The sequence below is a fragment of the Psychrobacter sp. ANT_H59 genome, assembly GCF_008369225.1.
In the GTDB taxonomy this organism is placed as follows: domain Bacteria; phylum Pseudomonadota; class Gammaproteobacteria; order Pseudomonadales; family Moraxellaceae; genus Psychrobacter; species Psychrobacter cryohalolentis.
Window position 1 is genome coordinate 1 of sequence record NZ_VOBE01000009.1, and the last position, 57,671, is coordinate 57,671.

Annotated in this window: 55 protein-coding genes and 1 tRNA gene (1 of these 56 running past the window's edge); 21 read left to right on the forward strand and 35 right to left on the reverse strand. The window is 41.8% G+C overall.

The features are described 5' to 3' along the window. From FQ083_RS12025 to FQ083_RS12045, 5 genes are all read right to left on the reverse strand, one after another. Positions 1-1,094, reverse strand: a 1,094-nt coding sequence (locus FQ083_RS12025) for a multicopper oxidase domain-containing protein (protein ID WP_149410009.1), incomplete at its 3' end; no start/stop codon positions are given. Between the two features lie 152 nt (positions 1,095-1,246). After that, the gene (locus FQ083_RS12030; RefSeq protein ID WP_149410010.1) at positions 1,247-1,885 is read right to left on the reverse strand and encodes a DUF411 domain-containing protein; all 639 of its coding nucleotides are present in this window, start codon (positions 1,883-1,885) and stop codon (positions 1,247-1,249) included. A 156-nt stretch (positions 1,886-2,041) separates the two neighbouring features. Then, complete coding sequence (locus FQ083_RS12035; RefSeq protein WP_149410011.1) at positions 2,042-2,635, reverse strand: c-type cytochrome; 594 nt, start codon at positions 2,633-2,635, stop codon at positions 2,042-2,044. 78 nt (positions 2,636-2,713) lie between these two features. Continuing rightward, a complete protein-coding gene (locus tag FQ083_RS12040; protein WP_020443008.1) occupies positions 2,714-2,986 on the reverse strand; it encodes a hypothetical protein in 273 nt (90 codons plus the stop codon). Positions 2,987-3,144: 158 nt separating this feature from the next. Further along, positions 3,145-3,429, reverse strand: a complete 285-nt coding sequence (locus tag FQ083_RS12045; RefSeq protein WP_149410012.1) for a hypothetical protein — start codon at positions 3,427-3,429, stop codon at positions 3,145-3,147. A 325-nt stretch (positions 3,430-3,754) separates the two neighbouring features. Between FQ083_RS12045 and FQ083_RS12050 the strand changes: the two genes are divergently transcribed. The 3 genes from FQ083_RS12050 to FQ083_RS12060 all read left to right on the forward strand — a co-directional run bounded on the left by FQ083_RS12050 (position 3,755) and on the right by FQ083_RS12060 (position 7,310). Then, complete coding sequence (locus tag FQ083_RS12050) at positions 3,755-4,471, forward strand: heavy metal response regulator transcription factor (RefSeq protein ID WP_149410013.1); 717 nt, start codon at positions 3,755-3,757, stop codon at positions 4,469-4,471. Between the two features lies 1 nt (position 4,472). Continuing rightward, positions 4,473-5,960: an ATP-binding protein gene (locus tag FQ083_RS12055; protein WP_149410014.1), complete on the forward strand. Its 1,488-nt coding sequence runs from the start codon at positions 4,473-4,475 to the stop codon at positions 5,958-5,960. 579 nt (positions 5,961-6,539) lie between these two features. Continuing rightward, on the forward strand, positions 6,540-7,310 hold the full coding sequence (locus tag FQ083_RS12060) for a DUF5020 family protein (RefSeq protein ID WP_149410015.1): 771 nt from the start codon (positions 6,540-6,542) through the stop codon (positions 7,308-7,310). A 164-nt stretch (positions 7,311-7,474) separates the two neighbouring features. Here the strand turns inward: FQ083_RS12060 and modB are convergent, their stop codons facing one another. From modB to FQ083_RS12115, 11 genes are all read right to left on the reverse strand, one after another. Beyond that, positions 7,475-8,176 (reverse strand): molybdate ABC transporter permease subunit, encoded by a 702-nt coding sequence (modB, locus tag FQ083_RS12065; protein ID WP_011513055.1) that lies wholly within the window; start codon positions 8,174-8,176, stop codon positions 7,475-7,477. 165 nt (positions 8,177-8,341) lie between these two features. Continuing rightward, entirely contained in the window at positions 8,342-9,169 is an 828-nt protein-coding gene (gene modA / locus FQ083_RS12070) for a molybdate ABC transporter substrate-binding protein (RefSeq protein WP_149410016.1), read from the reverse strand. After that, a complete protein-coding gene (locus FQ083_RS12075) occupies positions 9,162-9,653 on the reverse strand; it encodes a molybdenum cofactor biosynthesis protein MoaE (RefSeq protein WP_011513057.1) in 492 nt (163 codons plus the stop codon). The genes modA and FQ083_RS12075 overlap by 8 nt, the downstream gene beginning before the upstream one ends. A gap of 61 nt (positions 9,654-9,714) precedes the next feature. Next, on the reverse strand, positions 9,715-9,999 hold the full coding sequence (locus FQ083_RS12080; RefSeq protein ID WP_149410017.1) for a MoaD/ThiS family protein: 285 nt from the start codon (positions 9,997-9,999) through the stop codon (positions 9,715-9,717). Between the two features lie 60 nt (positions 10,000-10,059). After that, the gene (moaC, locus tag FQ083_RS12085; protein ID WP_149410018.1) at positions 10,060-10,566 is read right to left on the reverse strand and encodes a cyclic pyranopterin monophosphate synthase MoaC; all 507 of its coding nucleotides are present in this window, start codon (positions 10,564-10,566) and stop codon (positions 10,060-10,062) included. A 43-nt stretch (positions 10,567-10,609) separates the two neighbouring features. Beyond that, a complete protein-coding gene (locus FQ083_RS12090) occupies positions 10,610-11,374 on the reverse strand; it encodes a molybdenum cofactor guanylyltransferase (protein ID WP_149410019.1) in 765 nt (254 codons plus the stop codon). Between the two features lie 2 nt (positions 11,375-11,376). After that, positions 11,377-11,907, reverse strand: coding sequence for a molybdenum cofactor biosynthesis protein B (gene moaB, locus FQ083_RS12095; protein ID WP_149410020.1), 531 nt, complete (start codon positions 11,905-11,907; stop codon positions 11,377-11,379). Between the two features lie 52 nt (positions 11,908-11,959). Beyond that, a complete protein-coding gene (moaA, locus tag FQ083_RS12100) occupies positions 11,960-13,063 on the reverse strand; it encodes a GTP 3',8-cyclase MoaA (protein ID WP_149410021.1) in 1,104 nt (367 codons plus the stop codon). A gap of 228 nt (positions 13,064-13,291) precedes the next feature. Continuing rightward, positions 13,292-14,581 (reverse strand): gephyrin-like molybdotransferase Glp, encoded by a 1,290-nt coding sequence (gene glp, locus FQ083_RS12105; protein ID WP_149410022.1) that lies wholly within the window; start codon positions 14,579-14,581, stop codon positions 13,292-13,294. Between the two features lie 267 nt (positions 14,582-14,848). Further along, the gene (locus tag FQ083_RS12110) at positions 14,849-16,048 is read right to left on the reverse strand and encodes a globin domain-containing protein (RefSeq protein ID WP_149410023.1); all 1,200 of its coding nucleotides are present in this window, start codon (positions 16,046-16,048) and stop codon (positions 14,849-14,851) included. Positions 16,049-16,474: 426 nt separating this feature from the next. After that, complete coding sequence (locus FQ083_RS12115) at positions 16,475-16,990, reverse strand: hypothetical protein (protein ID WP_149410024.1); 516 nt, start codon at positions 16,988-16,990, stop codon at positions 16,475-16,477. 360 nt (positions 16,991-17,350) lie between these two features. Here FQ083_RS12115 and recJ point away from each other — a divergent pair, with 360 nt between their 5' ends. Then, on the forward strand, positions 17,351-19,177 hold the full coding sequence (gene recJ, locus FQ083_RS12120; protein WP_149410025.1) for a single-stranded-DNA-specific exonuclease RecJ: 1,827 nt from the start codon (positions 17,351-17,353) through the stop codon (positions 19,175-19,177). 62 nt (positions 19,178-19,239) lie between these two features. Here the strand turns inward: recJ and FQ083_RS12125 are convergent, their stop codons facing one another. The 7 genes from FQ083_RS12125 to FQ083_RS12155 all read right to left on the reverse strand — a co-directional run bounded on the left by FQ083_RS12125 (position 19,240) and on the right by FQ083_RS12155 (position 24,964). Continuing rightward, complete coding sequence (locus FQ083_RS12125) at positions 19,240-19,902, reverse strand: trimeric intracellular cation channel family protein (protein WP_149410026.1); 663 nt, start codon at positions 19,900-19,902, stop codon at positions 19,240-19,242. Between the two features lie 74 nt (positions 19,903-19,976). Next, positions 19,977-20,612 (reverse strand): trimeric intracellular cation channel family protein, encoded by a 636-nt coding sequence (locus FQ083_RS12130; RefSeq protein WP_149410027.1) that lies wholly within the window; start codon positions 20,610-20,612, stop codon positions 19,977-19,979. 15 nt (positions 20,613-20,627) lie between these two features. After that, a complete protein-coding gene (locus FQ083_RS12135) occupies positions 20,628-21,731 on the reverse strand; it encodes a multidrug resistance efflux transporter family protein (protein WP_149410028.1) in 1,104 nt (367 codons plus the stop codon). A 59-nt stretch (positions 21,732-21,790) separates the two neighbouring features. Further along, the gene (gene queE / locus FQ083_RS12140) at positions 21,791-22,525 is read right to left on the reverse strand and encodes a 7-carboxy-7-deazaguanine synthase QueE (RefSeq protein ID WP_149410029.1); all 735 of its coding nucleotides are present in this window, start codon (positions 22,523-22,525) and stop codon (positions 21,791-21,793) included. Between the two features lie 222 nt (positions 22,526-22,747). Further along, entirely contained in the window at positions 22,748-23,569 is an 822-nt protein-coding gene (dapD, locus tag FQ083_RS12145) for a 2,3,4,5-tetrahydropyridine-2,6-dicarboxylate N-succinyltransferase (RefSeq protein WP_149410030.1), read from the reverse strand. Between the two features lie 111 nt (positions 23,570-23,680). Further along, on the reverse strand, positions 23,681-24,613 hold the full coding sequence (locus tag FQ083_RS12150; protein WP_149410031.1) for an alpha/beta hydrolase: 933 nt from the start codon (positions 24,611-24,613) through the stop codon (positions 23,681-23,683). Between the two features lie 275 nt (positions 24,614-24,888). Further along, positions 24,889-24,964 (reverse strand) — tRNA-Asn (locus FQ083_RS12155). Between the two features lie 396 nt (positions 24,965-25,360). On the opposite strand from FQ083_RS12155, the gene FQ083_RS12160 reads away from it, so the two are divergent. The 8 genes from FQ083_RS12160 to FQ083_RS12195 all read left to right on the forward strand — a co-directional run bounded on the left by FQ083_RS12160 (position 25,361) and on the right by FQ083_RS12195 (position 33,477). Next, positions 25,361-26,098, forward strand: coding sequence for an SDR family NAD(P)-dependent oxidoreductase (locus tag FQ083_RS12160; protein ID WP_133105188.1), 738 nt, complete (start codon positions 25,361-25,363; stop codon positions 26,096-26,098). 51 nt (positions 26,099-26,149) lie between these two features. Beyond that, positions 26,150-27,862, forward strand: a complete 1,713-nt coding sequence (locus FQ083_RS12165; RefSeq protein WP_149410032.1) for an NAD(P)/FAD-dependent oxidoreductase — start codon at positions 26,150-26,152, stop codon at positions 27,860-27,862. A gap of 37 nt (positions 27,863-27,899) precedes the next feature. Beyond that, a complete protein-coding gene (locus FQ083_RS12170) occupies positions 27,900-28,940 on the forward strand; it encodes a DUF1365 domain-containing protein (RefSeq protein ID WP_149410033.1) in 1,041 nt (346 codons plus the stop codon). A gap of 100 nt (positions 28,941-29,040) precedes the next feature. Beyond that, a complete protein-coding gene (locus FQ083_RS12175; protein ID WP_149410034.1) occupies positions 29,041-30,405 on the forward strand; it encodes an SAM-dependent methyltransferase in 1,365 nt (454 codons plus the stop codon). Positions 30,406-30,441: 36 nt separating this feature from the next. After that, on the forward strand, positions 30,442-30,852 hold the full coding sequence (locus tag FQ083_RS12180; RefSeq protein ID WP_011513081.1) for a DUF2177 family protein: 411 nt from the start codon (positions 30,442-30,444) through the stop codon (positions 30,850-30,852). A gap of 96 nt (positions 30,853-30,948) precedes the next feature. Beyond that, positions 30,949-31,485 (forward strand): acyl-CoA thioesterase, encoded by a 537-nt coding sequence (locus FQ083_RS12185; RefSeq protein WP_149410035.1) that lies wholly within the window; start codon positions 30,949-30,951, stop codon positions 31,483-31,485. 167 nt (positions 31,486-31,652) lie between these two features. After that, positions 31,653-32,750: a cation diffusion facilitator family transporter gene (locus tag FQ083_RS12190; protein WP_149410036.1), complete on the forward strand. Its 1,098-nt coding sequence runs from the start codon at positions 31,653-31,655 to the stop codon at positions 32,748-32,750. A gap of 25 nt (positions 32,751-32,775) precedes the next feature. Next, a complete protein-coding gene (locus FQ083_RS12195) occupies positions 32,776-33,477 on the forward strand; it encodes a DUF2059 domain-containing protein (RefSeq protein WP_149410037.1) in 702 nt (233 codons plus the stop codon). Positions 33,478-33,715: 238 nt separating this feature from the next. Here the strand turns inward: FQ083_RS12195 and dps are convergent, their stop codons facing one another. Further along, complete coding sequence (dps, locus tag FQ083_RS12200; RefSeq protein WP_133105181.1) at positions 33,716-34,213, reverse strand: DNA starvation/stationary phase protection protein Dps; 498 nt, start codon at positions 34,211-34,213, stop codon at positions 33,716-33,718. A gap of 328 nt (positions 34,214-34,541) precedes the next feature. Next, entirely contained in the window at positions 34,542-34,961 is a 420-nt protein-coding gene (locus FQ083_RS12205; RefSeq protein WP_149410038.1) for a GFA family protein, read from the reverse strand. Positions 34,962-35,145: 184 nt separating this feature from the next. Here FQ083_RS12205 and uvrB point away from each other — a divergent pair, with 184 nt between their 5' ends. From uvrB to FQ083_RS12220, 3 genes are all read left to right on the forward strand, one after another. After that, positions 35,146-37,257: an excinuclease ABC subunit UvrB gene (uvrB, locus tag FQ083_RS12210; protein ID WP_020443038.1), complete on the forward strand. Its 2,112-nt coding sequence runs from the start codon at positions 35,146-35,148 to the stop codon at positions 37,255-37,257. Positions 37,258-37,485: 228 nt separating this feature from the next. Next, positions 37,486-38,538, forward strand: a complete 1,053-nt coding sequence (locus tag FQ083_RS12215) for a pyridoxal phosphate-dependent aminotransferase (protein WP_149410039.1) — start codon at positions 37,486-37,488, stop codon at positions 38,536-38,538. 221 nt (positions 38,539-38,759) lie between these two features. Beyond that, positions 38,760-39,131, forward strand: coding sequence for a hypothetical protein (locus FQ083_RS12220; protein ID WP_149410040.1), 372 nt, complete (start codon positions 38,760-38,762; stop codon positions 39,129-39,131). A gap of 140 nt (positions 39,132-39,271) precedes the next feature. On the opposite strand, the gene FQ083_RS12225 is transcribed toward FQ083_RS12220, so the two are convergent. Both FQ083_RS12225 and FQ083_RS12230 read right to left on the reverse strand, forming a co-directional pair. After that, positions 39,272-39,544: a hypothetical protein gene (locus FQ083_RS12225; protein WP_149410041.1), complete on the reverse strand. Its 273-nt coding sequence runs from the start codon at positions 39,542-39,544 to the stop codon at positions 39,272-39,274. Between the two features lie 51 nt (positions 39,545-39,595). Then, positions 39,596-39,982 (reverse strand): hypothetical protein, encoded by a 387-nt coding sequence (locus tag FQ083_RS12230; protein ID WP_149410042.1) that lies wholly within the window; start codon positions 39,980-39,982, stop codon positions 39,596-39,598. A 638-nt stretch (positions 39,983-40,620) separates the two neighbouring features. Between FQ083_RS12230 and FQ083_RS12235 the strand changes: the two genes are divergently transcribed. The 3 genes from FQ083_RS12235 to FQ083_RS12245 are packed head-to-tail and all read left to right on the forward strand — an operon-like array spanning position 40,621 to position 44,237. Next, positions 40,621-41,652, forward strand: a complete 1,032-nt coding sequence (locus FQ083_RS12235; RefSeq protein ID WP_149410043.1) for a TAXI family TRAP transporter solute-binding subunit — start codon at positions 40,621-40,623, stop codon at positions 41,650-41,652. Continuing rightward, entirely contained in the window at positions 41,633-42,187 is a 555-nt protein-coding gene (locus FQ083_RS12240) for a DUF1850 domain-containing protein (protein WP_316623854.1), read from the forward strand. The genes FQ083_RS12235 and FQ083_RS12240 overlap by 20 nt, the downstream gene beginning before the upstream one ends. Continuing rightward, complete coding sequence (locus FQ083_RS12245) at positions 42,159-44,237, forward strand: TRAP transporter permease (RefSeq protein ID WP_223145240.1); 2,079 nt, start codon at positions 42,159-42,161, stop codon at positions 44,235-44,237. Before FQ083_RS12240 ends, FQ083_RS12245 begins: the two co-directional genes overlap by 29 nt. Before the next feature lie 134 nt (positions 44,238-44,371). On the opposite strand, the gene lipA is transcribed toward FQ083_RS12245, so the two are convergent. Together lipA and FQ083_RS12255 are read right to left on the reverse strand one after the other, a co-directional pair. Next, positions 44,372-45,415: a lipoyl synthase gene (gene lipA / locus FQ083_RS12250; RefSeq protein ID WP_011513094.1), complete on the reverse strand. Its 1,044-nt coding sequence runs from the start codon at positions 45,413-45,415 to the stop codon at positions 44,372-44,374. Positions 45,416-45,577: 162 nt separating this feature from the next. Further along, positions 45,578-45,997 carry a carboxymuconolactone decarboxylase family protein gene (locus FQ083_RS12255; RefSeq protein WP_149410055.1) on the reverse strand — a complete coding sequence of 140 codons (420 nt, stop codon included), beginning with the start codon at positions 45,995-45,997 and terminating at the stop codon, positions 45,578-45,580. 542 nt (positions 45,998-46,539) lie between these two features. Between FQ083_RS12255 and acnB the strand changes: the two genes are divergently transcribed. Together acnB and FQ083_RS12265 are read left to right on the forward strand one after the other, a co-directional pair. Continuing rightward, positions 46,540-49,143: a bifunctional aconitate hydratase 2/2-methylisocitrate dehydratase gene (gene acnB / locus FQ083_RS12260; protein ID WP_149410045.1), complete on the forward strand. Its 2,604-nt coding sequence runs from the start codon at positions 46,540-46,542 to the stop codon at positions 49,141-49,143. Positions 49,144-49,367: 224 nt separating this feature from the next. After that, positions 49,368-49,811: a PACE efflux transporter gene (locus FQ083_RS12265; RefSeq protein WP_262881117.1), complete on the forward strand. Its 444-nt coding sequence runs from the start codon at positions 49,368-49,370 to the stop codon at positions 49,809-49,811. A 115-nt stretch (positions 49,812-49,926) separates the two neighbouring features. Here FQ083_RS12265 and FQ083_RS12270 read toward each other — a convergent pair whose 3' ends face one another. Next, entirely contained in the window at positions 49,927-50,724 is a 798-nt protein-coding gene (locus tag FQ083_RS12270) for an enoyl-CoA hydratase/isomerase family protein (RefSeq protein ID WP_149410046.1), read from the reverse strand. A gap of 440 nt (positions 50,725-51,164) precedes the next feature. Between FQ083_RS12270 and FQ083_RS12275 the strand changes: the two genes are divergently transcribed. Further along, positions 51,165-51,977 (forward strand): alpha/beta fold hydrolase, encoded by an 813-nt coding sequence (locus tag FQ083_RS12275; protein WP_020443047.1) that lies wholly within the window; start codon positions 51,165-51,167, stop codon positions 51,975-51,977. 123 nt (positions 51,978-52,100) lie between these two features. On the opposite strand, the gene FQ083_RS12280 is transcribed toward FQ083_RS12275, so the two are convergent. The 5 genes from FQ083_RS12280 to FQ083_RS12300 all read right to left on the reverse strand — a co-directional run. Continuing rightward, positions 52,101-53,180, reverse strand: a complete 1,080-nt coding sequence (locus FQ083_RS12280) for an HpcH/HpaI aldolase/citrate lyase family protein (RefSeq protein WP_020443048.1) — start codon at positions 53,178-53,180, stop codon at positions 52,101-52,103. Between the two features lie 77 nt (positions 53,181-53,257). Next, positions 53,258-54,439 carry a cysteine protease StiP domain-containing protein gene (locus FQ083_RS12285; protein ID WP_149410057.1) on the reverse strand — a complete coding sequence of 394 codons (1,182 nt, stop codon included), beginning with the start codon at positions 54,437-54,439 and terminating at the stop codon, positions 53,258-53,260. Positions 54,440-54,509: 70 nt separating this feature from the next. Continuing rightward, positions 54,510-55,316: an HAD hydrolase family protein gene (locus FQ083_RS12290; RefSeq protein WP_149410047.1), complete on the reverse strand. Its 807-nt coding sequence runs from the start codon at positions 55,314-55,316 to the stop codon at positions 54,510-54,512. Between the two features lie 404 nt (positions 55,317-55,720). Further along, on the reverse strand, positions 55,721-56,692 hold the full coding sequence (locus FQ083_RS12295) for a peptide ABC transporter ATP-binding protein (RefSeq protein WP_133105169.1): 972 nt from the start codon (positions 56,690-56,692) through the stop codon (positions 55,721-55,723). Next, positions 56,689-57,671, reverse strand: the 3' portion of a protein-coding gene (locus FQ083_RS12300) for an ABC transporter ATP-binding protein (RefSeq protein WP_149410048.1). Its footprint extends 79 nt past the window's final position; the window shows 983 of its 1,062 coding nt (coding positions 80-1,062); its start codon lies off the right edge, out of view; it ends in the stop codon at positions 56,689-56,691. The genes FQ083_RS12295 and FQ083_RS12300 overlap by 4 nt, the downstream gene beginning before the upstream one ends.

Below are 57,671 nucleotides of genomic sequence, written 5' to 3' on the forward strand. Positions count from 1 at the left end.
TTGGTGGCAAGCGTTGCCGCGACATAGCCTGAACGGTCTATGTTTTGGGCAAATATGGTATGCGCATCTTTGGTTGGGGTGACGATAACGTCATAAGTCTCGGCAACGCCAATGCGGAAATCATCAATCGCAACGGGTGCGACATCAATACCATCGGTTGCCACCACAGTCATTTTGAGACCGGGTATGCGCACATCAAAGATGGTTTGCGCTGAAGCATTGATAAAGCGTAATTTAACGCGCTGTCCTGCCTTGACGATTTGTGCCCAATTAGCCGCGGTGGTTTTGCCATTTATAAGGTAGGTGAAGGTGTTTTCGCCCGACAAGTCAGTAAAATCAGTGGGCATCATGCGCATCTGATTCCACATTTTGCGTTTATCAAACGCAGTTTTCATATCCGTTTCAGCGATATCAGACAGTAGCTTCTTGAAGTCTGGCAGATGATAGTTGTCAAAGTCGGCGCGCTGTTTGAGCAGCTTCAAGAGATTATGCGGGTTGCGGCTGGTCCAATCACTGAGCACGATCACGTGGTCTTCTTCGATAGGATGACGCTCACGACCTTTAGGTTCAATCACAATGGCACCCAGCATACCGGTTTGTTCTTGGAACCCACTGTGTGAGTGATACCAATAGGTGCCTGATTGTTTGAGTTTGAATTTATAAGTAAAGGTGCTGTTTGCAGGAATGCCATCAAAGCTAATGCCCGGCACCCCATCCATCTCAAACGGTACTAGTAGTCCATGCCAATGGATAGAGGTTGATTCATCCATCTGATTATGAACACGTATCACCACCGTATCGCCTTCACGCATCTTTAACGTCGGTGCTGGCAGTGAATTATTGATGAGCGTTGCCATGCTCTTTTTACCGTTGACAATAGCGGACTGTTTACTGACGTATAAGTCAAACTCTTTACCGGTCAATATAGGCACTTTATGAGTGTTTTGGTCACTATTGATAGTAGCACCCTGACTGCCCGAACGACTTGAGTGTCCCAATGCACTACTGGCCATGGTCGGTATCAAGGAGGCGCCAAGGACAGCGGAGGATCCGGTTAAAAAACGTCGGCGGTTCAATATGTTCTGTTTATTCATAATGATGACCTAATTTAATTTGAGAGATGGTGGTTAAGCTTATGGTTATAATATTTAACGATACGTCAATTACGATTGGGAATCTTATTAAGCCGCTTTTAATGCTACTCACATTCAATTCATCCAGATCTCAGCCAAAACAACCATCAAAATTATAGTTGCTGCTGAGGAGAATCAATAGCGGCATAAACTTCTGTGGTGCCGTCTTTATTAAGCTGCATTACTTTATAAGGCATGAATTTATCTTGATATTCCATACCGGGGCTGCCAACTGGCATACTAGGTACGGCAAGTCCAATGGCTTGTATAGGAGGATTTTCTAAGAACTGAGCCATGTGTTTAGCAGGGACATGTCCTTCAAAGACGAAACCGTCGGTAGTAACGGTGGTATGGCAAGAGCGCATTTGCTGTGGTACGCCATAGCGATCTTTGAATAAAGAGACATCTGCCACATCTTGCGCGGTTGCACTTAATCCATTGTCTTTTGCATAGCCTACCCATTCTTTACAGCAGCCACAGTTGGCATCTTTATAGACGGTCGCTGAGACGTTTTTGAGTAATGATGACGGGTCGATTGCAGGAGCATCTGCCGGAGCCGAACTTTCGTTTTGTACTTGTGCATTCTGAGTAGCAGACTGTTCAACCTTTACTGGCTGAGAATCAGGGACACTGGTAGTAGATTGGCTACAAGCGGCTAGTGTAAGGGGTAGTGCTGATACCGCCATCAATAAAAGGACACGACCGGATAACCAGTGATGTCCATTAGAAAACCCGTATATGTAATGTCTCATCAAATCACCTTTAAGTGTCTATTATTATGCTCGATACTCTAAAAACTGGACCCTATATTTGTGGTCTTAACTAAAAACGTTAAATGCAGCACCGTTCAGTACTGCATTATTAATAACGATAACGTTTAATGATGATGCTTCTATATACAGATAGGGTTAATGCTGCATTCCAGAACCATCTTCCGACATATTCATATCACCATCAAATGACATGTCCATCATATCGCCATCTATCCGAGTGGTTAGCATCGTGTACTGAGCTTCATCTAATTCAGGTAGCGATCTGATAAAAGCGACCATTGCCCACATTCTATCGTCATCATGGGAGGCGCCCCATGCAGGCATTCCCGATGCCATAATGCCGTGTTTGATTGCCCAAAAGCTTTGCTTGGCACCATCCTCAGTTTGATAACGTTTGACGATATCAGCCTTGGTAAAGTTGGGCGGCTTCGGATATAAGCTTTCGCTAAAGTCAGTTTGTGCCACTCCCGGAGACAAGTGACAGCCTGCACACATATCTTTATAGTCCGCGCCACCAGAGCTGATCATGTCAACCTGCTCTAAGTCTGGTACCACAATATCTTTACTGGCAGTTTGTATAGAACGATTGCGCGCAGTTTCTAAAAAGCTATACATCATTGGGCTATGCTCTTGGTCTGCACCCACGTTGACAACGCCACTGCTGACAACCGCAAACATCCCAACGATTGCCACAAACAAAGTAAAGAGCACACCCAATAAAAACTTCATATATTTTCCTAAAAACTTATTTCCGTTAATTTCTCTCTGCTATTAGAGAGGAGCTGTGAGTTAACAGAGCTAAAATTTTTAAGATTTACTGTCAGTAGTCACACAATGTTTTTGGTACATTTGCTTCATTTTGCTCATATTGGCCATCATGGCTTTCATAGCAGGGTCATTCATGTCCATCTTGCTATGATCCATTTTTCCCATCATTTGCATATGCTTTTGCATTTTTTCACAGTTCATTTGATCTTTTTCAGCATGCATTTTAGGGTCATGCGCTAGAGCTGAGGTTGATACAACAAGAGCGATGGCAGTAATGGCGATTGATTTAGTCAGTGCTTTAAATTGCGACATAATTAATTCCTATTGATTGGATTAAGAGCTATTGAGGGTAAAGCAGTTAGACCAGCCTCAATGATACATTATTCATTCTGACTGGCACATGACATTAAGATTACAATATTGTCATCTTCACATATTGGGATTTCAATATCCCAAGTAATCTTTTAGTATTACTTCTCGCTATTATAATTTTTCACAAAATATTTCTCAGATTGCAAGTGTTGATCCTGATGCTGAACCTGACACGCGACTCTCGCATCGACATAACCTTTCATTTGCGCGCTAGAAATTTGTGCATCGTTATGATCTGCGTTCTTTGCAAAACTAGTAACCGCATCACAACTACTAAGAATAGAAGCATCTAAGTTCGTGGTGTGAGCATTGGCCGCTGACATACCAACTAACATTGATACTGAAAGTAAAGCTGCTTTTTTTAATGTACTATATTTTTTCATTTAAAACCCTTTGAATTCAAATAATAAATCATTTAAGTAAGATAATTGCCTAACTCATAGAAGTGGTCTATATCAGAGACAAGCTTTTATGTGGCGTTGATTTAGAATACTAAATAGAGGCTGACAGCGAGATGACACGGACATGACGTTTTTGTTAGAAACAAAACAATACTGTCATCTGCTTGTCATTAGCATCAAATGTCATTATCCGCTTTTATCCATAGAGCGCCGTTATAACAAGGACTTTTGATAAATATATAGATGATAATCTAACAACGTTAGTGATACGCTGTTGACAAATATAATGATATGAAGGTGGGCGACGATGAAAGTACTGTTAGTAGAAGATGAGCAAAAACTTGGAGAATATATTAAAAAAGGCTTAACTGAGGCCGGCTTCATCGTGGATCATTATATGACTGGTCTAGATGGCTATCATGCGCTAATGACTGAAGAATTTAGTGTGGTACTGATGGATGTGATGCTACCTGACGTCAGTGGCTTTGAGCTGATACAGCGCTACCGTGCCGCTGGAAAGCATACGCCTGTTTTATTTCTAACTGCTAAAGATGATTTAAGTGATCGAATCAAAGGTATTGAAATTGGTGGCGATGATTATCTGACCAAGCCTTTTGCTTTTGCTGAGCTGATTGTTAGAATAAAAAGTTTGCTGCGACGTGCCAACCAATCGGACTATAAAAGCACAGTCATCCATACCGCTGATCTGAAAATGGATATTTCCAAACGCACTGTATATAGAGGTGACACCCTCATTAAACTGACTGCGAAAGAGTTTGCTTTATTACAGCTTTTCCTAGAACGTCAAGGTGAAGTACTGCCACGTACTGTGATTGCCTCGCAAGTATGGGATATAAATTTTGACAGCGATACCAATGTCATTGACGTAGCTATCAGACGTCTACGAATCAAAATCGACGATGGTTTTGACACCAAGCTGATTCACACAGTACGCGGTATGGGCTACAGGTTAGAGCCGCTGGCTGTAGGCATGGGTGACGATGACAAAGATGATCCAAAATAAAATGAGATATAAATTTAAGAATCGACGTTGGCCGCTGTTATGGCGCACTGTTTTTTTACTGACCATATTTGTTGTCATCTCTCAAGTCATTATTTATATATGGGTTCAGCGCTCTGTTAACGAGCACTTTGAGCAAATGGACTCAGAGATCATTACTCATGCCGCGTTTAATTTGCGCAAACGTATGGTTGCCTTGGGCGAAGAAGTAGAGCCATTAACAGCTTCAAAGTCCCAATCACTCATTGATGACAATCACCTACATTCTTCTTGGCTAGATTATGATTTAAAAACGCTAATATCAGATAAAAACGGCAAATTATTATCCAGCGATCCCAGTAATTTCATCCATGATTTACCGACCGACTTTAGCTTATTAAAACTACGGCAGGACTATCGCGATCAGCAGTTTATGATCAAAATTAATAGTAGACATTATCGAGCGATGGTCATTGCAAACCACGAGGCTTTGGCGCTTATTGCGCTGCCTATCGATGTTCATCATCAGTATCTCATACATTTTAATCGCCAGCTGAGCTTGATACTGATCGCGATCACACTACTACTGGTGTCAATTGCCGCATTAAGTGTCTATTGGGGATTTGCGCCACTCGCTACTATCGTCCAAAAGATGAAGGGTATTAATCCTGAGCAGTTACATGAAAGGGTGGTGGTCAGTAATATGCCCTTAGAGCTACGACCATTGGCTGAGTCTTATAACTTAATGATGGAAAAGCTGGAAAGTAATTTTGAATCGTTATCACGCTTTTCAGATAATATTGCCCATGAGCTACGTACTCCGCTGGCGACGCTTGGCACTCAAACCCAAGTGATGTTAAGTAAGCCTAGAGCGAGCCATGAATATGTTGAGCAGCTGCACCATCAGCATGACACCCTTGAGCAGTTATCTACGCTGATTAATAATATGCTGCTGCTAGCAAAGACACAAAAAGGGCTGTCTGACTCACAGCTCAATCAGATTGATACCGAGTCAATGTTCACTAAGCTTATTGATTACTATGAGCTAATCGCAGAAGATCGGAATATCTCTTTTGAAAAGACGGGCAACTTCCAAGCTGTGCTAGGAGATGAAAGCTTATTACAAAGACTGTTCGCTAATCTCATGTCAAATGCCATTTATTATGCTGCTAGTGACAGTGTGATCATTATTGAAGCCTCTAGTATTGAGATCCCCACTGTGCCTCATACTGTCACGAGTGATAAGCAAGATATGAGGTCATCTATATTAAATCCTGCATCTTTCAAGGTAGTGATCACCAATCGCTTAGATCAACCATTGACTCAAGTAGAAGCTGATAAACTGTTTGAGCGCTTTTACCGTCATGATAAAACGAATACGATGCATTCGGGAACAGGCTTAGGCTTATCTATCGTGCAAGCTATCGCCAATGCCCATAATGGCAAGGTCAGTATTACTATAAAAGATGACTCTTACTTTCAAATCAGTGTTGAGTTGATGATGGCTAGATAAAGAAGTATCAAATAAGAAAATTCGAGCTTCTCGTCCCACTTAGCCAAATAATTAAGACTGTATTTAGATGTTATTTTTTAAGCAAATGTCGCCTCGATTATTTACATAATTGAGGCTTTTTTCTGTCTAAAAATTCTCCAAGTATTTCAGCAGTAGATTATTGACCACAGTAACAATATTTCTTCCTCCTTTACAAAATTAATATTCCTGACCATTTAGTCAGTTATTTTAATAAAATCATAAACTTAGATGATATCAATAACTTAGAGTACGTTTTTTACTGATATTTGGCGCTAAAATGCAGTTGTCAGCCCTCATAAAACATGCTTAACTGTTTCAAAGTGTTAATAATTACTGCCAAAATTGGGATTACTGAAATAAGTTATTAAGAAAATCTTTGTAGTTTCAGCAGCATTGATGCTTGTTTTGATGACGTTTTATTTTTACTGAAAGCTAATAGCCTTTTTCCCTCTAGCAGCACGGGTGCGTTTTAACAGGAAGTTAAACCCCGTTTATAGCCATGATAACCATGATGGCAATGTTGCTAGGCACCAACACTGTAAATAAAGGAATACTACTGTGCGTGATCATTCATCTATAAGCCTATCATTAATCACTAATAAGCTAACCTATGCGCTTATTGCCATTGCTGCTTTAGGCGCTATGAGCAGCGCCCAAGCAAAAGTGCTCTTCACTGATACCAGTATCTCAGCGCTTTACGGTACTGATTATGAGCTAGTGCCTCAAGAAACCTTAACCACCGTTACTTTAGAGCATGCCTCGACCCATACATGGGGGGGTGTGTTTTTCTTTGTCGATCGCCATCAAGGTAAAGAAAATGCAGTAGGTAAAGAGTTTAAGGAAACCTATGGTGAGCTTGCGCCCAAACTTAAGCTGGCAAAGTTTGATAACAGCTTTATCAAACAAGTCAATTTAGCGGGGCAGTACGAGTTTGGCTCAAACAGTAATGGTTTTAGTCAAGACAACTATTTGGTAGGTGTTGGCGCGGATTTAAATGTCCCTATTCCGGGTATGAAATATGCATCGGCATCGTTATATCATGCGTTTAATGATAAGGACAATGCTGATGATCAACAGATTACCTTAACCTATGGCTGGGAGAAAAATAACTTTGTCATAGATGGTTATGTTGACTATGCATTTAACAGCGAAGATGATTCTGTGAAAGATAATATCCATATCAATCCGCAATTAAAATACAACTTACAAGAAGTGTTAGGTATTGATAACCGCTTAGAAGTCGGTATGGAATATAGCTACTGGAAGAATAAATTTGGTAGTGACAAAACGCAGAATGCCGCGAGCGCTTTAGTGAAGTTCCATTTTTAAACAGTTATGAATTTTTAAATATGATTAATAAAGCCCTCATGCTAACTTTATCAGTTGGATGAGGGTTTTTTGTTGTGTATGCAAGAAAATCGAAAGTCAGATAGGCTTAAGAAGAAAATAAAGGTGATAAAAAACCGCATAAATTTTAAATTTGACTCATGCGCTTATGGGCGCTGATAGAGTCGACTGACACTTGCAATCAGCGCCACCATGACCATACCCATTATGATAAGAATAGCAGACATCATGTGTGCTGCCTCGTAATTCAATGCTTCTACTTGCTCATAGATAGCAATGGAGACCACTTTGGTTTCCCCCGAAATACTGCCACCAATCATCAATACCACGCCAAACTCGCCAATGGTATGCGCAAAGCTGATTAAGCTGCCAAGGATGATACCGATACGAGCTTGCGGTAATGCTACCCGTATAAAGCGTCTGAAACGGCTAGGTTCCAGTAAGCTTGCAACTTCCATGACACTGGTTGGAATGCGTAAAAATTGCGCATAGACAGGCTGAACAAAAAAAGGCAACGAGTAAATAATAGAGCCAATGACCAGTCCTTCAAAGGTAAAGACAAAGGCGCTGATATTGTATTGCAACAGCCACTTACCGATACCAAAATTGGGGCTTAACAGTAATAATAAATAAAAACCAATCACTGTAGGCGGCAAGACCAGCGGCATGGCAATCACGCCCATGAGCATAATTTTGATGCGCCCAATAATCTGACCACGACTCGGCTTTGCCAGCCAATAGGCTAATGGAGTTGCGAATACCAGCAAGCACAAGGTAGTGACACCAGCAAGCTTGATGCTCACCCACACAGGAAGCAGCATATCTGAGATAAGAGCAGGAGACATCATAACGTTACTGTTTATTTACCTTTTATCTAATAGCGCACTTGTACCATGTTATATAGAGCATCAACTATAAAGTACCACTTATCACATCCTTTTTTTCAAACATCATGATAAGAAAACACATTTATAACGATATTTAAAGCCTTATGCATAGCGGCTATAAATAGATTACCGAACTGCTAAATAACCAGCTCTAGAGAAGTAAGCTTGTCCTGTAGGAGAACGTAGATAATCCGTGAAATCTGCTGCATTTGCTTCATTAGTAATGAGTATGCCGTCTTGTAAGATAGCAGGATAAGATGTTGGTGGTAAGAGGTAAAAATGCTCAGGTGTTGCTTTCATTGCTATGACTTGTGAGTGCGCAACAAAGCCATAGTCGACACTACCAGTATGGGCATATTGGAACGCTTGACCGATATTTTCCGCTTGGATAAGACGTTTTTGTGCTATTAGCGCCTCATATAGATTTTGCGTTTGTAGATAGGATTTTGCAGATGCACCATAAGGCGCAAGCTCAGGATTGGCAATGGTGATTTTGCTTTTATCATTGCTATTAAGCAGCTCAGTCAATGTGTTTTGATCGAATGCACCGACAGCTTTGGTGGGACTATAAATGGACAGTTGCCCTTGGGTATAAGTAAAAGGCGTATGATTTGCATCACCTTTAAAAACCTCATTTAGCAGCTGCGCGGGGAAGTCTTGGTTGGCTGCTAAAAAGATATCATATGGTGCACCTGAGATAATTTGAGAATAAAGCTTACCTGATGAGGCAAAAGTGACTTCTATTTCTTGGTCAGGTAAACCCTTATCAGTTTTGTAGCCCTCGATAACTTCAGGCAATACGTCCGATAAATTGGCAGCTGCAGCGATACGGAGTATTTGACTTGGCTCAGTGGTGTTGTTGATCTCAGCTGGCAAGTCAGTACCTTTTTCTTTAGTACAAGCCGTTAGCATCAAGGCTAAGCTCAGTGCTGACACTGTTATATTCTTACCCATTATTGCTTAGCCATTTTGAAGAGTCATCTTGGTAGTATTCTTGCTTCCAAACGGGAATGTCCGCTTTTATCGTATCTAATATCCAGCGGCAGGCATCAAAAGCAGGATAACGATGGGCAGAAACCACGCCAACCCAAACCGCCACATCACCAATCTCTAAAGCCCCGATACGATGAATGGCAATAGCGTGAGTAATTTCAAAGCGCTTTTTGGCTTCTTCGATAATGGCACGTCCTTGATTGAGTGCAAGTTCTTCATAGCCATAGTAGGTCAAGCGGTTGACGCTACTGGCATTATTGTGATTACGTACACGACCTTCAAAGCATACGAAAGCGCCGCAGCTGTCATCATCAAGGGTTTTCTTTAGTCGATTTTCATCAATGTCTGAATCTAGTAGCGCAAAGCCATCACGTTCAGCGATGAGATAAGCCTCATCGATGCTACGCTTAATGCTCATCGACTGCCCATGTACTTGGTCTGCCATATATTGTCTCTATTTATTATTCTTAAAATTTTTAGCGATACACATAAGCGTCTAAATACTATTAACCGCCTGCTACTGGAGTAATGAAAACCACGCTATCGCCATGATTAATCTCATCTGTCCACTTGGCAAAGTAATCGTTTACTGCCACACGCAGCTCTGACTGTGGACGGCTAAAACGATGCTTTTGGCGCAGTTGCTCGTATAACTCGGTTAATGACATAGACTGTGGCACATTTACTTTTTCTTCATGACAATTGGCTTCATCGGCTAAGCTGGCAAAGTATAAAACGGTGATATTCATCGTCGTATTTATATCGTCACTGCTTTCTACTAAATCGCTCATAGAAGTCTCCATTATTTATTAATTGCCAAGCTTTATATCTATCATATCGCTATGGCGTATTTACGCATGTTGATAGTCAGATTTGCCGCCCGTCTTATTCATCAGATGGATGTTATTGATGATAATGTCGTGAGAGATGGCTTTGGTCATATCATAGATAGTTAGGCAAGCGACGCTGACGGCTGTCAGTGCTTCCATTTCTACGCCGGTTTTATGCGTAACTTTGACAGTAGCAGTGACAGTAATGCTGTTTTGACTATCGTCGTATTCAAAATTTAAACCAATCTTATCTAATGGTAGGGGGTGACAAAGTGGAATCAAGTCATGGGTGCGCTTTGCAGCCATGATACCTGCGATATGAGCGGTCTGCGTGATACTGCCTTTTTTAGTCATACCATCAGCAGCTTTGATTTGCTCATAAATTATCGCAGGGAAGATCACTTGTCCCTGCGCACGTGCTTCTCTTGTCGTCGCTATTTTGCCACTCACATCGACCATGGTGATATCACCGTCGCTATCTAAATGCGACAAGGCAGTTTGAATGGTTTTTTGACTGCTGATATTCATTTATCATTTCTCTCAAATGGCTAGTTTCTCTCAGTAAATCTTATTATATGTTACGTAAAGCAATACAGGCACGCTCAAAATCTTTAGGCGTATTAAAATTGGTAAGAGATTGCCAATCCTCTGAAAACGTTACAGGCTGCACAATTGGCTGAATAAATTTCATTACTTGGCGCTGCCCATTGTCAATATAATGCTTTAAATCCGGCTCAATACTTAAGCGATAAATAGCTAACAATGGATATAAATGATGCTCATCGGTGAGACAAATGATCGACTTATCTACAGCTTGTGTTATATAAGGTTGCAGTTTTTTCCATAAATCGGTTGCAGCAATCAAGCTATCACAGCTGATAACCATCAGCCAAGAGCTAGGCGCATTTGATATAGTGGCTAATGTCGTTGACGAAATCAAATATTGTAATGCCGCCTCTATGGCGACCAATGCGCCGCCAGTTTCGATCTGTTCATTGTCATTACTAGCAAAATTGTCAACCGAAAGGTAATCAGTGATATGAATGATGGGCACTTGCGGGTTATTCAAAATCAAATCTGGACTTATACCAAAACCACGACCGTTATCTGCAATCATAATAGGCACATTATAAGCAGTGGCTGTGCTTAGTTTAAGCGCTTGCCTGACATGATAAGCAAGCAATTGCTCATTGGTTGGTAGCATCAACTCAGCTTTAGGCGAACCCATACGTTTGGATGCACCACCTGCTAAGATGACGATACCTGCTAAGCGATTCAAGTGATCTATATCGCTTGAGCTATTTACACTTTTTAAGGTATTTACAGCATCTGTCATGATTAATCGTGACCGGGGTTGGTACGCATAAAGTGCGGGACAAAATTGCATGGGCGCGTACGGCTATCGAGCTGCTCTTGTAAGATGCCTTCCCAAGCAGTGCGGCAAGCACCCGACGAGCCAGGTAGGCAAAAAATGCCTGTACCATTTGCCATACCAGCTACAGCGCGAGATTGGATGGTAGACATGCCAATATCATCTTTTGATATTAAGCGAAACATCTCGCCAAAACCATCTACTGACTTATCAAACAAGACGCTGACTGCCTCTGGAATGCTGTCTCTAATATAAAACCCCGTACCGCCAGTGGTAATCACTGCATGAATATTTGGGTCCGCAATCCAGTCGCTGACAACGGCTCTAATCTTATAGATATCGTCGGTAATCAGTTGACGATCAGCAAGCTGATGCCCTGCTGCGGTTAACTGATCGACCAGATATTGTCCTGAGCTGTCTTCTGCCATCGTACGACTATCAGAAACGGTTAAGATGGCGAGATTAAGTGGGGTAAAAGGTGCTTGCAGCTTGCTCATGAATGTTCCTTGATAAATATGCTTATTATGAAAAATATTGCTGATAAATAAATTAACCACCAATCATCGACAAGTTATTCATAATGCCACTGTTCGAGTCATGAAGATGATGGTGCTCAGGTTTAATAGGCATAAAACTATGTAAAGTACTGACCAGTCCTGCAACATCATCTTGCTGCAAGTGCTCACGAATGTCGTAATTGCCTTGATCAAATAGGCACAGATGCACCTTGCCTTGACTGCTAACCCGTAGGCGATTACAGCTGTCACAAAAATGGGCTGCATATGGGGCAATCAGTCCGATACGCCCTTTATAATCAGGATGACTGTACTCAATTGCTGGACCGTCGTTACTGCCGCGTTCATGGGTTTGCCAGCCGTCTTCTATCAGATAATTGGTAATGATGTCGGTTTGGGCATGCTGAGCAAAAAATAAATCGCTGTTGTCACTAGTCTGCATAAATTCAATAAAGCGATAAGTGACTGCTCTATCTTTGACATAATCAATGGCATTCATTAAGTTTTCAAAGGCAGTTTCTGCCATCAGAATGCTGTTTATTTTAAGCTTAATATCGGTGGTTGCCAGCAAGGTATCCATATCAGCCAAGAGTTGCGGCAACATATCAAAGCCAGTCATCTTATGGAAAGTAGCGGCATCAAAGCTGTCCATACTGATATTAAGCTGATTTAGTCCGGCTGCCTGCCAACTAGCCAAGTGCTTACCAAGCTTATAACCATTACTGGTGATGGCAACGGTTTCAATGCCTTCAGTGTTTTTGATTGTTTTAATAATGTCTACCACATCACGGCGTATAGAAGGCTCACCGCCCGTAATCCTGACTTTTTTGGTGCCAACTTGAGCAAATCCGCGGATTAACGTAGCAATTTCAGCGACACTAAGCTCATCTTGTGGAGGTTTGCCTTGATAGCCATGGGGCAAGCAATATTCACAGCGAAAATTACAGAAATCAGTAACCGATAAACGCAAATAGGTCAAACGTCGTGCAAAGCCATCTGTTAATGGTTGAGCTAAGTTAGCTGCAGAATCAATAGACAAAACTGCCAATTTCGATGGTAAATGATCATCAAAAAAATTAGATGCAGCAGTAGGCGAATACAGTTGAGCATTTCCTACGGTGGGGGCAAGATGGTTCATAGATGATTACCATTAATGTAAAATATAGTGTGTACTTTTAAGCGTTGCCTCAGGTTGTTAGTGAAATAGGCTATTCAGGTATAAATATGACCGAGTAACTACAAATAACAATCAGCCGTCATTCAATTAGTGACCAACACCAGAGTAGCAGTTAGATAATAAATGTTAAGTTTCACACGGTCTATAGTATAGAGGTTTATTCACTGTATCATTTTTAAGCGACATTCACTATATCCAAGGGAAAGGTTGCACTTGTACGCTTTCGCCAGCGGCTACATTGCCAGCATCTTGTGCCAATACAATAAAGCAGTTGGCATGGCTCAGCTGCTTGATACGGTGTGATTGTTGTTTGGTAAAGCTTTCAACATAAAAACTGCCTGCTTCATCTTGGGTTAAAACGCCTCTTTGGAAGTCCTTACGACCCGCTGATTTTTTAATATCGTTTTTAAGTGTTGCCATGACTGTTAATTGCATAGGTCGCTCTGAATGAGACAAGCCTGCCATTTTCCACAAAGCAGGAGTCACAAACTGTAGCGTACCAACGACCGTCGATAGTGGATTACCAGGCAAACCAAAATATAAGACAGGCTTGGCAAGGTTTTGTGTCAGCTCACCAAAGACAAACGGCTTACCAGGTTTCATCGCGACTTTGTAGTGATTAATCTTGCCCAATTGCTCAATGACGGTGGTCAAAAAATCATAATCACCAACGGATACACCAGCGGTAGAGATCAGTACGTCACACTCTTGCATGGCTTGAGTGACAGCAGCCGTCGTTTTGTCTAAATCATCAGGGATAATCCCATAATCTTGAAGAGCTATTGGTAAATCAGAAAGCAGGCTTTTAAGAGTGGGGGTATTAGAATTATAGATTTGCGCCAAACTTTTAAGCTCATTGCCAATCGCCACTAGCTCATCGCCTGTCGCGAATACACCAACGATTAAAGGCTGATAGACGTTGACTTTATCCAAACCCAAATTCGCCAGTAAGCTGATATCAGCAGGATTCAGCCGCTTACCTTTAAATAAAACGGCTTCTCCCGCTGCAATTTCTTCGCCTTGTTTGCGAATATGGTCATCAGACTGAGCTGTTTGGCTAAGGATGATTGAGTATGGCTTTGATTTATCAATGCTGGCTTTTATCGCGGCAAAATTGGTGTTTTCTTGCATGATAACGGTATCACATTCATCAGGTACGACTGCACCAGTAAAGATGCGTACTCCTTGACCTGACTGGATATCACCATTATAAGGGCTGCCAGCTTGCGATTCGCCGATGATGGTGATGGTGGTATTTGTTGCAAGCTTAGTCCCTTTAGCAATCGCATAACCATCCATCGCAGATAGGTTCTGTCTTGGTACCGAAAAAGGCGAGACGATATCTTCAGCCAGTATGTGATGACAGCTGTCTAATAAATCGTAGTTAGCGACGGCTCTTTTATCAAGCGGATAGTCGTTATTATTATAATTCTCTACGCGCTGCTGTATCTCAGCTACAAGCCCTTCAACCGTAATCATAACCTTGTACTCATCTTATTAATGTTGAGCTATATATAGCATCAGACATACTTTATACCATAAGAATGACATGGCTGACAGGGATTTCATAAGCGGAGTCGTAAGATATGATTGAGGTTGTACGTTAAAGAATAGATGAAGATAGAGCAGATTTTCATATCACTTTACCGAGATAGTTTTTTTATCACTTGCTGGAATAAAACGATGCAGAAGCTTCAAAAAACCATCCCAGTAATGCTATTTTGTCATTAACAATTGCTTATAACCTTAAGCCAGTTCTATACTCATTTTAGGACCAAAGGGTTCATAATGAATGTTATCAAGGACATGGTCAAGGATGATCAGGCTATCAATAATGTTTTCCATAAAAGGCATGGAACCACAAACATAAATATCAGCAAGTTTAGGCAGATTGCTAAGCCAAGCTTCATCAAGAATCTGCCCAGACTCAAAATAAAAAATGTGCTTTTCTACGTTTGTCGCAGTAGCCAACAGTTTATTAACTTCACTATCAAAAGCATGATGCTCTTGGTTTTGGCAAGCATAAACCCAAACGATAGGACGTTTTGGATTGGCGGTAACTTGAGCTTCTAACATGGATAAAATAGGTGTCACGCCAACGCCAGCACTGATCAGTACCAAGGGAATATCATTTTGCTGCATCAACTCCTGATTCAGCTCAAAATCACCAGCCGGTGCCGACAATAAAACCGTGTCACCGACGGCTAGATGATCATGTAAATAATTAGACACTAGACCGTTATGCTCATTGCGATTGTCACGTCTAACTGCAAACTGGATACCTTGATCGCTATTGGCTGAGTATAAAGAGTAATGACGCAGAGCGATATGATCGCTGTCTGCTGGGTCTGTTTTTACGGTAATGTATTGACCAGCAGACAGTTTACTCTTGCTTAAATCGATAGTCTGATTGTTTACTAAATGGTCATTTACCGGGACGACGGTAAAGGCGGCGATATCAGTCGCTGCTTCTATTTTTGCCGTTACTATAAACGGTGCAAAGCCTTGCCATATTGCCTGCTCATACATACCGTGCTCGATTTGGATAAATATCGAGGCAATCTCATCATAAGCTTCTGCCCAAGCCGTAAGGATATCGTCAGTTGCTGCATCACCCAACACTTCCTTGATGGCAGCAAGCAGATGCTTGCCAACGATAGGGTAGTGCTCTGGCAGGATCTGTAAGGCGCGATGCTTATGGCTGATTTGCGTCACTTGCGGCAATAACGTCGCTAAGTTTTCTAGATATTTAGCCGCTGCCAAAACTGTCATTGCCAGTGCAGTCTGTTGACGACCAAGCTTTTGATTGGTTTCATTAAAAATATCAAGTAGTTCAGGATGCTCATGAAACATATTCTTATAAAATACAGTAGTAATCGCGGTTCCATGCTCTTCGAGTACCGGTACCGTTGCTTTGACGATTGCTAATGTTTGTAGTGACGCCATTGTGGATCCTTTAGTGAATATTCACATTGATAGTATTTAGTGATTTAAGATTAATGAACGAAATTAATAACGATAATCAAAATTCTGAACCGCCGAATGAGCCAATAAAACGCAGTGACTCAACATTTAAAAGTCAAATTGTTAACCGATATTATAAGATTCATTTAAAATGAATCTTATAATATCTTATCTCTGTTCTAATATCAATGATGCAATACTATTGTACTGATTCCGTTTGCCAACATTTCTGTATCACAATCTAATTTTGCTTTGCAGATAAAGAGGTTCACTTATGCAAAGTCCGCATACATAAATCATTAGCTTTAAAACGCTACGATTCATTAAATAGGTGGCACAAAAAAGCCCTGTTAGGTACAGGGCTTTTTTTATTAAGCGATAGGTAACTTATTTATTTAAAATAGTACTTTAGACATTTTTGCCATGTTGCTTTTGCTGAATGTCTTTAGCTAAGTTATAGCATTCATTGATATGGTCAGTAGCAATCTTCTTAAAAATCATATAGCCCATAGTACCTGCGACCAGTTGACCACCAAGTGGGATAAATTTAGTCACTTGCTTAGCAGCGATACGACCACCAAAGCCTTGCACAGTCTTTTTAACGATACCACGGGTTGCCATTAAGCCTGCAAAGTCAACGGTACGATCTTTTAGCGCGCTCCAGTGAATAGCGCGTGACTCTAAATCTACCGCTGCTTGACGATCCTCGAGTAAACCAAAGCGCTCACTGATTTCAGGTAACAGCATCGTCAGCATGCTAGCGTCAATTGCCACATCAAAAAATGGTACCGGAACGATGGCAACACCAGCAGAGATTCTGGCGCGCTTTTTGACCATGGCGATACATTCTTTTTTGACTTGTTCAAGATTTAAGTTTGGATCAATCGTATTCGGTAGTTTTTCAGCTAAAGGGGTCGTTTTCATGAAATATCCTTAAAATAGGTAAAAATAGCAATTAAAATAAAAAAATAAAACATAGAATAAATAACAAGCAACTGCAGTGTTTATAAGATGCCTACCATTTTATGTATTTATAAACGCCATACAATCGCTGCTTTGTAGCAAAATGCTGAAAAATAGGGGTAATCTGCACCGTTTTTGTAAATGAAGCCATACGCTAAAAATATAAGTTTAGAAATAAATACATTGTCTAGGTGCGCTAAAATTATTCTATAAGTTACGTGATGATGAATGTATAAGCAATCTCTAACCTTGCACCGACATGCCAAAAATTGCCTCTAAATTAATATTGTGAGCACTTACTAAAGCCAGTAGAATACGTTCATGCTAAATTTAACTCCCCGTTATACCAGCACTCGCATTGACGAGTTGCCCGCCGCGTTGCAACCACTTGCCGCCCAATCACTGACGCTTGCTCGCCTATATGCCGCTCGCGGTATTATGCAGCCAGATGAGCTTGAGACTCAGCTGGCTGGTTTGCTGCCTGCTGAGAAGCTAAAAGGTATCATTGAAGCGGTAGATCTATTAGATATCGCTATTGATGACGGTCAGCGTATTCTGATCGTTGGTGACTTTGACTGTGATGGCGCAACCAGTACGGCGTTAATGATGCGCGCCCTGACTGCCATGGGTGCCAAGGTTGATTTTCTAGTCCCTGACCGTTTTAAATACGGTTATGGGTTGACGCCAGAGATTGTCGAATTGGGTATTAAAACTTATCAACCGCAAATGATTGTCACGGTAGATAATGGTATCTCAAGCCATGAAGGCGTGGCGCGCGCGCAGGCTGATGGCATTACTGTCATTATTACAGACCATCATCTCACTACCAAAGAGACACCGCCTGCTGAAGCGGTAGTCAATCCCAATCAGCTTGATTGCACTTTTTCTAGTAAAGCTTTGGTAGGTGTTGGGGTAGCTTTTTACGTACTCGGACGACTGGCAAAGCTGCGCCGCGATGCTGGCAAATCTACCGTACAAGTCAGTCAGTATTTGGATTTAGTGGCGCTTGGTACGATTGCTGATGTGGGCGTACTTGATAAAAACAATCGTATTTTGGTCCATCATGGCTTAGCGGCTATTCGTCAAGGACGTGGCTCTCTTGGCATACTAGCGCTACTCGAGCAAGCGGGTCGAGATCCCAAAAAACTACAGGCGCAAGATTTTGGTTTTGTCTTGGGTCCACGTATTAATGCGGCTGGGCGTATGGATAATATGCGCATCGGTATTGAGTGCTTGCTAGCAGATGATTGGGCAACAGCGCAGCGATTGGCACAAGAGCTTGAGCAGCTTAATCGTACGCGTCGCCAAGTAGAAAGTGAGATGCGTACGCAAGCGGATAATATCGTCCAAGCATTAGCTGCTGCTGATACAGGTATTGAAGCTGATGTTGAAGAAAGCGATGATATTATCGTTCAGCATAGGCTTGAGAAGAAGAGCACTAATACCCGCAGTATTGTGTTATATCAAGATGACTGGCATCAAGGTGTTATCGGTATCGTCGCAGGACGTTTGAAAGAAAGCCATTATCTGCCGAGCATTGTCTTTGCGCCGGCGGATACTGAACGTACAGGTGCTGAAGATGTCATCAAAGGCTCAGCGCGTTCTATTGCTGGCGTGCATATTCGTGATGCCATTGAACAAGTTGCCGATAGCCATCCTGATTTAATCAGCCATTTTGGCGGTCATGCCATGGCAGCTGGACTGACGTTGAAACGAGGTAACTTTGATGCCTTTGTGACAGCATTTAACGCGGTGCTGGCACAGATGGATGATGAGGTGTTCGCTGAGCAAAAATTCACCGATGGTGCTTTGCAAGCAAGTGATTTTAGCTTATGGTTTGCTGAGCATCTTGCAGAGTCTAGTATTTGGGGACATGGGTTTGCGCCACCGATATTTGATGGGGTGTTTGAAGTGTTGAACTTTAAAGTGTTAAAGGATAAACACCTTAAACTGTCGCTACGTTATCCTGATGTACAGTATCCGATTGAGGCGATTCAATTTAATTTTGATAGCAGTGCTTGGGATTACCGTGCCGAAAAAGTACATATATTGTTTGAGCTGGACATCAATGAATGGAATGGCAAACAAAGCTTGCAATTAATGATAAAAGATTTGGCGCTGGTAAAAGAGACGGTCGAAGCGAACTAGAGGCTTAACGGTACAGATAGTAACTGCGCTAATAGTCACTAAGCGTCCATATTTCCAATGCTTTAATATTTCCATTCAATGGTCGGAAACTGCCAGTCATAGCGAATAGCAAGCATGCGTAAGGTAAAAATCGTTGCCATTGCTGAGATATCAGCAATCCAAGCGGTCACGCCAATATGGTGTAGCGCAAAGTAAAGGATACCACCTGTTAAAGCGGCGGTGATATAAATCTCTTGCTGTAGCACCAGCGGAATTTCATTGCAGATCATATCGCGGATGATACCGCCGACAATAATCGTAATAACCCCGAGTAATAGTGCCACCGGCATATTTGCGCCCATACTATCAGCCACCTTGATACCGATTAAGGTGAAGGCTGACAGACCAATAGTGTCAGAGAGTTTAAGAAATGTGTCAACACGTCTAGAATTGGGGTGAAAGAATATCTGCATCACCAGTGAAGAGATGGTAATAACTGTCAAATAGCTCATATCTACCATCCAAAACAGTGGGTGACGATCTAAAATCACATCACGCACCGTACCCCCTCCGATAGCCGTCACAATCGATACCAGCAAGCAGCCGAACACGTCGAAATTTTTATGCTTAGCTAATATCGTCCCTGAAATACTACAAGCGACAATACCAATCATATCAAATAGATAAAGCAGTGAGCGCGGGTCAAAAGTAGTAATCAGTTCAGAATCTAAGGCAATAATGGGCATGAGTTATTCTCATTAAAGCACTGAGATTACAGTGCTGCTAGTTTATTCGCTCATCGTAAAAACTGGCTAATCTGTTAATCGATCAAACGAATCGAAGGCAAGTGCCAATCGAATTTCAATGCCAGCATACGTATGGCAAAGATGATAAATAGCATTATAAATTCGTTTATTGTCGCGTCTAGCCCCCAGTAGTCGAGCGCCAAATACGCCAATGAGCCTGCAATACTGGCAGTGATATAAATCTCACGCTGTAGTACGAGCGGAATCTCATTACAAATGATATCACGCAATAAACCACCAATAATGGCTGTCCAAACCCCCATCATAATAGCAATCATTGGCGCTATATCTTGCGTCAATCCCACTTTAAAGCCAATCACACTGAAGGCTGCCAGACCAATAGCATCAAAGAACTTAAGCGCGTTATCAATTTTGTGATACAGATGAAAAAACATTTGCAAGATAAGAGAGGTGGCAGTAATCACAATGACGTAATTGAGATCTGTCATCCAAAATAAAGGGTGGCGATCAAGTGCCATATCCCGTAGTGTACCACCGCCGATAGCATTGACCAGTGCAACTAATATGCAGCCTGCAATATCAAAACCTTTGTGCTGCGCGAGCAATGTGCCAGCGATAGCACAGGCGATGATCCCAACCATATCCAACACATACAGCAGGATATCGGGGAAAATAAAGTTATTTATCATCGCTATATTTGAGCCTTAACCATCTTTGGCAAATAATATCAGTCCCAGAATGATGAGCGCAATACCCACCAAGCCAAGTGTAGAAGGAAGGGCATTATTCAGTAATAACATGCCACCAATTAAAGCAAATATTACTTCACTGGCTTGGGTAGAATCTACGCCTGCCACCTCGCTCGATGTCACTGCTCGCTCACGGGCATATAAAAATATACTCGTCGCCGCCACACCTGCGAGTACTGCTACCAGTAACGTATTAAAAACCTGTGTGGTCGCCGGTTGCTCAGGACGTATGATTAAGCCCAATAATAACCAAAACGGCAAACTACCGAGGGTCATTAACCAGACTTTATTAAAGGCATTTTGTAATAAGGTTGTCTCAATCGCAGGAATGTGCGCAATGAGATTTTGCAAGCGTGACGCAGCATGTCTATCGATAGGTAGGATAGGGGCTTCGGTAATGATGCGTTGGGTATGAGTGTCAATGTTATCATCAGTGTCATTTGGCTGAAGATTATCACGAGCCTGTTGCTGCTCAGCACTGTGCTTGCGCGAATTATGAGACACTTGCCAAACCAGCTGATTGCCAATCGGATAACTGAATGCTGCAATCAGTGCAGGTAGCGCGCCATATAGCAGCATATCAGCCATAGGTACGGTATCAGCGAGAGTGGATGCATGTAAGCCTTCACTGACATTGACCATCACTACGCCGATAAAGACCAATAAAGCATAAATGATAAATTTCTTATCAAATCTTTGTCCAAATGCCACCAATACCAATAAACTTGTCACGACCGTAAACATAAAGGTTGCTGCAACCACCCAGCCTGCAACGTGGTCACCAGCATAGCAAATACCCGTATAAAATACACCAAAGCCGATACTGCCAGTGATACACCAAAATCGCCAATGCTGAAAGAAGATAGCACTTAATTCTCTAATACGTCCAAAACCATGCTGCATCGCAATCAGGACAGTAATGATGAGCCACATAAATAAATAGCGTAGGCTTGCTGACCAAAACCAGTGCCCACCAGCACTGCTCATCATCTCATTTAATATAAAAGTGGAGCTAAAAAACGCGCCCGCTAATAAGCCCAATAAAATGAGTTTGACCATAGCTATCCCTTTCTTCCTTGGCTTGCTATTTATTTGAGAATCCATTCAGATTTTAGAGACTATTTGCCCTTGGCATCCGCCCAAATAATCTTATGTAGTTGCAATTGAAAACGTACAGGTAGGGCGTCGGTTAACATCCATTCGGCAAGCTCACGTGCGAGTACTGGCACTTCTGGACTATTATCGTTTGCCGTATCTTCATGTGCCACATTAAACATCGGTGAAAACCATACCGTACCGACCAAGTCATTTAGCTTATAGTCGATAAGCTTCGCTTTTGCCCAGTCATAATCGGTGCGATTCATGATGACAAATTTTATTTGGTCATGTTGAGTGAGGTAATCGAGGTTTGACCAAAGATTCTTATCAACTTCACCTGAGCTTGGGGTTTTCAAATCCATCACTTTGCTGACCGCTGACGGGACGTTTTCGACCGTCAGTGCACCTGCCGTTTCAAGAGAAATCTCATAACCCTCATTTAGCAGACGCTTCATCAACTCAATAGCATTAGGCTGGGCTAAAGGCTCACCACCGGTTAAACAAATCCGCTTACAAGGGAAGCTGGCGATAGTCGCCATAATAGTCTCAAGCGACTGACGTTCGCCGCCACTAAAGGCATATTCGGTATCGCAGTAAACGCAACGTAGCGGGCAGCCGGTCAAGCGTACAAATATCGTTGGTAAACCTGAAGTCAGTGCCTCACCTTGCAAAGAATAAAAAATCTCCGTCAAACGTAACCCCGCTTCAGGGTCAGTAACAGGGATGGCAGCGGTGCGTAAAGATAACTCACTCATAATATTTCAAATACAGTTAAGGATTGATTGTGCCATCGAGCACATATCAAATAAAAAAGGTTTAAGAATCTGTTTAATGCTCGGAAGTTCAGCGCCCAAACAAGACAAAGATTATAACGTAAAGTCCTCTATTAAGCTGCTACCTAACAACAAAAAAGATGCTGGAGCACAAAGCTTCAGCATCTTTTTTTATTTAAAACAATCACTATCGTGATTAAGTATTTAAGCTAAACGTAATAACTCATTTACGGATGTTTTAGCACGGGTTTGCGCATCGACTTTTTTCACGATGATAGCTGCATACAAGCTATGCGTACCATCTTCAGAAGGCAAGCTACCTGGCACAACAACTGAGCCTGCTGGTACGCGACCACGATGAATCTCACCAGTTTCGCGATCATAAATGCGCGTTGATTGACCGATAAATACACCCATCGAGATAACAGCGCCTTCTTCGACGATTACGCCTTCAACGATTTCAGAACGTGCACCGATGAAGCAGTTATCCTCAATAATTGTTGGATTCGCTTGTAATGGCTCTAATACGCCGCCGATACCAACGCCACCTGATAAATGCACATTTTTACCAATTTGGGCACATGAACCAACGGTCGCCCAAGTATCTACCATAGCGCCTTGATCGACATAAGCACCGATATTAACATACGATGGCATTAATACGGCGCCTGGCGCGATATAAGAGCCTTTACGCGCAACGGCTGGTGGTACAACACGCACGCCAGCTTCTTTAAACTGCGCTTCTGTCCAATCCGCAAATTTCGTTGGTACCTTGTCATAAAACTGGACATGCTCGCCCGCTGCTTGAACGTAGTTGTCATTTAAGCGGAACGATAGCAAGACGGCTTTTTTTGCCCACTGATTGACGACCCATTCGCCATCCTTTTTTTCTGCAACGCGCAAAGTGCCGTTATCTAGCTGCTCAAGTACTTGATTGATGGCATCACGGACATCTTGTGGCATGGTTGCTGGGCTATATTCGTTACGGTTCTCAAAAGCTTGTTCGATGGTTTGTTGTAATGACATAAACATTCCTAGAATTGATGAAGGTAAATAAAAAACTTGCCGTATTGTCGCTAATTTGGCGACTTTTAGCAAACGTGATAGACGATACTATAATTTTGGGATTTTATGGGCTTAAGTATTGCTATTTATCCAGCCTAAGATGTCTTGGTAAACCTGCTCTTTATTCTGTTCATGTAGCGGCTCATGGCGCATGTGAGGGTAGAGCTGCACAGAGACATGATCAAAATGTTGTCTATCTAAGCGATTGGCAATATTACGAATACCGCGACCCATATCACCGATTGGGTCATTTTCTCCGCTGATTAATAACATTGGAAAATCTTTGGCAATCGTCATCGCCCAGTTTTTATGCAAGCCTGCATTCATCAGTGTAAAGAGGGTCATAAAGCCGTTATTAGTAAAATCAAAACCCGTCAGTGGATCGGCTTCATAAGCTTCAACAGCGGCAGGATTTTCGCTTAACCACGCAAACTTTGATGAAGAAATACGATTATTAAGCTTGCTATTAAGTACTTTATTCATCACGTTAGCAAATAAGGTATTTGGCTTTTTAGGCGCCGCTTTTGTCAGTAACTTATTGACCGGCAATAATACTTTGATCAATGGATTGGCATCCGCTGTGCCCATTAAAATAGCACCGGTAAAGTTGCGCGCATGGTGTTTAAGGACGTTACGGACGATAAATGAGCCCATAGAGTGACCCATGACGAAATGTGGTACATTCGGATGACGCGCTTTTAAGCTGTCCGCCATGACGATGACATCTTTTAATAATGACTGCACAGGATGCTCTTCACCAAAAAAACCTAAGTCTTTGGCTGATTTAACCGTTTTTCCATGACCAAGCTGGTCATAAGTGGCGACCGCAATACCGTGATCGGCTAAAAATTGCGCCACGTCTGCATAACGGCCGCTGTGCTCTGCCATGCCGTGTACAATCAGCAAGGTTGCACTAATGACAGTATCACTATGGCTCGGCTCAAAAAAAGTATGATGCAGATAATGGGTATTGTCAGAGGAAGTTATTTGTTCATTATTACTCATAAAAATCCAGTCCTTGAATGGTTAAGGGTATGATGAGATAGATTATATATTTTTTAGGGCTTTATTATAGGGATAAGTTATTGCTACAACCAATCTAATTGCGAAATTTGGCAACATTAGTATGTTATTTAGTTTTTAGTGAGCGTTATGGTCTATTCATTTAAACAATAGCTACAAAAATATCGACCATAAAAAAACCCCCATCAAAGTGATGAGGGTCTTGGCAAATGCCATAATCGAATCAAATATGACTCAAAAAATTTACTACTAAAATATGGCTCTCCAACCTGGGCTCGAACCAGGGACACACGGATTAACAGTCCGTTGCTCTACCAACTGAGCTATTGGAGAATAAGCGGTAAGTGTTTAATGACTTACTGCGAGCTTAGAAAGTCTCTAACGAGTTCTTGCTAAGTGGGGCGTATTCTAGCAAAGATAAAAAATACGTCAAGCTTTTTTTGCATGTTTTTATACATTAAAGATATTAACGCTAGCGCAAAGGTTGTTGTCGAGCCAATTTGCGTCATATCTTCGATATCACTCTGTTTGCGAAGTAACAACAAATAAAGCAACTTGCTTATACTATAATTATTTAGATTTGATAAATAAAAGACTGCATTGGTTAATAAAATAATGCTAATGAAATTACATTGTTTATAGCTATAAAGCTGCTAAAGGCTTATAAGATAAAGATTTATCAAAGCTAAACCAAGAGTAAGATAGCAAACGACGAAAAGGATATTTGCGATGACAGACACTGCTAAGAAACAACATATTGTGATTACGGGTGCGACCTCTGGGATTGGTTATCAGCTGGCAAAAGACTATCTGCGAGAGGGACAGCATGTCTATGCCGTCGGTCGCGATGAGGAAGCCTTGTCTGAGCTCAAATCATTAGGAGCAGAAACTATCGATTTAGATCTAATGGATCGAGATAAGGTGATTGCTGCTTTTGATAAAATTAATGAGATTGATTTGGCGATTTGCGGCGCTGGCATGTGTGAGTATCTAGATATGCCAAACTTTGATAGTGCGGCGTTTATGAAAGTGCTGTCGGTGAATATGGGTACGTTATCGCATGCCATTGAAGCAGTACTGCCAAAGCTGATTGCTTCAAAAGGACGCTTAGTTGGTATTGGCTCGGCGTCGGCTTACGTGCCTTTTGCTCGTGCAGAGGCTTATGGCAGCTCAAAAGCAGCTATTCACTATTTAATGAAAACTTTACAGATTAGCCTTGCACCGCAAGGTGTGTCAGTGAGCTTAGTAGTTCCCGGCTTTGTAGAGACGCCAATGACCAAACAAAACGATTTTCCGATGCCGTTTTTACAGACTACACAGCAGGCAAGTCAAGCGATTCGTGATGGTATAAAAAGTGGCAATGACGTTATTGAATTTCCCAAAAAACTGACGTTGCCATTAAAAGTATTAGGAACATTACCTGATATGGTTTGGCAACAGGTCAGTACAAAAATCAATAAAAAATAGCCAGTTTTACTATTTCTGAACACCTATAAAGAAAATAACTAGGAATATTTTATGCCGTTTTTGCGCCGTAAATCTAAGCAGCTATCTAATCAAGTAGAAGCCGTTGTTAAGGCTACAAGCCGTCATTCAGAGGATAAGAATGATGCACAAGTCAGAAAAAGTATCGCTATTATTGGCTCAGGGGTATCAGGTTTAACTTGTGCTCATTACTTGGCAACGCAATTTGACGTCACCATATTTGAAGCCAGTGATTATATCGGTGGACACGTAAATACCATCGATGTGACGCTACAAGATGGTAAAAAACCCAAGCCTAATAAGGTTGAAAAAAGTGCCATAGATACTGGCTTTATTGTCTTTAATGAGCGTACTTATCCTAACTTCTTTCGCTTACTTCATGAGCTGCAAGTACCGTTTCAAGCAACGGATATGAGTTTCTCAGTCAAAAATACTGCACGCAACTTCGAATATAACGGCCATACGCTCAATACCTTATTATCACAGCGAAAGAATCTTCTGAATCCGAAGTTTTGGGGATTTATTAATGATATTTTGCAGTTTAATAAACAGGTGCGTCAGCTGCGCCAAGATTATGATAAGGCGCGTGAGCAGGGGCAGGATATTGCTGTTTTTACCAAGCAAACGCTAGGCGAATATCTAGATACTAAAAAGTATGGTGATTTATTCACCGATAATTATCTATTGCCCATGGTATCTGCGATTTGGTCGACCAGCCTACGCGACGTACGAGATTTCCCCTTGGTATTTTTCGCTCAATTTTTTGATAATCATGGTTTGCTTGATGTGGTCAATCGTCCGCAGTGGTTTACGATAAAAGGCGGTTCTAAGCAGTATGTAAATAAACTGATTAAACGTTTTGTGAAGGCAGGTGGCAGCGTTCGCGTGAACAGTCCCGTGCAATCAGTGATTCGAGAAGATAATAAGGTGATGTTGAACGTTACAGATACAACAGATAATAAGACGCAAGGACTTGTGTTTGATGAAGTCATCTTTGCCTGTCATGCAGATACAGCGCTCAAAATATTACAAGATGCCAATCCTACCGAGCAAGAAGTACTGAGTCATTTTACCTTTACCGATAACACTGCTGTTTTACATACCGATACTTCAGTCTTACCCAAAAAACCACTGGCGTGGGCAAGCTGGAACTATTTAATCGATGATAAAAATGCTATTAAAAAAGATAAAGCATCGCTGCAAACTGCTACAAAGCCCGTATTGACCTATCATATGAATATTTTGCAGCGCTTGACCAAACAGCATAATTACTTAGTGACTCTCAATCATGAGGTGGATGAGAGCCAAGTCATCAAGCGTATCGACTATAGCCATCCAGTATTTAATAATGAAATGATTGCCGCGCAAGCACAGTGGTCAAATATCTCTGGTAGTAGCGATTCACACACCCATTTTTGCGGTGCTTATTGGTTCAACGGCTTCCATGAGGATGGCGTAAGAAGCGCGCTACGTGTCTGTCAGGCATTGGGATGCAACATCGATATTAAGGATAGCGTTGACCCAAGCCATTTACCTGATACTGAAAGCGCACATACGCCGTTCCGCTATAAAGATTTACCAGTAAAAGCAGACAAACAATTACGCAAACTTAAGAAACGTCAGCTAGTCTCTGCCACGACCAATCAAGAGTTGGTTCAATACATTGCAATGTTGGCGCCCACGGCTAAAGCGTTTAAAAAGAAAAAACTGGGATTTTTTGCTGCTCGTAAAGATAAGCACTCGTAGCAGTTAAATACAGCATTACCAATTAAGGTTATTAAGTATGGTAGAAGCAGAACAGCCTAACAGTATAAGCGTAGAGCCTACATTGGCAGATGATACTAAGGGCTTGCCGCACCAAATATTTCACGGAATAACTTGGCACAGCAGGTTGCTACCGAGTGTGCATAAATTTGCCTATCCTTATCGTTATTGGGGTGTCAATATCACCGCATTAGCAGCAGGGCAAGCATTGCCAGAAGTGGATATCAGTTCATTTAGCGGCAATAAAATCCTAAAAAAATTGCCATTTAATAAACAATTACTCTTCTCTGGAATAAAAAAAGCCTTACAACAGTTTTATCCTGAGGATTACTTACAAGGATTGAGTACACAAGATAAAAATAGCCTAGGTAAAAGCAAAGATGCTGACGATAAAGGAGGGTATTTATCAGATGTTCAATCACTAGAACAACGTTTAATTCAGGTATTTACAGAACGGACGGGTAGTGCACCAACAGGGGATATTATTGGAATGGTCGTTTGCCGTAATGCAGGGATATATTTCAGCCCAGTAAATTTCTATTTAGGTTTTGATACAGAGCAAAAACCCAGCCATTTGTTGGCAGAAGTATCTAATACGCCATGGGATAAACACCATTACTATGGGTTTTTATTAGATGGCGCAAACACTGAGTTTTGTCACGATAAAGATTTTCATGTCTCACCTTTTAATCCCATTGACCAGCAGTATCAGTGGCAAGTAACGATTAAAAGGGCAATAAAAAATACTGTCATTAGTGAAGTAAAAAGTGAGAAAGAAAAGCTGTCTAATCAATGTTTGGACGTTCGTATCGCTATCAATATCAGTGATAAGCGCGGTGAAGTATTAAAAACAGGTATTAAAATGTCTGGCGTACCAATGACAGCGTCGACGATTTCTGAAAGTTTGCGCAAAAATCCACTGATGAATATAACGTCTTTAATGCGTATTTATGGGCAGGCTTTTAAACTCTATGCTATTAAAAAAGTACCCTATATTAATTACGATGAAACATTAGCCGATAGCAAGCAGCAGAATGGCAATAATAAGCATGAGCAGTGACAGTAACTATTATGCCAAAACTTCAAAACTTTAAAGGTTCAAAGACTCAAGAATTTAACGCAGAGCTTTTACTATCGAATAATTATACAAGGATGGATAAATGATGTCAGCAAGACTAGCAAGCAAGGCACCCGTATCAACATTAGGAAAAATCACTGCTCACATCAATCAAACGGTTAACGATAGTGCTATTTTGCAGCCAGTTAGTAATAGCGTGAATTATCTGGCGCGAAAAGCCATATTCCGAGCTTTGAAGCACATTCAATTTGGTAGTATTACTATCATTGAGGAGTTTGTTGGGCAGGATGCTAAGCCGCATTGTTTTGGCACAGCTGCTTCTAGCAACATAAGTAGCTCAGCTATCGGTCGTCATACATTGGATGTGACGCTGACCATTCATGATAGCAGCGTCTATCGTCAGTTATTATTTGGTGGTTCTATTGCGCTAGCGGACAGCTATATCAATGGCGAATGGGATACGGATGATTTAACGGGTTTGATTCGACTGGCAGCGCGTAATTTGGCGGTACTTAATCAGTTAGAAAATCGTTTTGCGGTTATTAGTAAAACCTTTGAGCGAGCCAATCATAAATTACGCAGTAATGATAAGTCGGGTTCAAAGTCTAATATTTTGGCACATTACGACTTAGGTAATGACATGTACCAGCGTTTTTTAGACGATACGATGATGTACTCATCAGCAGTCTATAAAAAAGTAGATACGACATTGGCTGAGGCGCAGCAGCATAAACTCGCTTTGATTTGTGAGCGTTTACAACTAAAACCTGAAGATACTGTGATAGAAATTGGGACTGGGTGGGGCGGTTTTGCTATTTATGCAGCAACGCATTATGGTTGTCATATAACGACGACCACTATCTCGGATGCGCAATATGAAGAGGCGCAGCGCCGTGTCGAAGCGGCTGGACTGTCGGATAAAATTACTTTACTGAAGCAAGACTATCGCGAACTGACAGGACAGTATGATAAATTGGTCAGTATTGAGATGATTGAAGCGGTTGGACATGAGTATTTACCGACGTTTTTTGCGAAATGTAATAGCCTGCTGAAGCCAACGGGTTTGATGGTATTACAAGCCATTACCTTTAATGATCAAAACTATCAAGACTATATAAAGTCGGTCGATTTTATTCAGACGCACATTTTCCCTGGTGGTTGCTTACTATCTAATCAAGAATTGACGACGCAGTTTACTGAGCAGACCGATATGGTCATCAAGCAATTGCATGATTATGGCTTTGATTATGCGTACACGCTACGGGATTGGCGTACTGCGTTTATGGCACAACGTGAGGAGATAAAAGCACTCGGTTATGATGAAGCGTTTATTCGCTTATGGGAGTTTTATTTCTGCTACTGCGAAGGGGGGTTTTTGGAACGTACGATTGGAGTCGTGCAAGTCACCGCCGTTAAGCCAAACAACATTGATGCATGGCATTCATAGGCTGCATTTTAGTCCCTATTATAAAAGGATCTTACTATGGGTTATATTTATATCTATCTTGCTTCTCTTGTCATATTTTTGGGCATTGATGCGGTTTGGCTGAAGACCATGACCGGTCTGTTTTATGAAAAGCGTATCGGACACTTACTTGCCGAACAGCCAAATATGACTGCTGCTGGGGTGTTTTATCTGTTTTACCTATTGGCGCTGTGTATTATTATTTTATACCCACAAATCAGATCAAATGCGCCGATTCACCATATCTTCTTATTGGGCGCTTTGATAGGACTGATGGCTTACGGTACTTATGATTTTACCAGCTTAGCGTTATATAAAGGTTTTACTCTGGACACCGCTTTGGTTGATTTTGCTTGGGGTGGTATTTTAACAGGTTCAGTGAGTGCTATCGTGGCTTGGCTTGCTTATCGTTTTCATTGGTTAAGCTAATCTAGTAGTTAAGTTAAATCGACTATATTTGCGCTGTCGGAATTGCTACTGTATAAATAACACTTTAAATAGATTCTACCCCCGTTAAGGAACATTATGACGCAATATAACACCAGCTCTACCGCCAAAACAGTCCCATTAAACCATGAGCTGTATATGTCAGTGCTTATGACGCCAGATATGGCCAATTTTATTGGTAACGTTCATGGTGGGGATTTGCTCAAGATGCTGGACCAAGTCGCTTATGCCTGTGCCAGTCGCTATAGCGGTAGTTATGTGGTGACACTGTCAGTCGATCAAGTGATGTTCCGTGAGCCTATTCATGTTGGAGAGTTGGTAACGTTTGCAGCTAGTGTCAATTACGTTGGTAAGACTTCAATGGAAGTCGGCATTCGAGTAGAGGCAGAAGATGTACGTGCACGTACCGTTCGCCATACCAACAGCTGCTACTTTACCATGGTGGCGATTGATGAAAATCGTAAGCCCACGCTAATCCCTGAGCTTGAGATTAAAGATGCCTTGCAACAATGTCGATTTGACGCAGGCTTAGAGCGCAGAAAGCTGCGTATGGAAGGCTCGCAACGTATCAGCTGTGACATCAGTAAATTGACTAATAAAGTAGCAAGCGTATAATCTGCTCATTAATGCAGACAATAAACATACTCTCACCAAAAAATTACTGATAAGAACAGATTTTTTGACTACAGTAAATGGAATCTAAAGTAACTAATAGATCAGCTAGTGTTTATATATAACTAGTCTGGTTTTATACCTTAAACCATCCATTTATTGAGACTCAGATGAGTTTAAAACCGCCAGAATCCAACCCAAAAGATGAGCCAATGTCGCGCGCTGATACGCACGGCATTGGTCGCTCTCGCGCTCGAAATCCTTTTAATACTTCAGATAGCACCAATTCTGACCACTCTAAATCTGTGCCAAGCCATGATGACAAAAAATCGAGCTCATTAATAACGGTTTTGATTGCAGTTGGTGCCAATCTTATTATTGCAATTGCTAAAACAGTAGCAGCGTTTATGACGGGTTCCGCTTCCATGATAGCGGAATCAGCGCATTCTTGGGCAGACGCGGGCAATGGCACCTTATTGATCGTTGCAGAGAAAAAGTCGGTCAAACCTGCTGACAAAAGCCATCCACTCGGCTACGGTAAAGAGTCGTATGTATGGTCAATGATTGCCGCGTTTGGCGTCTTTATGGCAGGTTCAGTAGTGTCTATTTATACTGGCATTACTGAGTGGAATGCAGCTGAAACTGAAACCAACTATACCATCGGTTTTATTATCTTGGCAGTCGCCTTTGTGCTTGAAGGATTTTCTTTAACACAAGCTTATTTGCAAAGTAAAAAACATGGCGAAGCGATTAATGTCAGTGCCATCGGCTATGTGATGGACACCTCTAATCCCACCTTGCGCGGTGTGTTCTTTGAAGATTTGGCGGCAGTAGTAGGTTTGGTTGTGGCGGCAGCTGCTATGGCAATGCATGCCTATACTGGCGAACCATTTTGGGATGCGCTTGGGTCTATCATTGTCGGTATATTGCTGGCCGTAGTGGCAGTCTTTTTAATCAGTCGTAATCGTGATTTTTTGGTTGGCTATAGAGTCTCAGAAAAAATGCACGATTATATTTTATCAGAGCTTATCAAGCATCCAGATATTGATAGTGTTTCTTACTTGCATTTGGAGTGGGTAGGTCCCAAAAAAATATTTATGGTCGCGGCGGTCGATATTGCTGGAAATCAACATGAACATGAGATTGCGCACAAATTTGAAAGTATAGAAAATCAGTTTCGCAGTCAGTCATTGTTTCAAGAAGCTATCTTAACTTTATCTGTCCCTAACGCTGAAATCTTACGCTTACCTGATAATGAACATTCATAATCTATAATAAGAATGAGAACATAATATGAAAAGTCCTTTAAAACCGTTAACAAAACATCCTAATCGCCATACACAGATAGTATCACCGTTGCTGGCATTAGTAGTAGTGACTTTAATGTCAGCTACTGCTGTACAAGCCAATGCAGAATTAATCGTACACAGTGATGCCAATCGAATTCAACAATCAAAAACGGTCACATCAGCACCCTATAACGTCCGTAAGATCGATGATCCACAGAGTGTCAACCGCCCGTTACCTACCGATATCTCTATTATTAAACTGATGCAAGTCATGCATATTGATGAGCAAATCCAATCTATCGTCGATGGCAAGCAAGCGGCTATCAATGCAATCAATACGCAAACTCAGAATCAACAGGTGACTGATGAACCGTTGAATAAACGTCAACGTGAGCTACAAAATCAGATCCAAAGCGTGTTAGGGCAATATGCCAAAATTATGACCAATGGGATAGGTAATACGGCAGATATTCAAACCTTAACGCAAGCTTATATCAGTGCAGCAAAAACTTACTATACGCAAGCGGAAGTGGATGCCCAAATCAAATTTTACGACACTGCTGTCGGTCAAAATATCTTAGCAAAACAGCCACAAATTACTGCCGCTTTTTTAAAGCAATCTTTACCGCAAGATACCTCAGAGACTGAAAACCAATTAAGTGAGCTGTTACCGCAGATGAAGCAAATTGTGAAAGGTGTTTTTTAAAGTGTGTGTTAGAAATATAGTTAAAGTCCCTACAATATCTATGGTAGTGCTGGTATAAATTTTTTGCAGCCTCTGTCTGCGTAGGCACAGCAAGCAAGAAAAATTAATACCAGTAATATACGATTCATCGGTATTGATGTTTAATGATTCTAGTCAAAATCGTCAAACATAAAAAAGGTCACCATTGAGGTGACCTTTTTCTATTTAGCAAATAAGTTAATCTTATATTGAGACGTGCTTATTTTTTAGACGTATCTTTTTTCGGGGCGTTTGCACCGATAAACCAAGCATCTTTATCAACAGTACGACTCACTTCAGTCAATAAGTCAGCGGTATCTTCATCACCAGCATCGCCAGCGGCATCAATCCCTTCACGCAAAGATGCAGCAATGGTCTTATAGCGATTGGTCAACTCACGAACATGCTGGTCAACGTCAGTGATATCAGTCGGGTAAGTCTCTAAGATAGAGTCCTCAACGACACGTTTAGAGATACCATTGGCTTTACCACCAAGGATAACAATGCGCTCAGCGACTGTATCATAAGCTTCTGTTAAGCGCCCATAAGTGTCATCCAATAACTGATGTACACCAATGAAACCAGTACCTTGAAGATTCCAATGACATTGCTTGCTATCCATACTCAAATCAATCAGATTTGCTAAATTCGCATTCAACAGATCGATCATTTTTTTTGCAGTTGCGTCATCTATTCCACTTGCGTAACGTTCTCTCATATTCTGCTCCATTATTCTATTTTAATAAATCTAAGTTTCTAATTATCAACAGCTCTTTAAATTTTTATTTATTAAGGTGTTGCTGACTGCTTATAAATTCATTATCGATAATAACAGCTTAAATAATAGATGGAACCCCAACATTTAGGCTTTATACAAGGGTCGTGTAATGAGTTTGTTAATCATGAAAACCTTTGTAAATTTAACCGCTAAAATAGACGCTTTGATAACAATCCGTGCACACGCCAGCATATTCAATCGTATTAAAATTTGATTTAATTGACGTTAAGTTAAGAATAGTCATACGCATTTTAAGCCTTATAAATATTTAGTCCTTTGGTCTAATGCCTTTCTCTGCGAATTTATCAAACAGCTGTTGCTGAGTTAAGTTGACTGTGTCATTAGCAAATTCATAATAATCGGGTTTTCTATCAATGAAAATCTGGCTCTCAAAAGTAAGGTTTGGATTCTCTTGAAATAGTCCTAGTGACAGGACATAAGTTTCAGAGCTAAGCTGATGATAATAGAGATTGGTGCCGCATTTATGGCAAAACGCACGCTCCGCCCATGCTGAAGAGGGGTAAATAGTCATTGACTCCTCACCTTTAATATCAGGTTTTGAGTGGCTATGTATCGCCATTAATGGTCCGCTGCCCCAACGACGACACATCGTGCAATGGCACGCTTCAAAGGTATTGATATCTTCTAATTCTATGGTGACGTTACCGCACAGACAGTGACCTTTCATAACTCGTTCCTTGATTAATGGTCACTGAACTATACCTGAGTTTCTATGCTTTTTATTGAGTGTTTGTGCATCCATTTGTGGGCGTTTTGCGCAATAAATGACCTTTAAAAATAAAGGTTTAACCCCATATTGTTATAAACCTAACCTCTTATAACTTTTTATAAATATCAGGAAAATAACCATTATGCGAATGCCTGAACCGCGCTCGTCGCGTCAGCTAAACCAATTGGCCACTCAGCTGCAAGGCGAAGCTGAAATTAGTGGTGTCAACGCGTCTGGTACGCAAATATCAAGTCGCGCCTTTGAGATGGTCACCGAGTTTGAGCCAGCAGGCGATCAGCCGCAAGCGATAAAGAAACTGGTTAATGGTATTAATGCTGGCATGGATGAGCAGCTATTACTGGGTGTGACGGGTTCTGGTAAGACCTATACCATGGCAAAGGTCATCTCTGAGACGCAACGTCCAACTATTATCATGGCGCATAATAAGACGCTTGCCGCCCAGTTATATGGTGAGTTTAAGTCGTTTTTCCCCAATAACGCGGTTGAATACTTCGTTAGTTATTACGACTACTATCAGCCGGAAGCCTATGTCGCAGCGAGCGATACCTTTATCGAAAAAGACAGCGCCATTAATGATCATATTGATCAAATGCGCCTATCAGCGACGCGTGCACTACTTGAGCGTCGTGATGCAATTATCGTCGCCTCAGTATCCTGTATCTATGGTCTAGGTGATCCAGAAAGTTATCTAAAAATGCTGCTACACGTAGTCGTTGGTGACAAAATCGATCGCACTGCTACCATTAAACGTCTTGTTGAAATGCAATATACGCGTAACGAACTGGACTTTGGGCGTGGTACTTATCGTCTTCGCGGTGAGCTATTAGATATTTATCCTGCTGAGTCTGAGCAGCTAGCGGTGCGTGTGCACTTGTTTGATAATGAAGTGGAAAAAATCACGTGGTTTGATCCTTTAACAGGGAAGACCGTGCGTACAGTGCCGCGTATTACTATTTATCCAAAATCACATTATGTGACGCCGCGCAATAAATTGGAGGCTGCTAGTCATACCATCCGCGCTGAGCTTGAGCCTCGGCTAGAGTATTTCCGTGAAAATAACAAGCTGATTGAGGCACAGCGTCTTAAAGAGCGTACTCAGTATGATCTTGAGATGATTCAACAGCTCGGCTACTGTAACGGTATCGAAAACTACTCGCAGCATCTCTCTGGTCGTCCATCAGGGGAAGCACCACCGACTTTGTTTGATTACATTCCAGAGGATGCGTTATTATTTCTTGATGAGTCGCACGTGACAGTGTCGCAGATTGGTGCAATGTATAAAGGTGATAGATCACGTAAAGAGAACCTCGTCAATTATGGCTTTCGTCTACCAAGTGCCATGAATAACCGTCCGATGAAGTTTGAAGAATGGGAGCGTATTAAACCAAAGACCATTTATGTTAGCGCCACGCCTGCATTGTATGAACTGGAACATAGTGAGCAAGTGGTCGAGCAAGTCGTACGTCCAACGGGTTTGATTGACCCTGAGATTGAGATTCGTCCTGTATTGACGCAAGTCGATGATGTGCTGTCTGAGATTACCAAGCGCCGAGAAAAAGACGAGCGCGTGTTAATCACAACCTTGACCAAGCGTATGTCAGAGGATTTGACCAGCTATCTCAAAGAATATGATGTCAAAGTTGCTTACCTACACTCGGATATCGATACCCTTGAGCGTATGCAGATTATCCATGAGCTGCGTACGGGCGTGCATGATGTGCTGGTCGGCATTAATCTATTGCGTGAAGGGTTAGATATGCCAGAGGTGTCATTGGTCGCGATATTTGATGCGGACAAAGAGGGCTTTTTGCGCTCTGAACGTGCTCTGATTCAGACCATTGGTCGGGCGGCGCGTCATATTAATGGTAAAGCCATTCTCTATGCTGACCGTATTACCAACAGTATGCAAAAAGCGATTGATGAGACCGATCGTCGCCGCGAAAAGCAAGTGGCATTTAACCTTGAGCATAACATCACACCAACAGGCGCACGCCGTAGTATCACGGATAAAATCGATACAGGTGATGACCATGATGCCAATGATAATCAGATGATTCCAATTAAGAGCAATCTGCCTGATGTCGATATCAGTATCTTACGCAGTCCTGATTTGCTCGCGAAAGAAATCAACCGTCTTGAAAAGCTTATGAAGCAGATGTCGCGTGACTTGAAGTTTGAAGATGCAGCAAAAACGCGTGATAAGGTACTAGAGTTAAAGGCGCATTTATTGTAAAGAGTAAAACTATAATTTCAAAATAGTAATAAAAAGGTGAGTTGACAACGGCGCAGCTCACCTTTTTTATGGTCTTCTTATAACCAAAATAACCTCGCTTTTGCCCGAGGTTATTAATAACCAATAATTGGTAATGACAAAACTTGTGTTTATACCAAATGCCAACTAATATGATATCAATGAGCAATATGAACTTATAACAACGGACGTTGAGGCACATAATACATCATGCAAAATAATAAATGCTTAGAATTAAATGCGAATGAAAACTCACTAGGCATGTCAGCTTCTGCCAAACAAGCCATTACAGACTCTTTAGGTGCAGGCTTCCGTTATCCAGATAATCCACGTGCGGCACTCATTAGCAAAATTGCCACCATCCATGGCGTGGCAGAAAACCAAATCTCATTAGGCAATGGCTCAACTGAAAATATTCGAGCTACCTTACAAATGCTGCAATATAAAGCTCTAAAAGAGGGCAGGCAGTTTCAAATGGTAATCCCTGTTCCCACTTTTGATTGTGCAGAGATGTATGCAAATGCCATTGGCGTGCCTGTGGTCAAGATACCGTTAACCGCTGAAAACTATGATTATGATTTTGACGAACTACAAAAAGCAGCTGACGATTTTGATGGCATCAGCCTACTTTATATTTGTAATCCAAACAACCCAACTGGCATCATTACATCAACTTCAAGGCTTAAAGCCTGGATAAGTAAGGCGCCAGACAACCATTACTTTTTATTAGATCAAGCGTACTTGGAATACGTGTCAGACCCAAGTTTTGAGAGTGGGATTGAATGGGTAAAACAAGGGTTATCAGACAAGCTTATTGTTATCCATACTTTCTCAAAGTTATGTGCTTTAGCTGGTATGCGAGTGGGCTACGCGATTTCTAACCCGCAAGCTATTGAGACTGTCGAAGCATTTATGTCTATGGATAATACCAACTTGTCAGGTGCGGTTGCTGCTATTGCGACGTTAAATGATGCAGAGTTTTTAGCGCTAAGTTTGCGCAATACCAATCAGTCGCGTCAGATGATTGAAACAGTCTTAGACGATCTGGGACTGCGTTATTTACCTTCACAGACCAACTTTATTTTTCATGAAATAAAAGGTGATTTAAAAACATATATCGACAGAATGCGAGACCATGGCATCAAGGTTGGTCGCGAGTTCCCACCTGTTATAGGCTTCAACCGCTTGACACTTGGTACGCCCGATGAGATGGCAGCATTTATCAAAGTATTAAAGTTATTTCGTGAAAAGGACTGGGTATGAGTGAGATAAATCATATGTCTTAACCAACCTCAAACGCAGTTTTACATATCCCACCTTAAAAAACATCACTTTATCTTATAAGATTGGTCAGTTAAGCACACTCTTTTAGATTGCTAGCTTTCAAGTTGCTAGATAAATTTAAGTCGCTGGATAAACGCTGAGCGATAGCTAAAGTTAAGTGTGCTAACGTCAATTATAATTATAAGGTTAAAGATATATTCATGTTTGATATCAAATCATTTTTTAAACGAGAAGTAGAAAAAAAGCTCATCAATTTAGACGATTATATTTTTATGCCTGAGCGTGTAGAGACGGCGCTAGAAGGTGGATTATTAAATTGTGTACTCAATAGTGATGGTCGAGTGGATGTTTTTTATACCAAGGATGGCGTGACAGAAGTAAGTTCCGCATCACGTAAGCATCCATTTACTGCGTTTGAGACCGAGCTATATCATGGGGTTTATGATGATATTATTCATGATTTGACTAAAGAGGTGAGTAAGATACTTGAGCGTCGGTCAAAATACTTTCGCCAGAACAAGACATTGCATCCTACAGCGTCTCTAATGTCTCAGCCACATTACAACAAGTAAGCTATAAGGTGATTTGAACTATTGTAGGTTTAGAAGAAGTAAAGGCAATTGGTAAGAAAAAGGGTGCGTTATATTTAAATGACGCGCCCTTTTTCTTACCTTGTATTTTGGTGTCAGCTTGAAACAGTTATTACTGATGCTTAGTTTTTCATACCAACTGATTTATCTTTGGCAGCTAACTCAGATGATTTAGTAATAGGAATAGATTGTGCGCCTTCAACTAAATGATTGGTCTTGGTTTGTGTGACCAAGCCTTTGGCAAAACGAGTACTGTCGTCACGTATTTTTAAAGTATTGGTAAAATACCATTCACACTGAAAAGCGTGTTCATTGATATCAACAGGGCGTTCTGCGGTTGATGATGGATCGCGATCTATTGTTGATAATCTATACGAATAGGCTGGGTTAAGCAATCGCCAACCCAGCCTAATTATTTATAATGACTGATATTATTAATAAACTATTTATTTAACGATAGTGGAATAACAGCTCTGCAATGATTTTGCCACGACTCTAGCCACTAATTGCACACGATATTGTGGGTCTATGGCTGCATTACCCAATTCGACGATGCTGACTTGTTGCGGTGCTTGCTCACTAACGCAACCACAAACTCTGCCTTTTACCGCTTCTTCTTGCGCTTCAGTCATAGCGACACTGGCAATACGCCACGCGTTTTGCTGTTCGATCTGACTGCGACATTGATTGTCGATAGCTGCTTTAAAAACGCTCATACCGATCTCGTTTGCAGTACCCATTGCTGTTCCTGCATTGGTATTGCCGCCCGTTGAGGCACATCCCGCTAGTGCCAATGTTGCTAGTAATGCTGTTGATGCGAATAATTTTTTCATCAAATTTCCTTTCAGATTGATCAGTATTATGAGGGGGTATTCTTAAAGTTTTATATCGTGCTGAGCAGATGTACCAAAACCTATAATCTGCTTTTTACTATCTATACCTTGTGATATTGGCATGATATACATCAGCACAAATAAAAAGTCATCTTACTAGAACTCAATATTGATGACAAAGGAAATATAAACGTGCTATCAGAATATCTATTAACAATTGTTTTTTATACCAAGTTATGTCGTAGAAAAAATGATGATAAATATTCTAGGAGTAGTTCATCTTTATGGACTTAAAGGTTTACAAGGCGGTTAAAGTTTGTTTAAATAACTTACAATATGAAACTTAGTATCGCTTAGCGAAACAAGAAAGCGGTATTTAGTGAATAATAGCGCTTAACTTTCAATAAATCTCGATTTATAGTCAGGATAAGGGTTAGTGAGAAAAACAATATAGCAATATAAAGTCTCTCATGTTTTAATTAGATAGACTGTTTTTTTATGGCGCTCTTATGATAACAGAGTGAGTAAAAAGCCATTCAAAGTAGCACGTTGCTAGTGTGACGGATATGGATAGTACCATTATATCTGAGTCATACTTTTATAAGTCCATTTGCTTTATTTTATCAAGGAAGAAAATAATGAAGTCCATTTATAAACTGCCTTTACTTGCGGCAATGATTGCAGCCAGTATGACAATGGTTGCCTGTTCAGACAAAGCGGCTACTGATAGCGCAGCTACTGACAGTGCTACTGCTGAAACCACCACAGATACCGCTGCCACATCAAATGACAAGCTTGAAACCAAATTTGTCACCATTGCTACAGGGGGCGCCTCCGGTCCTTACAATATTATTGGGACGTCTTTAGCAGAGATTTATGCAAAGACTTTTGGCGTTAATGCTAAGACCCAAACGACAGGTGCTTCAGTAGAAAACGTCAATCTGTTGACGCAAGGTAAAGTAGATATGGTGCTGGCGCTCAGTGATGTCGTTACTGATGCAGTCGAAGGTAAAAATGACTTTAAGGCACCTATCGCCAATATTCAGCAAATTGCTGTTCTGTATCCCAACGTCATTCAGCTAGTTGCTTCAGAGAAATCTGGCATCAAAAACATTGAAGATTTAAAAGGCAAACGTATTGCGGTTGGCGATCAAGGCTCGGGTACAGAGGTTAATGCTCGCACCCTGTTAGAAGGTTTTGGTATTACCTATGATGATGTCAAGGTCGATTATCTAGGTTTTGCAGATGCTGCAGATGCGATGAAAGCTGGAAAAATTGAAGCGGCGTTTTTTAGTAGTGGCTTACCAAACTCTTCATTATTAGAGCTAGAGCAAGGTATCAAGTTGCAGTTGGTGACCATCAATCAAGATAAGCTGAAAAAAATTATTGAGACCAAGCCTTACTTTAAGACTTTTGAGATTCCTGCTGGTACCTATGGTAATGCTGCTGCTATCCCAACCACAGCCGTCATGAATGCTTTATTGGTACGTTCTGATATCTCTGAAGAAGATGGTTATAAGCTGACCAAAGCATTGTTTGAAAACTTAGATGGTCTAAAAAATGCTCACCAAGCGGCGAATGATATCAGTTTAGAGACTGCCCAAGTCGGTATGGTTGCTCCTATTCATCCTGGTGCCAAAAAATACTATGATGAGAAAGCAGCTAAATAAGCAAGTATGGTGGTTTGCTGGCGTAGCATCTATTGCTGCGCTGGTTTTATTTATACTATGGGCGATTTTTAGCCGCCAAACAGTCATTGAAATACGAGTAGCGGGCGTTGCTGGTAACAATAACAATAGTGCCAGCCTAGTCTGCTATTTTGTTGAGCCCAATTTTCAATTGCGCTGGATTCACTCGGTAGAAAAGCAATGGTGGGAGGAGCATTATCTTCGTGAAGAAGAGGGCTTACTATTAACCACTACCTACTTTCAAGCGTTTGGTGCTGGTACGCCGTCTACTGAAAATGTCGCTCCTATACAAAAAGAGGGCTATGTCGGGTATCAAATCAACCAAAGGTTTCCCCATCTCAACTGGGTTGTATCAAGACTGACAAAAGGTGAGATTAATTATGCCGGTCAGCGCATTCTTATTCATCAACTGGTACCAGATTATTCAGAAGTAACTATCATGCCCAAAGCATATAGTCCAATCGATAGATTCAATAAGGATTTTTGTCATGAACTCCCAAGTGATGGATCACAGTAGCGATAAGCCTCATGTCAGTGATGATGCTAAGTTGGCAAATCAGCCAAATGCGCCTGAAGATACTGATAATTACGATGACGTTGATCCTAGTGTCACACAGGCAATATTAGAAAAATACGATCGAGAATCTATTACGCGTCATATCACCCAAGGTCCAGTGAAGTATATTATCGCTGCGATCTGTATTTTCTACTCCATTTTTCATTTATACATTACTTTTAATCCAATGCCATCGTTACTACAGCGCTCTGTGCATGTGGGCGTTGGCTTCGCTTTGATTTTTTTGATTTTCCCTGCCAGTAAAAAAAGCAGCCGTAAGAAAGTGGCATGGTATGACTGGATTTGGTTTATCTTTTCCTTATCTGGGATGACGTATCTCATTTATGAGTATCAAGATATTGTCACCAGTCGCGGCGGTATGGCAAATTCGGTCGATGTGATCTTTTCTATTATTACGGTTATCTGCGTCCTTGAAGGCAGTCGGCGTATTACTGGCTGGATCTTGCCCATATTAGCCTCTATATTTTTGCTATATCCCTTTATCAGTCATTTGGACTTTATGCCGGATAGGCTGCTGACCAGACCTTATGATTTGGGCGATATTTTTGGTCAATTATTCTTAAAGACTGAAGGCTTATATTCGGTTGCAATTGGTGCCTCAGTCACTTTTATCTTCTTATTCATTCTATTTGGGGCATTTTTAGCGCGTTCTGGAATGGGTCAGCTGTTTAATGATTTGGCATTGGCGCTGGCAGGCGATAAAAAAGGTGGACCTGCTAAAGTCGCTGTCATATCAAGCGGCTTTATGGGTAGTATCAATGGTTCAGCCTTATCGAACGTGGTCAGTACGGGCGCGTTTACCATCCCATTGATGAAAAAGGTTGGTTATCATAAAGACTTTGCAGGAGCCGTAGAGGCAAGTGCGTCGGTCGGTGGTCAAATATTGCCACCTATTATGGGTGCCAGTGCTTTTATTATGGCAGAGACGACAGGTCTACCGTATAGCACTATTGCTTTGGCAGCGTTATTACCTGCTATTCTCTATTATCTAGGCGTTATCGCACAGGTACATTTTCGTGCCGGTCGCCGAGACTTAAAAGGCATGGCAAAAGAGAGTTTGCCGCAGGTAAAAGAGGTATTAAAAGCACGCGGTCATATGTTGTTGCCGATTGTATTCTTGATTTATTTATTAATACAAAATGTTCCTGTAGGTTATGCCGCGGCTTATACCATTGGCTTTACTGTTGTCATCAGTATGCTACGCAAAGAAACCCGCATGGGCTTCAAGGATATTTTAGGCGCTCTAGAAGATGGTGCACGCCAGTCATTAGCAGTGATGGCAGCTTGTGCGGTTGTAGGTATCATCATTGGGGTCGTTAGTTTGACCAGCTTTGGTACAGTAATGACCTCTTCAATTGTCACCTTGGGTGCAGGGTCGTTATTGCTCACATTGATTTTGACCATGCTAGCGTCTATGGTCTTGGGTATGGGATTGCCTTCTATCCCTGCTTATATCATTACCGCAACCATGGCAGCGCCTGCTTTAGCAGGATTTGATATTCCTATTTTATCAGCGCACATGTTTGTTTTCTATTTTGGTGTGTTTGCAAATATTACCCCGCCCGTCTGTCTGGCAGCTTTTGCTGGTGCTGGTATCTCTGGCGGTGATCCGATGAAAACAGGGTATTTGTCATTAAAGTTAGCGTTAGCAGGTTTTATCGTCCCCTTTATGTTTATTTATAATCCTGCAATGTTGATGATTGACCCAACAGATCTTGCGGTTACGGCGAAAGAATTTCCATTGCCGCCGGTCATCGATATTATTATTGCTGTTGTGACATCGGTCATTGGTGTGATTGGACTTAGTGCCGCGTTAGAGGGTTATTTTAAAAGTGATATAAATCTCGCTACGCGCTTAATATTAGCATTAGGCGCATTGCTACTGATTTATCCTGGGCTGATCACAGGTGCAATAGGTGGCGTAATAGTACTAGGTATTGCGGCATTCAATATAAAAGGTAGTAAGGCGCCAACCGCTTTAAGTGTTTAACATTGAAGCGCTGCTATTTTAAGTGAGACAGAAAAGTTAGAAGCATAGAAAAGGTCGAATAGCAGATATCTGCTATTCGACCTTTTTGTATTTTAAGACTCATCACGTTACGTTGATATAGTGACGACTCTCACTTAACAGCCAAGTTTCCCTTCTGCTGCTAATGCTTTTTTGCTACGGATAGGTGCTGGGCAATCTTCACCATAGTACTGACGATCAGCAAAATAGCTTGAGCGCACCATAGGACCTGCCCAAATATTAAAGAAGCCAATCTTTTTGCCATAGTCCATATAACGCTGGAACTCATCTGGATGCACATAGCGATCGACTGGCGCATGGTCTTTACTGGGTTGTAAATACTGACCAACGGTAATCATATCGACGTTATGCGCCTTTAGATCATCAAGCAGCTTATAGATTTCTTCTTCAGTTTCACCAAGTCCAACCATAAAGCCGCATTTGGTCGCAATATCAGGTCGACGTTCTTTATAAATCTTTAGCAAGTCTAATGAATGCTGATAATCTGAACCTGGACGGAAAGCTTTATATAAACGAGGCACGGTTTCGATATTGTGGTTAAAAACATCAGGCGCCGTTTCAGTCAATAAGTCCAATGCGATATCCATACGACCACGGAAATCTGGTACCAAAATCTCGATCAAGCAATTTGGGCTCAGCGCACGCGATTCATTCAATACTTCAACGAAATGCATCGCGCCGCCATCTTTTAAATCATCACGGTCAACCGAGGTAATGACGGCATATTTAAGACCTAAACCTTGGATGGTCTCGGCAGTATGACGCGGCTCATCTTTATCAAGCTCATTTGGACGACCATGTCCGACATCACAGAACGGGCATCGACGTGTACAGATATCACCCATAATCATAAAGGTAGCGGTACCATCGGCAAAGCACTGTGGAAGGTTAGGGCAGGCAGCTTCTTCACAAACGGTATAGAGTTTCTGTTCACGTAAGGTGGACTTGATACGTGCGACTTCCGCAGGTGAAGACAGTTTTACCCGAATCCAATCTGGCTTTTTCTTAGCCTCGACAGTCGGGATAATTTTAATTGGGATACGAGCAACTTTATCGTAGCCACGGAGTTTTTCGCCTTGGATGGCTTTTTTGGGTTTTGCGCGGGCAGCAGGCGTGTGCGTTTGTACGGCGTTTGTCATAATCGAATGTTCTCTTAACCCTTGATAGAACAAGGGTTTATGGAATTATTAGAATGCTTTATGAATAGAGCTATTATAGCAGATATTTGGTCAAGGTTTTTTAGGCAATCGTATGAAATTCAGTTTATCAAGGCTACTATAAATAAGCGATTTAGCATAGTTTCATTTATTGATATCAATGTTCATGTCATTTAGTACGTCTATGGCAGCGCGAAACGCTTCTTGAGTGGCAGGTGCGCCGCAATAAGGCAGGCTGTGCATCAAGACTTCTCGAATCTCAGCGACACTTGCGCCATTATTGATGGCACCTCGGATATGTCCCTTTAGCTCGTTTGGGCTTTTTTGTGCAATCAAAAAACCAATCGTGATAAGCGAGCGATATTTGCGCGGTAGTACCGAGTCATCTTGCCATGTACTGCCCCAAGCGTGCTCGATAATCCAATCTTGTAATGGCTGAGTAAATGGCGTTGCTGAGTCAAGTGAGCGTTTGACATGTGCTGCACCCATCACCTCGGTACGAACTTTTAGACCGTTTTCATAATTGGCGTTTTGACTGGTGCCTTGATTGGCATTGTGACTCATACTGTGAGTAGTATTGCGATCTTCATTTTCTTTATTAGCCATTGTCATCCTTGATTTTATGATTAAATCCTTTGCATTTAATCGGTATATTCTTATCAAACATTATAACAGTCGAGTAGGTTTTATTTAACCGTTAATCGAGATATAGTTGATTCCATTTAACAATAACAACGTATAACAATAACGAGATACTAAGACAGTAGCGGTATATCTTTTTAAGTGAATAGATAGTTGCAACCGCAATTTACTACCAATATATTGTGAATGTTAAAAAACAAAATAGGCCCTCAGTTTGAAAAATTTAGAATTTATGATATAGGCACCATTAGTCATATTATTTATGGCACTATTTATATAATAAATGTTCAATATGCCCCCTTTATGACCGCTTTATGAGCCTTTTAAAGGCTGAGCCATTAACATTTAGGGCGTTTTAAGCTATGATTGCACGGATAATTATTCCATCTAGTATATAGACGCAGGCGGTCATGCTGACTACCCACGTAATGTGCTAATACTCCCAACTGACGAGGACGACTATTGTGTTAGAAGCTTATCGTAAACATGTCGAAGAACGTGCTGAGCTAGGAACGGTTCCGCTACCACTGAACGAAAAACAAGTAGCAGAGTTGGTTGAACTACTAAAGAATCCACCAGCGGGCGAAGATGCGTTCTTGATGGACTTGCTCGAAAATCGTATTCCTGCCGGTGTTGACCAAGCTGCTTACGTTAAAGCGGCATTTTTAGCAGCGATCCTTAAGGGTGAAGCGACCTCTTCACTAGTAAGTAAGAAAAAAGCGGTTCAAATCTTGGGTACGATGCAAGGTGGTTACAACGTTCAACCGCTAGTTGCTGCTCTTGATGATGCGGAAGTCGCGCAAGAAGCTGCCGATGCGTTGAAAAAAACCTTGCTAGTATTTGACGCATTCAATGATGTGACCGAAAAAGCAGAAGCGGGCAATACTATTGCTAAAGAAGTCGTTCAATCTTGGGCTGACGCTGAGTGGTTCTTGAGCCGTGACGCTGTACCAGCAAAGACGACTTACACGACATTTAAAATCACTGGCGAAACCAATACCGATGATTTGTCTCCTGCACAAGATGCGTGGAGCCGACCTGATATCCCATTACATTCATTAGCAATGCATAAAAACTCTCGCGACGGCATTACTGCTGACGAAGAGGGCGTTATCGGTCCGATGAAACAGATCGAAGCGTTAAAAGAAAAAGGTCATCCATTAGCCTATGTTGGCGACGTGGTAGGTACGGGTTCTAGCCGTAAATCTGCGACCAACTCAGTACTGTGGTTGATGGGTGATGATATCCCTAACGTGCCAAACAAACGTGGCGGCGGTCTAGTACTAGGTAATAATATTGCACCTATCTTCTTTAATACTATGGAAGATTCTGGCGCATTACCAATCGAAAAAGTAGCCGTTGATAACCTAAACATGGGCGATGTCTTTGACATCTATCCGTATGATGGCAAAATCACTAAGCATGATTCTGATGAAGTACTGTCAACCTTTAAGCTAAACTCGCCAACTTTGCTTGACGAAGTTCGTGCGGGTGGTCGTATTCCGTTAATCGTTGGTCGTGGTCTGACCAATCGTGCTCGTGAATATATGGGTCTTGGTCATTCAGACGTATTTGCTAAGCCAGAAGAGCCAGTTGATACCGGCAAAGGCTTTACACTAGCGCAGAAAATGGTTGGTAAAGCTTGTGGCCTGCCAGGCGTTCGTCCTGGTATGTACTGTGAACCAAAAATCACTACTGTCGGCAGTCAAGATACCACTGGTCCGATGACCCGTGATGAGCTAAAAGACTTAGCCTGCCTAGGTTTCCAAGCAGACTTAGTGATGCAGTCATTCTGTCACACGGCTGCTTATCCAAAGCCAGTTGACATCGAAACTCAGCATACACTACCTGACTTTATTATGAACCGAGGCGGCGTGAGCTTACGTCCAGGTGATGGTATTATTCACTCGTGGCTGAACCGTATGCTACTTCCGGATACCGTTGGTACTGGTGGTGACTCGCATACGCGTTTCCCAATCGGTATCTCATTTCCAGCCGGTTCTGGTCTAGTAGCGTTTGCTGCTGCGACTGGTGTTATGCCACTTGATATGCCTGAATCTGTCCGTGTCCGTTTCATCGGTGAGCGTCAAGCCGGTATCACCTTACGTGACTTAGTCCATGCAATTCCTTATCAAGCGATTAAAGAAGGTCTGTTAACCGTTGATAAGAAGGGTAAAATCAACGAGTTTAACGGTCGTATTTTAGAAATCGAAGGTTTAGAAGATTTAACCGCTGAACAAGCGTTTGAATTGTCTGATGCTTCAGCTGAGCGTAGTGCTGCTGGTTGTACGATTACTCTATCTGAAAAGTCAGTTGCCGAGTATCTAACGTCGAACATCACATTATTAAAATGGATGATCTCAGAAGGTTACGGCGATGCACGTACGATTAGCCGTCGTATCGAAGGTATGCAAGAGTGGTTGGCTAATCCAAGCCTGATGCGTGCTGATGAAGATGCAGAATATACCATCGATATGGTTATCGATATGTCTGAAATCAAAGAGCCGATTCTTTGCTGCCCGAACGATCCAGATGATGCAAAAACATTGGCTGATGTCGCTGGTGACACCATTGATGAAGTATTCATTGGTTCATGTATGACTAACATCGGTCATTTCCGCGCTGCCGGCAAATTGCTAAAAGATGTCCCAGCAGGTAGCTTGCAAACACGTCTATGGATTGCGCCGCCAACCAAAATGGACGCGCGTCAGTTGATGGAAGAAGGTTATTATAATATTTATGCACAAGCCGGCGCTCGTACAGAGATGCCAGGTTGTTCATTATGTATGGGTAACCAAGCACGTATTGCACCGAATTCTACTGCCGTTTCGACTTCTACCCGTAACTTCCCGAACCGTTTAGGTCAAGGTGCTAACGTATATCTAGCATCAGCTGAATTGGCTTCTGTTGCTGCGGTACTTGGTAAATTACCAACCAACGAAGAGTATCAGCAGTACGCTGGCATGCTTGACAGTATGGGCGAAGAGGTGTATCAATACATGAACTTCGACCGTATGGAAGACTATACTGAAGAAGCTGATAAGATCAACGTTGCTCAGTTGAGCTAATTTTGGTCAAATCTTAAATGCTTTGAAGTTTTCAAAAACCCTGTATCGTCATGATGCGGGGTTTTTTGCTGTGAGCAATGGCTGGTTTCTCTTATTATCTTATGTATAATATGGGAGCAGGCGGAAACCGTGGCTCTGTATGTTATTTCTCCTTTTCTATCTCGGGACGGACCGATACTTTGATAGGCACTTTTTGTTTGCAATCAAGTGCTTTGGAGTTTTGGTTGATTACTTTATCCCCCATCAAACGTCGCATCTTCTATGTGACTGTCTTTGAAATCATTGCTATCATTTCATCTACCTTGGTTCTTATGCTGTTGAGTAACAGCAGCGCCGCAGAATCTCTACCAGTTGCCGTGATGGTCTCATTGGCAGCGGTGATTTGGAATTTTATTTACAATACGGCATTTGAAAACTGGGAACGTCGTAAGCAGGTGCCGCAGCGCACGTTATTGGTACGTAGTGCCCATGCGATAGGTTTTGAAGGCGGCTTGGTTTTGATTTGCCTGCCGGTGTATATGATTTGGTACGATGTTGGTTTTATCAAAGCCTTTATGATGGAAGCCGTGCTACTGCTGTTTTTCTTGGTTTATACTTTTTTCTTTACCTTGGGTTTTGACAAAATATTTACCTTACCACATCACTATAAAAGTGCTTCTGCTTCTTGATAAATAAAGAGGTTAATGGAAATGGTTTTGTCCATTAATTATATAATTTATTCAAAAAAGGCTGCACCTTGGCAGCCTTTTTAATGATATTGCAAAGAACAATGTCATCAGCGTACTATTTACCTTGATAAACGGGCTTACGCTTTTCCATAAATGCGGTAATACCTTCTTTAAAATCATCGGTTTTAGCAAGCATCGTTTGTTGTTCTACTTCCATATCCAATGCTTCATTAAGATCCATATAGGCATGAGTATTAATCATGTGCTTCATCGATGCCAATGCTTTGCCGGGTAGATTACTCAGACGCGTTGCCAATGCCAGTACGCTCGCATCAAGCTCATCGTTACTAACCACATCGTTGACTAAGTTTAAGCGTGCCATATCTTCCGCTTTGAGCTTATCGCCAAGCATGACCATTTCAGTCGTTTTTGCGACGCCAATCAATTGATTCAATAAGTAAATACCACCAGCATCTGGAATCAGACCAATATTGACAAAAGCTTGTACAAATTTGGCATTTTCAGCGGCAATACGAAAGTCACAAGTCAGCGCCAAGTTCATGCCAGCACCAGCAACGGCACCTTCTAATTTGGCGATAATAGGCTTATGAATATTACGCAGCTTTAAGCTAATCTCAGCGACTTCACCAACCATAAAGTTCAGCTTATCCGATAATGCCTCGCTTTCCATACCGTTTTCTAACATCTCACCGATATGCCCGCCACTTGAAAAATTATTGCCAGCGCCCTGCAAAACGATGACTCGTACTTGCTCATCTTCATCGGCTTTGGTCAATGCTGCCATCATGGCGTCTTTGAGTACCGTGCTAAAGGCGTTCAAGGTTTTAGGATCGTTCATTGTGATGGTAGCGATATGGTTTTCGGCTTGGTATTCGACGAGAGCTTGTGACATTTTGGATATCCTTAAGATGATGTTCTAAATAATGATTGCAATAAAATACTGGTATAGTCATGTTTGAATAAAAGAAATATACATATTATAAAGCACTACTGAGGTTAATTTTTCTTGCTTTCTGTGCCTGCGCAGACAGAGGCTGCGAATAATTAATCTCAGTAGTGTTGTATTCTTTTAAAATTGGATCAACTATATCGGCAGTAAGTAAAACAAATAGGGCAATACTAATTACTATAGCAGTTTGAGCTTATTATAAAAGCGAGATTTGTGCGCGCTTAAGGCACGTTTTGAATAACATTTTTTGCTGCTATCACTATTGCCAAAGGTATAAAACCTATCATTCAAAAATAAGGCTACTATCTGTAAGAGGGTTGAATTATTCTAGAAGACAGATTTCAAAAGGTTTTATTTTTTATCACACTAACAAGGAAGTGGTTATGCCAATGATTCATGTCAATGATATCGATATTTATTATGAAGACAGCGCACCAAACGATAAGCAAAAGCCCATCATGGTATTCGCCCATGGTTTGCTATGGAATACGCGTATGTTTGACAAGCAAGTCGAGTATTTTAAAGCGGGTTATCGCTGTATTGCGTTTGATTTTCGGGGACAAGGTCAGTCTGAAATTACCAAATCTGGCTATGATATGGAAACCTTAACTGAAGATACGCTGGCGTTGTTAGATGCGCTAGATATTCAGCAGTGTCATTTTTTAGGACTATCAATGGGTGGATTTGTCGCCCAACGTATTGCGTTAAAGCGTCCTGAATTATTGCTATCACTGACGCTGCTTGAAACCTCTGCTGATCCTGAAGATCCTAAAAACGTGCCACAGTACCGCAAGCTGATTAAAGCCATTCGTTGGTTGGGCATGAAGCGTGTCAGCCAAAAAGTAATGCCCATTATGTTTGGTAGCAGTTTTTTAGCAGATAAATCGCGTAAAGCTGACCGTAGAGAGTGGTTGTCTATGTTGCAAAGCAATCGTAAGGGGGGGGTCATCAAGGCAACTACTGGCGTGATTGAGCGCTCTGCAACGTATGATCAGCTCAGTGATATCAAGATGCCGACGCTTATCATCGTTGGCGATGAAGATGTGGCAACACCGTATGCAAAAGCTGAGCGCATGCACTTTGCGATAGCAGGCTCTAAGCTGGTGGTGATTAAAGGTGCGGGGCATACGGCAACGGTTGAAGAGCCGGAGCAAGTTAATAAAGCCATTAATAAGTTTTTGGCAAACTTTATATAGTGTTCATTGCGGATCTATATACCTGATATGACAGCGTTTATTATCGCAAAAAATGTAGCAAAAAAGTCGTTATCATGGATTTGATAACGGCTTTTTTAACGCTTTAAAAGGAGTGTTTAAAACTTATAAGCGCGCTGTATAGTCGTTATTGCCATCATTAATGGTGCCAAAAACGTTAGCTCTATTGACGATTTCGGTTGCCCAAGCACGATGGGTAGCAGGCTCTAGCATAGTATTGTTATATTTAAAGACCGCTTTTGCCTCGCTATGTAATATCGCCTGTGCCTCATCTAAAGTGCTAAGCGGTACGCAGTATGCTTGCTGTACCAAGGCAATTTGACTTGGATGAATAACGGTTTTTCCGACCAACCCCAAGCTGACATCACGCGTCAACTCTTGCATAAATAACGTAGGCTCATCCAAATACTCAAACACCGGTGCCGACAGATAAAAGCCATGTGGCACAAAACAGCCAAGCAGCTGGTAGGCTAGTGTACCAACAGGTGTATCATAGACAAGGCTATTCTTAGGACGGCGCAAACGCAGTGCTGCAAATAAATCATTACCACCAATACGCAAAGCAAATACAGGCTGGCTAAAAGCTTCTTTGAAACCAATCGCCAGCTCTTGATTATGATGTGGATTAAACAACGCTGCCGTCTCAAGCGTTGGCATTAATAGCATGTCAGTACTAAGATTCTGGCATGCCATGCGCCAATTAGATAGACTATACATATCAACTTTTGGCATCACAAAGCCATCAATCAAATCAATATGGGTAAAGCCCGATAACTGCTCTAACATGGCAGGATGGCGCGGACGTACAAATACCAACGGACGCGTTGGCTGCTCAGTCTGTATCTTGGTTTGTTGTGTTTCAGCTTGCTGTGTCGGCTCATTGATACTATCAACGTGCGTTGCCCACGTATACAGCAGCGTCTGCAAGCGCTCAAGTGCCAACTCAACATCATTGTGGCTGACCGCATCTTCTAGACAGATGATAATACTATTAATCGTCGGTAATTTATCACGCTTGATCACTTGCCAGATATCTTGGCGCGTCGCTGGCATATATAAGCTCGCTCCCAACTGATACGGATGATGCATGTTAGGCTTGAGCATAGCATGACGCTCAGTAATCAGATGCGCGTAAGACTGGGTGTTTTGATAAAGGTGGGACTCGTTTTTTGGCATATCTGACATAATGGGCATCGTAAATAGTGGTAAATGAATGGGTCTAAAAGTATGGTTTCAAGATTAGGTAGAAAGATAAGGAGTTATTAATCGTCTGTAGTGCGCTGCTTAATAAGGGTAATCGCTTGATAAGGCAGTATTTTATCACCTAGTACGCTAATAGCGATATGTCGCTGTGTACATAAATGCCTTAATAATATAGTGTCGGGGTGCTCAGCGCTCGCTAACAAAATACGTTCAGGGTCGCGGCGTAGTATCGCGCGTGTCGCCTCAGCAATGGTCGGCTTAATACGATTACGATTGCTAATACCATACTCAGCAGCCAAGCTATCGACTAATTCGGCCGTTTGATAGCGAGGTTGCTTATGTGTTGGCAAACATTTCAAAGGCGTGTTTAATATACGCCTTGTCGCATCGATACAATCAATAAAGGCCAGACTATGATCTACACTGATCAAATTATCATAAAAGACACTGCGATGCAGCCCCAATTCCGGCTCAGTATATAAACTGCGTGATATAAGCCCTGATACAGTACTATTTAATAAACCTGACGGAATCAACCAGTCATCGATACTAGCAGCCAGCCAAGCAACACCAGCCGGATCAGCAAGGGTCAGTAGCGGTATAACATCCTGACCTTGATGGAAAATATTGGCAAAGTTAGGGTGGTTAGGATCGGCAAAGGCTTTTAGACTATGCGCCAGTTCTTGATAAATCGCCCCTTTACCTGTCCAACCATCGACAAATACAATCGGGCTATGAGGATGATTATTTAATATCATCTTTAAAGCAACCGGATCAAGACCACGATCTCGTATAATACTGACGCCATAATGCACACTTGGTAGAGAGTAGCTGCTATCGGCAGTTGCTAATGCGCGTTGTAACAGTACGCCTATTGGTAAACCGGCACGCACAAGACTGACTAATATTAACGGGCGCTCATTATTGACGTTTGGCTGAAAAACTTGCTGTAGCGTATGGGCCAAATTGGTAATATCAGTCGCTGCTCTTACTTTTCCCTGCTCTAACGCCTCGATATATAGCTGCTCATGCATGGCACTTGGCGCGTCTTCCAAGGTCAGCATATCAGAGTAATGACGCTGCCCACTTTGAATCAGTGCTTCTTTTTGACTGACAGGCACATCAGCAACGGCATCTTTATCAACGATATTGAGCAGCACAGTGACATCGCTAGCAAGATAGCTGCCTGAGCCATATTGTGATAAATCGGCTGTTTTAATATTAGAATGGATTGAAGTCATAGTAGAAATAGTTTTACTCGTTTGATGACGGTTTAATAGCAGAATATCATTTAATAAAAGGTAGCGCTCATCATTTAGCTGCAAATTTCTCATGTAGCTGTCCATGATTGGGCATGCCGTACCAGTCAAGTAATTGCAGAAATGGCAGATCTGCCAGACTGTCACCAAAACCGAAGCTTGGGCGCTGATGATCCAAATGCTGTTCCAATAAAAATTGTACCGCATGACGTTTATGAATAGCATGCGGCAATATTGCTAAATTATTAGCATTCACATGCACATAAAAAATCTCATCAAAATCTGGTATGAGCGTTGGTAATTGTGTGGCTAAATCTGCCAATGCTTGATGGTCTTTTTGCGTGTGTTTGATCGCTATATAAATGGTCATCTCGCTATCGATAAAAGTATCGGTATGCGGGGTTAACTTTAAGTTGTTATGCACGTTATTGCAGCCATTCACCCACTCAGTCAGCTGATTGAGCTTATCTTGTAATGGAGCAAGCACATCATGCATATACTGTTGCCACGTATTTAGTAGCTCACCATCAGCGGTTAAAATAATCGCGCCATGGGTCAATACTTGCCAGCTATTAAAAGGCAATTTTACTCGCTGTATCTCTGACCTATCACGAGCTGTGACGACTATCAATTCAGTACTGGCAAATAGCCAATTAAAAAAGACCGCTTGGCGCTGACTCATAAAGCTTAACGGCTCACCTTGTTTATTGATGGTAGCGCAAACCAAATTTTCAGGTTCAGTAGTGGGTAATTCCCATGCATCAATTTTACGCTGAGTTTGAAAGAGCGTATCGTCCAAATCCATCAGCGCATATGGCTTTACAATGTTTGGACTAGACTGGAAAAATGGGAAGGTCATTATGTTTTCCAAAGATAAAAATGATGATAAGACTGTTTATAGATGGCTTGAATACGGATATGTAAGGGAGGTGCAGCGCTGATTTTTAAAACTGAGCATTACCTATTTATCAGACTTTAGCCAAATGCAGACAGTATAACGATAATCATAAAAAAGGTCAGAATAAATCGGTAATAAAAGTGCAGAATTATCGCAAGAGGATTGGACGTAACTCATTTGGAGTTAGCATATAAATGTAATAAACTCAGAAAATTGAGTAACCAAACTTTCCAAGTTTATTAAAGGGTGATTATGCAGACGGCAGGATAATACTAGGTTTCTTGTGATGGCTACTATAGACTCAGCAACAATCAAGGTGCTATGTTTATACTATCATTTAAATAACAAAGAAATATTTGAATATCCTATCCATATATTTCTTCTAACCTTAGGCAAGAGACTAATCGTCCTTCCCATTCACGCAACTCGGGCTCAATTTCGCTACATATTGGTTTGGCATAGGGGCAGCGTTTATGAAGTGCGCAGCCACTTGGCGGATTAAGCGGACTAGGTAATTCGCCTTGTAGAGTCAGCTCTTTTTTATGACCCGTCACTGAGGGCGCTGCTGAGAGTAAAGCGATGGTATAAGGGTGTTTAGGATCATTATAAATAGCATCTTTAGCACCGTGCTCAACGGCTTTGCCTAAATACATGACCATCACATCATCTGCTACGTGGCGTACGACAGAAAGGTTGTGCGAGATAAAGACATAGGCAGTATGATATTCATCTTGCAAATCCATAAATAGATTCAGTACTTGCGCCTGAATAGAGACGTCGAGTGCTGACGTCGGCTCATCAGCGACGACAATTTTAGGATTGAGCATCATGGCACGAGCAAGAGCAATACGTTGGCGCTGACCGCCAGAAAACATATGCGGATAGCGACCGGTATGCTCAGGACGCAAACCAACGTGCTTCATCATTGCATGGACTTTGGTGCGTTTTTCTTCTTTGCTCAGCGTGGTATGAATGTCTAACGGTTCTGTGAGCTGAAAGCCAATGGTATGGCGTGGATTGAGGCTACCATACGGATTTTGGAATACCATCTGAATCTCAGTACGCAAGTTTTTAAGCGCATTTCTACTATAACTCGTAGTTGCCTCATCGTTAATAAATAACTCGCCACTGGTAGGTTCTTCTATCAAAGTAAGCTGGCGCGCCAAAGTAGACTTGCCACATCCTGACTCACCAACGACTGCGAGAGTTTTCCCTGCTTCTAGCTCAAATGAGATGCCGTTCAATGCTTTTACGAATGCTTTACCTTTTCCTAAGCCTAGAGAAACCTGATAGTGTTTATGTAAATTATCTGCCTTTAAGACGATTTTATTACTCATATTTCAGACTCCATCGTAGCGGTTTGAGTAGTCCGAGTAGGATGTTCGGGCAGGGTGGCGTGAATACAGCGGACTTCGCCATTTGGGGTTGCTAAAATAGGTGGCGGCACCTCACAAGCCGGCTCTTTATAGGGACAGCGAGGAGAGAGCAGACAGCCCGTTGGCCTATCATATTGGCTTGGCACAACACCTGGCAAGCTATTCAATCTATCTTGTCCAACAGCCAGTTCAGGAATCGCCTGTAGTAGCGCTTCGGTATAAGGGTGCGCAGGTTTTTGGAATATTTCTGGCACTGTACTGGTCTCGACCACTTGACCGGCATACATAACAGCGACATCGCGAGAGTTTTGTGCGACTAAACCCAAGTCATGAGTGATAAGCACCATTGCCATCTGCTTTTCACGTTGCAGGCGACTGAGCAAATCCATGATTTGAGCCTGAACGGTCACATCGAGAGCAGTCGTCGGTTCATCAGCGATAAGTAGTTTTGGCTCGCACGCCAGTGCCATCGCAATCATGACCCGTTGACTCATACCACCTGAAAGTTGGTGCGGATAGACACGTAGGCGATTCTTAGCATCTGGCATCTCAACCAGCTCTAATAACTCTAACAGACGCTGCCGTACTGCTGCGCCGCGCAAGCCAAGATGGGTAGTTAATACTTCTCCCATTTGCATCTCGACCGTAAAGCTTGGATTCAGGCATGACATGGCATTTTGAAATATCATCGAGATATCTTTACCGATAATCTTGCGCTTTTGTTTTGCTGGCATGGTGAGGAGATTCTTGCCATCAAAGTTAAGACGATCAGCAACGACAGTGGCAGAAGAGGGTAATAAACCCATCAGTGCCATCATAGTGACCGATTTACCAGAGCCTGATTCACCGACAACTGCGACGACCTCTCCTTGTTTGATTTTTAGAGAGACATCATCGACCGCGCGAAATGCTCTTGCTCCTTCTCCAAAAGTCACTGATA

Bases quoted from the DNA above. Each gene is read 5' to 3' on its own strand.
- FQ083_RS12030 (WP_149410010.1), bottom strand. From the start codon at position 1,885: ATGAGACATTACATATACGGGTTTTCTAATGGACATCACTGGTTATCC.
- FQ083_RS12035 (WP_149410011.1), bottom strand. From the start codon at position 2,635: ATGAAGTTTTTATTGGGTGTGCTCTTTACTTTGTTTGTGGCAATCGTT.
- FQ083_RS12040 (WP_020443008.1), bottom strand. From the start codon at position 2,986: ATGTCGCAATTTAAAGCACTGACTAAATCAATCGCCATTACTGCCATC.
- FQ083_RS12045 (WP_149410012.1), bottom strand. From the start codon at position 3,429: ATGAAAAAATATAGTACATTAAAAAAAGCAGCTTTACTTTCAGTATCA.
- FQ083_RS12050 (WP_149410013.1), top strand. From the start codon at position 3,755: ATGAAAGTACTGTTAGTAGAAGATGAGCAAAAACTTGGAGAATATATT.
- FQ083_RS12055 (WP_149410014.1), top strand. From the start codon at position 4,473: ATGAGATATAAATTTAAGAATCGACGTTGGCCGCTGTTATGGCGCACT.
- modB (WP_011513055.1), bottom strand. From the start codon at position 8,176: ATGATGTCTCCTGCTCTTATCTCAGATATGCTGCTTCCTGTGTGGGTG.
- modA (WP_149410016.1), bottom strand. From the start codon at position 9,169: ATGGGTAAGAATATAACAGTGTCAGCACTGAGCTTAGCCTTGATGCTA.
- FQ083_RS12075 (WP_011513057.1), bottom strand. From the start codon at position 9,653: ATGGCAGACCAAGTACATGGGCAGTCGATGAGCATTAAGCGTAGCATC.
- FQ083_RS12080 (WP_149410017.1), bottom strand. From the start codon at position 9,999: ATGAGCGATTTAGTAGAAAGCAGTGACGATATAAATACGACGATGAAT.
- moaC (WP_149410018.1), bottom strand. From the start codon at position 10,566: ATGAATATCAGCAGTCAAAAAACCATTCAAACTGCCTTGTCGCATTTA.
- FQ083_RS12090 (WP_149410019.1), bottom strand. From the start codon at position 11,374: ATGACAGATGCTGTAAATACCTTAAAAAGTGTAAATAGCTCAAGCGAT.
- moaB (WP_149410020.1), bottom strand. From the start codon at position 11,907: ATGAGCAAGCTGCAAGCACCTTTTACCCCACTTAATCTCGCCATCTTA.
- moaA (WP_149410021.1), bottom strand. From the start codon at position 13,063: ATGAACCATCTTGCCCCCACCGTAGGAAATGCTCAACTGTATTCGCCT.
- glp (WP_149410022.1), bottom strand. From the start codon at position 14,581: ATGATTACGGTTGAAGGGCTTGTAGCTGAGATACAGCAGCGCGTAGAG.
- FQ083_RS12110 (WP_149410023.1), bottom strand. From the start codon at position 16,048: ATGGCGTCACTACAAACATTAGCAATCGTCAAAGCAACGGTACCGGTA.
- FQ083_RS12115 (WP_149410024.1), bottom strand. From the start codon at position 16,990: ATGAAAACGACCCCTTTAGCTGAAAAACTACCGAATACGATTGATCCA.
- recJ (WP_149410025.1), top strand. From the start codon at position 17,351: ATGCTAAATTTAACTCCCCGTTATACCAGCACTCGCATTGACGAGTTG.
- FQ083_RS12125 (WP_149410026.1), bottom strand. From the start codon at position 19,902: ATGCCCATTATTGCCTTAGATTCTGAACTGATTACTACTTTTGACCCG.
- FQ083_RS12130 (WP_149410027.1), bottom strand. From the start codon at position 20,612: ATGATAAATAACTTTATTTTCCCCGATATCCTGCTGTATGTGTTGGAT.
- FQ083_RS12135 (WP_149410028.1), bottom strand. From the start codon at position 21,731: ATGGTCAAACTCATTTTATTGGGCTTATTAGCGGGCGCGTTTTTTAGC.
- queE (WP_149410029.1), bottom strand. From the start codon at position 22,525: ATGAGTGAGTTATCTTTACGCACCGCTGCCATCCCTGTTACTGACCCT.
- dapD (WP_149410030.1), bottom strand. From the start codon at position 23,569: ATGTCATTACAACAAACCATCGAACAAGCTTTTGAGAACCGTAACGAA.
- FQ083_RS12150 (WP_149410031.1), bottom strand. From the start codon at position 24,613: ATGAGTAATAATGAACAAATAACTTCCTCTGACAATACCCATTATCTG.
- FQ083_RS12160 (WP_133105188.1), top strand. From the start codon at position 25,361: ATGACAGACACTGCTAAGAAACAACATATTGTGATTACGGGTGCGACC.
- FQ083_RS12165 (WP_149410032.1), top strand. From the start codon at position 26,150: ATGCCGTTTTTGCGCCGTAAATCTAAGCAGCTATCTAATCAAGTAGAA.
- FQ083_RS12170 (WP_149410033.1), top strand. From the start codon at position 27,900: ATGGTAGAAGCAGAACAGCCTAACAGTATAAGCGTAGAGCCTACATTG.
- FQ083_RS12175 (WP_149410034.1), top strand. From the start codon at position 29,041: ATGATGTCAGCAAGACTAGCAAGCAAGGCACCCGTATCAACATTAGGA.
- FQ083_RS12180 (WP_011513081.1), top strand. From the start codon at position 30,442: ATGGGTTATATTTATATCTATCTTGCTTCTCTTGTCATATTTTTGGGC.
- FQ083_RS12185 (WP_149410035.1), top strand. From the start codon at position 30,949: ATGACGCAATATAACACCAGCTCTACCGCCAAAACAGTCCCATTAAAC.
- FQ083_RS12190 (WP_149410036.1), top strand. From the start codon at position 31,653: ATGAGTTTAAAACCGCCAGAATCCAACCCAAAAGATGAGCCAATGTCG.
- FQ083_RS12195 (WP_149410037.1), top strand. From the start codon at position 32,776: ATGAAAAGTCCTTTAAAACCGTTAACAAAACATCCTAATCGCCATACA.
- dps (WP_133105181.1), bottom strand. From the start codon at position 34,213: ATGAGAGAACGTTACGCAAGTGGAATAGATGACGCAACTGCAAAAAAA.
- FQ083_RS12205 (WP_149410038.1), bottom strand. From the start codon at position 34,961: ATGAAAGGTCACTGTCTGTGCGGTAACGTCACCATAGAATTAGAAGAT.
- uvrB (WP_020443038.1), top strand. From the start codon at position 35,146: ATGCGAATGCCTGAACCGCGCTCGTCGCGTCAGCTAAACCAATTGGCC.
- FQ083_RS12215 (WP_149410039.1), top strand. From the start codon at position 37,486: ATGCAAAATAATAAATGCTTAGAATTAAATGCGAATGAAAACTCACTA.
- FQ083_RS12220 (WP_149410040.1), top strand. From the start codon at position 38,760: ATGTTTGATATCAAATCATTTTTTAAACGAGAAGTAGAAAAAAAGCTC.
- FQ083_RS12230 (WP_149410042.1), bottom strand. From the start codon at position 39,982: ATGAAAAAATTATTCGCATCAACAGCATTACTAGCAACATTGGCACTA.
- FQ083_RS12235 (WP_149410043.1), top strand. From the start codon at position 40,621: ATGAAGTCCATTTATAAACTGCCTTTACTTGCGGCAATGATTGCAGCC.
- FQ083_RS12240 (WP_316623854.1), top strand. From the start codon at position 41,633: ATGAGAAAGCAGCTAAATAAGCAAGTATGGTGGTTTGCTGGCGTAGCA.
- FQ083_RS12245 (WP_223145240.1), top strand. From the start codon at position 42,159: ATGAACTCCCAAGTGATGGATCACAGTAGCGATAAGCCTCATGTCAGT.
- lipA (WP_011513094.1), bottom strand. From the start codon at position 45,415: ATGACAAACGCCGTACAAACGCACACGCCTGCTGCCCGCGCAAAACCC.
- FQ083_RS12255 (WP_149410055.1), bottom strand. From the start codon at position 45,997: ATGAGTCACAATGCCAATCAAGGCACCAGTCAAAACGCCAATTATGAA.
- FQ083_RS12270 (WP_149410046.1), bottom strand. From the start codon at position 50,724: ATGTCACAAGCTCTCGTCGAATACCAAGCCGAAAACCATATCGCTACC.
- FQ083_RS12275 (WP_020443047.1), top strand. From the start codon at position 51,165: ATGCCAATGATTCATGTCAATGATATCGATATTTATTATGAAGACAGC.
- FQ083_RS12280 (WP_020443048.1), bottom strand. From the start codon at position 53,180: ATGTCAGATATGCCAAAAAACGAGTCCCACCTTTATCAAAACACCCAG.
- FQ083_RS12285 (WP_149410057.1), bottom strand. From the start codon at position 54,439: ATGACTTCAATCCATTCTAATATTAAAACAGCCGATTTATCACAATAT.
- FQ083_RS12290 (WP_149410047.1), bottom strand. From the start codon at position 55,316: ATGACCTTCCCATTTTTCCAGTCTAGTCCAAACATTGTAAAGCCATAT.
- FQ083_RS12295 (WP_133105169.1), bottom strand. From the start codon at position 56,692: ATGAGTAATAAAATCGTCTTAAAGGCAGATAATTTACATAAACACTAT.